Genomic DNA, 57671 nt, shown 5'->3' with positions numbered 1-57671 from the left:
GGCCTGCACCAGGTTGTTGGCCCTGCTGCGATCCACGGAGATACCGCCGAACCAGCGCATCACCGGCCCAAGCGGAAAGCGGAACAGCTTGTCCTTGCCCAGCCAGTGCGGGGTTACCCCCAGTTTCAGGGCGGCGAGAATAAAGTAGTAGCCGTCCCAGTTGCTGGTGTGCGGTGCCCCGATCAGCACATATTTTTTCAACGCCAGCGCCCGGCGGTCGCAGACCACGCGCCAGCCGTGCAGTTTGATCAGCAGCCTGGCCAGCAGGCGGAGCAGGGGGGTGACAAGGGGGGTGTTGAAAATCGTGCGTTGCATGAATCGAGCCGAAATTACCGATGGCGGGGGCAGTATACAAAGGCCGGGAAACGGAAGACAGATGGCGCCGAAAAGACCCTGTAGGAGCGGCCGTTGGCCACGATCACGATTTAGTGTCGACTGAAAGTCGGATCGCGGCCAACGGCCCCGCCTACAGCAAAATCCCGCGAGTCCCGGGATTCAACTGCGCGCCAGCATCTCCTCTGCGTGGGCCAGGGACTGCGCGGTGGTCTCGCCCCCGAGCATGCGCGCCACCTCTTCGCGGCGCTCGTCGCTTTTCAGTTCGCGCAGGGCCACAAAGGCGGCATCGCCGTCGCTGTGCTTTTCCACCAGGTAGTGGCGGTGGGCCCTGGCCGCCACCTGGGCCAGGTGGGTCACGCAGATCACCTGGCCGTCGCGGCCGTCGCGGGTTTCGCCCAACTGGCGCAGCAGGCGCCCCACCACATCGCCGGTGGCGCCGCCGATGCCCACGTCCACTTCGTCGAATACCAGGGTCGGGGTGCGCGAGGTCTGTGCGGTGACCACCTGGATCGCCAGGCTGACCCGGGACAGTTCCCCGCCGGAAGCGATTTTCCCCAGCGGGCGCGGGGGCTGGCCGGGGTTGGTGGCGATCAGTATCTCCACCTCCTCCAGGCCGCTGGCGGTGGGCTTTTCCACCGGTTGCAGGGCAAGTTCCACCCGCGCGTGGGGCATGGCCAGTTCCGCCAACTGCCGGTTCACCGCCTCCGCCAGTTCGGCGGCGGCCCGCTCGCGCAGCCGGGTCAGTTTGCCCGCAGCCTCGCGATAGCGGGCCTCCAGCTTTTCGCACTCGGCGGCGAGCTTGTCCAGCGCGTCCGGTGTGCCTATATCGTCCAGTTCCGCCTGCAGTTGCTGCTGCAGCGCCGGCAGTTCATCGGGCTGTATCCGGTGCTTGCGCGCCGCCTGGTAGATGGCGCTGAGGCGCTCCTCGATTTCCGCCAGGCGCTCCGGGTCCATCTCGAAGCGGTCGATATGCCGCGACAGGGTGCCGGCGGCCTCGTCCACCTGGATGCGCGCGGTGTCGAGCATCTGCGCCACCTCCGCCAGCGCCGGGGACTGTTCCGGCATGGCGGACAGCAGTTGCAGGGCGCGGTGCAGCTGTTCGGCAATATCCCCCTCGCCGCCGCTGAGCAGCGCCGCCAGTTGGTAGCCGCCGTTCAGTATCTGGCCGGCGTTGGCCAACTGGCGCTGTTCGCTTTCCAGCGCTTCTATCTCTGCCGGTTGCAGGTTCAGTTGATCCAGTTCTTCCAACTGGTATTCCAGCAGTTCGCGGCGGGCCTGGGTCTCCTCGGCGCTGTCCGCCAGGGCCCGGTAGCGGCGGTGCTGGTCCCGCCAGGTCTTGAAGTGGATACGGGTTTCGGCGGCCAGTTCCTGGGCGCGGGCGAACTCGTCCAGCAGGCGGCGGTGGGTGTCTTTTTTCAGCAGCGACTGGTGCTCGTGCTGGCTGTGGATGTCGATCAACTGTTCGCCCAGGGCGCGCAGCTGCAGCAGGGTCACCGGCTGGCCGTTGATATAGGCCCGCGATCGCCCGTCGGCGCCGATGGTGCGGCGCAGGATCACCTCGCGACCGGCGTCCAGCTCCTGCTCCTCCAGCCAGGCCGCGGCCGCCGGGTGGTCGCCGATATCAAAGGTGGCGGTGATGTCCGCGCGCTTGCTGCCCGCGCGCACCAGATCGGCATTGCCGCGGTCGCCCAGCGCCAGCCCGAGGGCGTCGAGGGTGATGGACTTGCCGGCGCCGGTTTCGCCGGTCAACGCACTGGTGCCGGTACCGAATTCCAGCTCCAGTTGGTCCACCAGGGTGAATTGGCTGATAGACAGATGCAGCAACATAAAAGATAGCTCTGTAGCCGTTCTTGTTCTTACTTGGCGTCTGCCAATTAGTGGCTATTTATACAGTAATCATCGTTTTCCCGCTACCGCTGCCGGCGGAGATTGTTCTGCGGTTGAAAGCCCACTTGAACTACAGGGGCTAGCCCCCATATAGGGCTGCATTGCCCGGGAGCCGAGCCCGCCTCGGCATTTTGGGGAAAATCTATTCAACTGACAGTCGACGCGACGGAGAGAGCAGTGGCCAGAGAGCGCAGCGAAGAAGATCAGAACCGCCAGGAGGCGCCGGAGGCGCTTACCGAGGAGCCTACAGCGGCAGAGGAAGAGACGGTTGCCGCCGAGGTGGAGCGCCCCTCCGAGGAGGAGCAGTACGCGGCCGAGGAGGCGTTGCACGCCGAGGTCGAGAGCGCCGACGCCCTGCACGAGGAAATCATCGGCCTGCAGGAACAGCTGGCGATCCAGAAAGAATTGGCCATGCGCGCCCAGGCGGAGGCGCAGAACGCCCGCCGCCGTGCCCAGCAGGATGTGGAGCGGGCGCACAAGTTCGGCGTTGAGAAGCTGCTGCAGGACCTGCTGCCGGTGGTGGACAACCTGGAGCGGGCCCTCGCCGCCATCGACACCGAAAACGAGACCCAGAAAGCGGTGGCCGAAGGCATAGAGCTGACCCACAAATCCTTTGTGGACACCCTGGCCAAGTACTCGGTGGAAACCGTGGACCCCGCCGGTGAGCCTTTCGACCCGGAGTTGCACCAGGCCATGACCCAGGTGCCCAACGGCGATGTGGAGCCGAACACGGTGCTGGAGGTTTTCCAGAAGGGCTACCGCCTGAACGGCCGCCTCGTGCGCCCGGCGATGGTGGTCGTGAGCAAGGCGCCATGAACAGCTGGTAAATGCGGCACATGGATGTGCCGCCGCGGCCGCAGGCCGGCGCGAGGCCGTGGAATGCCAGCAGATTCGCGTATCTGCGCCAGTCTTTCACGGGCGACGATCAAAAAAGATGCATGGAGCATCTTTGATCGGTGGATGGAAAGTCCCTTGAAATCCTAGGGCCGGCACCAATATAGCTGGCATCCCAAAATACAAACGCGGCAGGCCGCTCGGACCACTAAAGCAGCCGCCGGCGTGAACCGCAAACGAGGAATGAATCCAATGGCAAAAATTATCGGCATCGACCTGGGTACCACCAACAGCTGCGTTGCGGTATTGGATGGTGACAAAGCGCGGGTGATCGAGAACGCCGAGGGCGACCGCACCACCCCCTCCGTGGTTGCCTTTACCGAGGACAACGAAATCCTGGTGGGCCAGTCCGCCAAGCGCCAGGCGGTGACCAATCCGCAGAACACCCTGTTCGCGGTGAAGCGACTGATCGGCCGCCGCTTCAAGGACGATGTGGTGCAGAAAGACATCAAGATGGTGCCCTACAGCATCGTGGAAGCGGAAAACGGCGATGCCTGGGTGGAAGTGAAGGGCGATAAGAAAGCACCGCCGCAGATCTCCGCCGAAGTGCTGAAAAAGATGAAGAAGACCGCCGAGGATTTTCTCGGTGAGAAGGTGGAGGCCGCGGTCATCACCGTCCCCGCCTATTTCAACGATTCCCAGCGCCAGGCCACCAAGGACGCCGGCCGTATCGCCGGCCTGGACGTGAAGCGCATCATCAACGAGCCCACCGCGGCGGCGCTGGCCTACGGCCTGGACAAAAAGGGCGGAGACCGTACAGTGGCGGTCTACGACCTGGGCGGCGGCACTTTCGATATCTCCATCATCGAGATCGCCGATGTGGACGGCGAGAAGCAGTTCGAGGTGCTGTCCACCAACGGCGACACTTTCCTCGGCGGTGAGGACTTCGACCTGCGCCTGATCGACTACCTGGCCGAGCAGTTCAAGAAGGAGCAGGGCATCGACCTGAAGGGCGACCCGCTGGCCATGCAGCGCCTGAAAGAGGCCGCCGAGAAGGCTAAGATCGAACTGTCCTCCAGCCAGCAGACCGAGGTGAACTTACCTTATATCACCGCCGATGCCACCGGTCCCAAACACCTGGTGGTGAAGCTGACCCGCGCCAAGCTGGAGAGCCTGGTGGAGGAGCTGGTCAACCGCACTATCGAGCCGCTGAAAATCGCCCTGGCGGATGCCGATCTATCCGCCTCCGGCGTCGACGAGGTGATCCTGGTGGGCGGCCAGACCCGTATGCCGCTGGTGCAGAAGAAGGTCACCGAGTTCTTCGGCAAGGAGCCGCGCAAGGACGTCAACCCGGACGAAGCCGTGGCCATCGGCGCGGCCATCCAGGGCGCGGTGCTCTCCGGCGATGTGAAAGACGTACTGCTGCTGGACGTGACCCCGTTGACCCTGGGCATCGAGACCATGGGCGGTGTGGCGACCCCGCTGATCGACAAGAACACCACCATTCCCACCAAGAAATCCCAGGTGTTCTCCACCGCAGACGACAACCAGACCGCGGTGACCATTCACGTGGTGCAGGGGGAGCGCAAGCAGGCATCGCAGAACAAATCCCTCGGCCGTTTCGATCTGGCCGACATCCCGCCTGCGCCCCGCGGCGTGCCGCAGATCGAGGTAGCCTTCGATATCGATGCCAACGGTATCCTGCACGTGCACGCCAAGGACAAGGCCACCGGCAAGGAGCAGTCCATTGTGATCAAGGCCTCCTCCGGCCTGTCTGAGGAAGAGGTCGACAAGATGGTGCGCGACGCCGAGGCCAATGTGGAGGCGGACAAGCAGTTCGAGGAACTGGTGCAGGCGCGCAACACCCTCGACGGCCTGATCCACGCCACCAAGAAGACCCTCGAAGAGGCCGGCGACAAGGCCACCGCGGAGGAGAAGTCCGCGATCGAAGCCGCCATCTCCGAAGCGGAAGAGGCAGTGAAGGGCAGCGACAAGGCCGCCATGGAAGCCGCGACCACCAAGCTCACCGAGGCTTCCGGCCCGGTGGCGCAGAAGATGTACGCCGAGCAGGCTCAGGCCGCCGAGGGCGCCGCCGGTGCCAGCGAGGGGGGAGAGCAGAAGTCCGGCGGTGACGACGCAGTGGATGCCGAGTTCGAGGAAGTGAAGGAAGACAAGAAAGAGGACAAGTAATCACAACCTTGTCCTCCACCCTGTAGGAGCGGCCATTCAGAGGCCAGAAAACAGAAATCAGAGGACAGAGTCGGTCTTCTGTTCTCTGATTTCTGTCTTCTGGATGGCCGCGCCTTATGCCGTTAAAAAAGAACACCATTTTTATGTCGAAGCGCGATTATTACGAAATCCTCGGCGTCGATCGGAACGCGTCGGAAAAAGACCTTAAAAAGGCCTACCGCCGGGTGGCGATGAAATACCACCCGGACCGCAACCCCGACGACAAGGAGTCGGAGAACAAATTCAAAGAGGCCAACGAGGCCTACGAAGTACTGTCCGACCCGCAGAAAAAGGCGGCCTACGACCAGTTCGGCCACGCCGGCGTGGAGGGCCAGATGGGCGGCGGCGGAGCCGGCGGTTTTGGCGGTTTCTCCGACATCTTCGGCGATGTATTCGGCGATATCTTCGGCGGCGGCGGCGGCCGCCGCGGTGGGCCGGCGCGGGGCTCCGACCTGCGCTACGACCTGGAGCTGGACCTGGAAGACGCAGTGCGCGGCACCACGGTCAAGATTCGCGTACCCACTCTGGCCTCCTGTAAAACCTGCCATGGCTCCGGTGCCAAGCCAGGCTCCCAGCCGCAGACCTGCGGCACCTGCGGGGGTATCGGTCAAGTGCGCATGCAGCAGGGCTTCTTCTCGGTGCAGCAGACCTGCCCCAATTGCCGCGGGCGCGGCACCATCATCAGCGATCCCTGTAGCAGCTGCCATGGCCGCGGCCGTGTGGAGGAGACCAAGACTCTCTCGGTCAAGGTGCCGCCGGGCGTGGACAGCGGCGACCGCATCCGCCTCTCCGGCGAGGGCGAGGCGGGTCCGGACGGCGGTCCCGCAGGAGATCTCTACGTGCAGGTGGTGGTGCGCGAACACGAGCTGTTCCAGCGCGATGGCAAGAACCTCTATTGCGAAGTCCCGATCAGTTTTGTCGCCGCCGCGCTGGGCGGGGAGCTGGAAGTCCCCACCCTGGAGGGCAAGGTCAAACTGAAGATTCCCCCGGAGAGCCAGACTGGCAAACTCTTCCGCCTGCGCGGGAAGGGCGTCACCCCGGTGCGCGGCGGCGCCCCCGGCGACCTGCTGTGCCGCGTGGTGGTGGAGACCCCGGTGAATCTGTCCGCGAAACAGAAGGACCTGTTGCAGGAATTCGCCGACACCCTGAGCGAAAAGAAAAACTCCCCCCGCCAGACCGGCTGGTTCGAGGGAGTGAAGAACTTTTTCGGCGATATGAAACTCTGATCCCGCGCTGAAAGCTCCAGCTCCGCAAGCGGGCCGCAGGCCCGCCTGCGGACGAGTGCTTTCTTTCCCCATTCCTCCCTCCTATCTCCTGCAATACCACTACAGCTATCCTTACCTACCGGGGTAGAATCCGCGGCTTCGGCCGGACGGGAGGAAAAATCATGGCGATAAAAGTTGCAGTAACGGGATTTGGTGGGCGCATGGGGCGTGCACTCGCGCAGGCGTTGGGGCAGTCGGATGCGGCGGAGCTGTCCGCGGCAATCGTGCGGCCCGAGTCCAGCCTTGTGGGCGCCGATGCTGGCGAAGTCGCGGGTCTGGGGCGCAGTGGTCTGCCGATTGTGGGCGACCTGGCGCAGGCGGATTTCGACGTGCTGATCGACTTCACCGCTCCCGTCGCCACCCTGGCCAACACCGCCTTCTGTGCCGCCCGCGGCAAACCCATTGTCATCGGCACCACCGGTTTCGACCCGGCACAGAAAGCCGAAGTGCTGGCGCACGCGCAGTCCATACCCCTGTGCCTGGCCAGCAATTTCTCCACCGGGGTCAATCTCTGCTTCAAACTGCTGGAAACCGCCGCGCGGGTACTGGGCGAAGATGCGGATATCGAGATCGTCGAGGCCCACCATCGTCACAAAGTGGACGCCCCCTCCGGCACCGCCATCAGCATGGGCGAGGTGGTCGCCGGGACTTTGGGTCGCGATCTGTCGGAGGTCGCCGTCTATGGCCGCGAGGGCCAGACCGGCGCGCGCTCGCGGGATACCATCGGCTTTGCCACGGTGCGCGGCGGCGATGTGGTGGGGGATCACACGGTGATGTTCCTGGCGGATGGCGAACGGGTGGAGATAGGCCACAAGGCCAGCAGTCGCCTGTCGTTCGCCCGCGGGGCGGTGCGCGCCGCGCTCTGGCTGGCGGGGGAGGGACTGGCGGGCCGCGAGCCCGGCCACTACGATATGCGCGATGTGCTGGGCCTATAGCAGTGGGAAATGTAGGATGGACAAAGCGCAGCGTGCCCATCGCCGGCCGTCTGATGGCACGAGCCCGCCCTGATTTTTGCTATTTGTAACGGAAAATCGAACTTGGAAAAAAAACTAATCGTCGGCAGCGAAGAGTGGTGCAGCCTCCCCGGTCTGGGTATCCCCGCGATCAAGGCGCGGGTGGACTCGGGAGCGAAGACCTCGTCCCTGCACGCCTACAATATCCAGACTTTCAAGCGCGACGGCGATCCCTGGGTCAGCTTCGAGGCGCACCCGCTGCAGCATTTGCGCCGCCCGTCGGTGCGCTGCGAAGCGCGGGTACTGGACAAGCGCATGGTGCGCAGTTCCTCCGGCGACAGCGAAAAGCGCCCGGTAATCCGCACCGCGCTCGCGGTCGGCGGCAGTGTGTGGGATATCGAACTGACCCTCACCAACCGGGACACCATGGGTTACCGCATGCTGCTGGGACGGGAGGCGATGCTCGGGCGCATGCTGGTGGACCCGTCGGAGAGCTTCTGCCTCGGGGACCTGCCCGCCAGCGAGCTGGAGGAGTACTACCGTGACGAGCACCATATCGCCGGCACCGGCCTGCGTATCGGCGTGCTCGCCTCCAATCCCGACCTGTACAGCAACCAGCGCATCATGGAGGCCGGTGCCGAGCGCGGCCACCGCATGAGCTTCCTGGATATCCGCCAGTGCTATATGAAGCTGGACCCCACAGAGCCGGAAGTGCACTACCGGGATGGACGCATTCTCAACAACCTGGACGCGGTGATACCGCGGATTCGGCCCAGCCAGACCTTCTACGGCTGTGCGCTCACCCGCCACTTCGAAAGCATCGGCGTATTCGCTCTCAACGGCTCGGCGGCCATCAGCCAGTCGCGGGACAAGCTGTTTTCCCTGCAGCTGTTGCAGCAGAACGGCCTGAATATCCCCATCTCCGGTTTCGCCAACTCGCCGGTGGACACCAACGAACTGATCGAAATGGTGGGCGGCGCGCCGCTGATCGTGAAGCTGCTGGAGGGCACCCAGGGCAGGGGCGTAGTGCTGGCGGAAACCCGCAAGGCGGGGGAGTCGGTGATCAACGCCTTCAAATCCCTAAAGGCCAACCTGCTGGTGCAGGAGTTTATCCGCGAGGCCCAGGGGCGCGACCTGCGCCTGTTCGTGATCGACAACAAGGTGGTTGCGGCCATCCAGCGGGAGGCGGCGCCGGGCGAGTTCCGGGCCAATATCCACCAGGGAGGCACCGCCTCGGTGGTCAAGGTCACCGCCGAGGAGAAGCGCCTGGCGATCAAATCCGCCAAGGTTCTGGGGCTCAAAGTGGCCGGGGTGGATATTATCCGTTCCAAAAAGGGGCCGCTGCTGCTGGAGGTCAACTCCTCGCCCGGGCTCGAGGGTATCGAGAGCGCCACCCGCAAGGATGTGGCCGGCGGCATGATCCTGGCCATTGAAAAGGCGCTCAAATGGCGCTCATTGGCGGTGCAGGAGACCCAGCCCCCTCTCCCCTGATGGCGACGCCCTCTCGCCGGTACTAACCTTTGAGAGCGCCGCGGCAAAGTGCCCGGCGCAACGACTGTTTTCCAGGATGGTCAACGGGGCTCAAAGGTATGATTCCTAGGAAATATCGCTTCTACCTGCGCATCTCCGGCCTGGTGTTGCTCCACCTGACGGTATTGCTGGCGGCGGTAGCCGCCACCGGTAGTCGCGCCGCCACCCTGCTGTCCGATTCCGAAGCCGGTCGCCGGGTGATGGTCGACTATATCGTTCACTTCGCTCACCATCTGCAGTGGCCCATCCAGGTGTTTTCCGGTACCGATGCCCCTTTCCGTATCTGTGTTATGGGTGATGACCGTCTGCGCGGGCCCCTGGCGAAGCGCCTTAAACACCAGCGGGTGAACGGGCGTCGCGTGGAGCTGGAGCAGGTGAACATGGGCGAGCTGCTGCGGGCGCGCAGCTGCCAGATAGTGGTGCTGGGCAACATGGAAAGGGAAAGCCTGATGAAGACAGTGGGTGCCCTGGAGTTCTTCCCCGTCCTCACCATCAGCGACATCGAGCGTTTCGCCGCTGCCGGCGGTATCATCGGCTTTACCGGCAACGGCGACACCATCGCCCTGCAACTGAACAAGACCATGCTCGACCGGGCGGAGCTGAAAATGGGCAACAGCCTGTTTCGCCTGAGTCGGGAGCCTGAGTAGGTGGACAGCACGCCCGGTACGGCCCACTGGCACAAACGGTAAAAATCGCGTAGAATCTGCGCCCGGTTTGGCGGGTCCTCCGCCGGTCACATAACGAGAGCCGCGCGTGAACAAAGTTTTTAAAAAAGCGAGATGAGCTGAGAGGCCATCTCGCTTTTTTATAGGTTTATAGGGTACACCTGCGTCCTGCCGAAGGCAGCTTCACCGGCCGGGAACCCTCCCTGGCCCGTTCGCCTGGCGCCCGCAAATGCGGCATATCTCGGGTAAACAGCATTCACTGGAGATCAATTTGAATAAAACCGCCCCCACGCCGGAGCCCCTGATGCCCCACACTACGCCAGCTCTGCTGATACTTGCAGACGGCAGCGAATTTTACGGGCGCGCCATCGGCGCCCACGGCAGCGCCGTTGGCGAAGTGGTTTTCAATACCTCCATGACCGGCTACCAGGAGATCCTCACCGATCCCTCCTACGCCCGACAGATAGTGACTCTCACCTATCCCCATATCGGCAATACCGGCACCAATGCGGAAGACGAGGAATGCGACCAAATCTGGGCCGCGGGCCTGGTGATCCGAGACCTGCCGCTGCTGGCCAGCAGCTTCCGCAAGGAACAGTCGCTGGACGAATACCTGCGGGAGCGCAATATCGTCGGCATCGCCGATATCGACACCCGCCGCCTCACCCGCCTTCTGCGCGACGGCGGTGCCCAGAGCGGCTGCATTGTCGCCGGGGAAAACATCGACAGCGCAGCGGCGCTGGCCAAGGCGCGGGAGTTCGCCGGCCTCAAAGGCATGGATCTGGCCAAGGTGGTCTCCACCAAGCAGAGCTACCCGTTCAACGAGGGCACCTGGGAGCTGGGCGCGGGCCACAGGGCCGCACCGGAGCAGCCTTTCAAGGTGGTGGCCTACGACTACGGAGTCAAACGCAATATCCTGCGCATGCTGGTGGACCGCGGCTGCGATGTCACCGTGGTGCCGGCGGAAACCCCGGCCTCCGAGGCGCTGGCGCTCAACCCCGACGGCATTTTCCTGTCCAACGGCCCCGGCGACCCGGAGCCCTGCGACTACGCCATCGACGCGATCAGGGAATTTCTCGAGGTGGGTATCCCCACCTACGGCATCTGCCTCGGCCACCAGCTGCTGGGCCTGGCGGCTGGTGGCCACTCGGCAAAAATGAAGTTCGGCCACCACGGGGGCAACCATCCGGTACAGTGTTTGCAGACCGGCAAGGTGATGATCACCGCCCAGAACCACGGCTTCTCGGTGGATGCGGACAGCCTGCCTGAGAATGTGGAAGTGACCCACGTGTCCCTGTTCGACCGCACACTGCAGGGTATCCGCCTGAAAGACAAGCCGGCGTTCAGCTTCCAGGGGCACCCGGAGGCCAGCCCGGGACCGCACGATATGGCACCGTTGTTCGACCAGTTTATCGAGTTGATGGAGGCGCGCCGCTAGGCGCAATTTGCAAAGCCTCTCGCAGGCCGCCAGTACGCGAATTTATTTTTGAGACCTACCGGTTAACAGGCCGGTGTGAAACGGAAGAAAGATGCCAAAACGCACAGATATCAAAAGCATACTGATTATCGGCGCCGGCCCGATAGTAATCGGCCAGGCCTGTGAATTCGACTATTCCGGGGCCCAGGCCTGCAAGGCGCTGCGCGAGGAGGGCTACCGGGTGATCCTGGTGAACTCTAACCCCGCCACCATCATGACCGACCCGTCCATGGCGGACGCCACCTATATCGAGCCGGTGGAGTGGCGCACCGTTGCCAAGATCATCGAGGAGGAGCGCCCGGACGCCATCCTGCCCACCATGGGCGGCCAGACGGCGCTCAACTGTGCGCTGGATCTGGACAAACACGGCGTGCTGGAAAAGTTCGGTGTGGAACTGATCGGTGCCGACAAAGACGCCATTGAAAAGGCCGAGGATCGCGACCTGTTCGACAAGGCTATGCGCGCCATCGGCCTGGAGACCCCGCGGGCGAAGATCGTGCACTCCCTGGAGGAGGCAAAGAAGGTGCCGGAGCAGTTCGGCTTCCCGGTGATCATCCGCCCGTCCTTCACCATGGGCGGCTCCGGCGGCGGCGTGGCCTATAACTGGCCCGAGTTCGAGGAGATCTGCAAGCGCGGCCTCGACCTGTCCCCCACCAACGAACTGCTGATCGACGAGTCGCTGCTCGGCTGGAAAGAATATGAGATGGAGGTGGTGCGCGACAGGAACGACAACTGCATCATCGTCTGCTCCATCGAGAACTTCGACCCCATGGGCGTGCACACCGGCGACTCCATCACCGTGGCCCCGGCGCAGACCCTGACCGACAAGGAATACCAGCTGATGCGCAACGCCTCCATCGCGGTGTTGCGCGAGATCGGCGTGGAGACCGGCGGTTCCAACGTGCAGTTCGGCGTCTGTCCCGAAACCGGGCGCATGGTGGTGATCGAGATGAACCCGCGGGTATCCCGCTCCTCGGCGCTCGCCTCCAAGGCCACCGGCTTCCCGATCGCCAAGGTGGCCGCCAAGCTGGCGGTGGGCTACACGCTGGACGAACTGCAGAACGACATCACCGGTGGCGCCACCCCGGCCTCCTTCGAGCCCACCATCGATTACGTGGTCACCAAGATCCCGCGCTTCACCTTCGAGAAGTTCGGCGAGGCGGACGCGCGCCTGACCACGCAGATGAAATCCGTGGGCGAGGTAATGGCCATCGGCCGCACCTTCCAGGAGTCTCTGCAGAAGGCTCTGCGCGGCCTGGAAGTGGGGAGTTTCGGCCTGGAGAGCAAGATAGATCCGAATGAGGACGGCGCCCAGGAGCGCCTGCGCCGCGAGCTCTCGGTGCCCGGTGCCGAGCGCATCTGGTATGTGGGCGACGCCTTCCGCATGGGCATGAGCGTACAGGAAGTCTACGAAGTATCCGCCATCGACCCCTGGTTCCTGGTGCAGATCGAGGAACTGATCAAGATCGAGAAGCCCCTGGGTTCCATGCCCACCTCGGCGCTCACCACCGAGCAGATGCGCTACTTGAAGCGCAAGGGCTTCTCCGACCGCCGCCTGGCGGACCTGCTCGGCGTCAGTCAGAAAACCGTGCGCGAATTCCGCCACAAGCTGGGCGTATTCCCGTCCTACAAGCGCGTCGATACCTGCGCGGCCGAGTTCTCCACCAGCACCGCTTATATGTACTCCACTTACGACGAGGAGTGTGAGGCGAACCCGTCCGACAGGAAGAAGATCATGGTGCTCGGCGGCGGTCCCAACCGCATCGGCCAGGGTATCGAGTTCGACTACTGTTGCGTGCATGCCGCGCTGGCAATGCGTGAGGATGGCTACGAGACCATCATGGTCAACTGTAACCCCGAGACCGTCTCCACCGATTACGACACCTCCGATCGCCTCTACTTCGAGCCGGTGACCCTGGAGGACGTGCTGGAAATCGTGAGCAAGGAGAAGCCGGTGGGGGTAATCGTGCAGTTCGGCGGCCAGACGCCGCTGAACCTGGCGCGCTACCTGGCCAACGAAGGGGTGCCGATTATCGGCACCACCCCGGAGCAGATCGACCGCGCGGAAGACCGCGAACGTTTCCAGCAGATGATTATACGCCTGGGGCTCAAGCAGCCGCAGAACGCCATAGTGCGTTCGGTTTCCGAGGCGATCCAGGCCGCCAAGGAAGTGGGCTACCCGTTGGTGGTTCGCCCCTCCTACGTGCTCGGCGGCCGCGCCATGGAGATCGTGTACAAGGAAGACGAACTGCTGAATTACATGAAAGAGGCGGTGCAGGTGTCCGACGAGGCCCCGGTGCTGCTGGACAACTTCCTCAACGCCGCCATCGAGGTGGATATCGACGCGGTATCCGATGGGCAGGATGTGGTGATCGGCGCCATCATGCAGCATATCGAGCAGTGCGGCGTACACTCCGGGGACTCCGCCTGTTCGCTGCCGCCCTATAGCCTCCCGGCGGAAGTGCAGGACCGCATGCGCGAACAGGTCAAGGCCATGGCCCGCGAACTGGGCGTGGTGGGGTTGATGAACACCCAGTTGGCCTACCAGGACGGCGAGATCTATGTGATCGAGGTGAACCCCCGCGCCTCGCGCACCGTCCCCTTCGTATCCAAGTGCATCGGCACCTCCCTGGCCAAGATCGCCGCGCGTTGCCAGGCGGGTACCACTCTGGCGGAACAGGGTTTTACCAAGGAAATCGTGCCGGACTATTTCTCGGTCAAGGAATCGGTATTCCCGTTCAACAAGTTCCCCAAAGTGGACCCCATCCTCGGCCCGGAAATGAAATCCACCGGCGAAGTCATGGGCGTGGGCGAGACCTTTGCCGAGGCCTTCGACAAGGGCCTGCTCGCCGCAGGCGACACCCTGCCGGAGTCCGGCAAGGTGTTCATCTCCGTGCGCGACTTCGACAAGCCCGAGGTGGTGAGCGTTGCGCGGGACCTGGCCGGGCTCGGATTCGAGCTGGTTGCCACCCGCGGCACAGCCAGGGTCTTGCAAGAGAGCGATATTCCCGTTACAACCGTCAACAAGATGAGCGAGGGCCGGCCGCATATCGTCGATATGATCAAAAACGACGAGATCGCCCTGGTAGTCAACACCACGGAGGGGCGCCAGGCCATTCGCGATTCCGCCGATATCCGCCGCAGCGCGGAGAACCACCAGGTGTGCTACACCACCACGCTGGCCGCGGCCAAGGCCATGGCCCTGGCGATGCAGATCGGCGAACCGCTCAAGGTGCGCCGCCTGCAGGACTTGCACCAGCAGGTGGTCAAGCTGCCGGAATAAGGCTTGCGCCTTTTTGTAGGAGCGGCCGTTGGCCGCGATCGGACTCAGCGGTTAACCCCGCATCGATCGCGGCCAACGGCGGCTCCTACAGGCAATATCAAATCCTGAAATACCAGCCAGGCCTCGCCCATTGGCAAAGCCTGGTTTTCTAGTGAATAAATTTGGAGGCCCCATTTTGAACCGGGTACCAATGACCATAGAGGGCGCCGAGTCACTGCGTGCCGAACTGGAAAAGCTGAAAAAAATCGAGCGCCCGGCCGTAGTTCAGGCCATCGCCGAGGCCCGCGAACACGGTGACCTGAAAGAAAACGCCGAGTACCACGCCGCCCGCGAAAAGCAGGGCTTTATTGAGGGGCGCATCCGCGATATCGAGAGCAAGCTGTCCTTCGCACAGGTGATCGATGTCAAATCCATCGAGCCCAGCGGCAAGGTGATCTTCGGTACCACGGTGAGCATTATCCATATGGATACCGACGAGGAGGTCACCTACAAGATCGTCGGCGACGATGAGGCGGATGTAAAAAACCACAAGATTTCCGTCAACTCCCCCATCGCCCGCGCCCTGATCGGTAAGGAAGAGGGCGACGTAGTGGAAGTGCACACCCCCTCCGGCGCGGTCGAGTACGAGATCGACCAGGTCAAGCACATCTGATCCCAGTTCCACAAGCGGGCCTCAGGCCCGCTGCTAGACCTCCTGCAATTATTCGAGCAGATCGATACTGTCGACGCTGTAACCCGCCGACAAAAACCCTGAACCACCCGAGCCACTGATCACAGAAATCACCAACCGATTCCACTCCCCGGGATTCTGCTTCCAGGCAGTAGCGGGGATCTCAAAGGGATAGGTGACGTTGTTGCAGCGATAGCTGCCGGTGGTCAGGTTGCGGCTCCTGGGCTGGCTCGATGCCGACTGGAAGTCGGAAGTCCAGTCGTTGACCGTAATGTTGGGCCGCCCGCCGGCAAAGGCGCAGGTCAGACCGATACGCAGGGTGTGGGCGGATTCGATCTGGTCGCTGTTCAATTTGAAGTAGACGATATGATCGTTGTTGACTTCCTTCCACATATACGCAGGAAATTCCGCGTCACTTGATGACCCGATAATATGGTTAACCGGGTCCCAGGTATCGATCCGCACATCGGAAGGATGCATCTTCGTCAGCTTGTCGCCGTTGAGAAACTCCTGCGGCGAGCCGTCCCAGTCGCCGATGCGCCAGATCGCAGGATCGCCGCTGGGATCATCCGCGATGGAAATGCTGTGAAGAATCGTTGTTTCACCTGCGGTGACCGTCACCTCCTCCCGTGTGTAGACCTCCAATTCGTCTTTATAGATGGTCATCTTATAGGTGCCCGGGCGTATGCCGGCGCGGCTGTAGTAACCGTTGTCTGAGCCGGCATCGGTCCAGTACTGCGCGGTGCCGCTGGCGAAGCCCACGGTGTAGTCGTAATTCGGGTCCATGCCGCTGATCCCGACGCCCGCTATCCGGCCGCGTTCAGACGGCGCGACGTATCCCCGCAACTCCATATCGGCAAACCAGGAAGTATCGGGCCGCTCGCTGGGGGCTTCTCCCCCGGTCGCCACGAAGGTGTAGCTGTTCAGGATGCCGGTCCTGAAGTCCTCGGTCTGGGCCTGGCCGTAATTGACGATATAGGTCAGTTCCTGGTCGGTATCCGTGGCCTGGTTGAGCAGGCTGCGGTAAAAGGGGCCGCCAGAGCCTCCTTCATGGTCGTCCCGGACCACCCACATGCCCACGTTGTTGCCGGTGGCACCGATATGGGTCCAGTCTTTCAGGCGCTGGTTGGAATAGTGCTTGGAGCGGGTTTCGCCGTTGGCCAGGGCAAAGATATCCGATGACTCGACGGTCGAAACCGTGCCGCGGAGGTCGGAAGCCTCGGGGCCATCGGGCAGCAGCGCGGAACTCAGGCGCAGGATGTAGCGCACATGGTTGTGAACATTCGGCTCCGATGTGAAGTGGGTCCCCATGTAAATATGCGGATAGCCGCGGCGGGCCATGTAGTAGTGGGTGAGGTCCCCGGCCTCGACAGTCACCTTGATAAAGTCGGTGCCTACGGTCGATGCACTCACCGCCACCGAGGAAGTGCCGGAATACAGCCAGTCGAAGCCCGCGTTGACCTGGGAGCCCCGGCTCTGGTTCTGGTATTCGGCCCCTTCGTACACCAGGGAAGCGATATCGCCGGCGGACTGGGTGCTGGCCCCGTTGTCCGTCCTGCGCACTTTGAACACCAGGCCGGCATCGGTATCGATCGTATAAAAGTCTGTGCTCGCACTCAGGCCGAAGTCGGCACAGGCGAGGCAGGGAAGCACCAGCGTCAGCCCCGGGAGCAAGGCCTTCCAGCCGGTAATTCCCCGAGGGGAAAGGCGCATTTTGGTTGGAGAGTTTCTATTCATAGCTTCTTCCGCAGTAGTGTTGCTTTTGTCTTGTAAGTACTTACTTCAATGAGCTGCTAAGGGCTTCGGCGCTATCGGCGACGTTTCCTTCAGCTACTCGCCATCCATTAAATATGGAAAGTTTTTCGTTTTCTCCCGACGCCTTAGCATTTTTTTCCGAAATTGGTCATACACTGAAGAATAATTGCTCAGGCCGCTAGTCGTGAAACTTCCTACCACGTTCCTCGCGATCCTTGAATTTAATTAAATAATTAATTAAATTTTGATTACTTATCTGTTGAAAGGTGGGATTCATGACGCCCAGAAGCACGGCCAATAAGCGGCCTCCCGGCCGCCCAAGCCGCGACTCCGCCGAACTGCGCCCGGCGCTGATCGATGCGGCGCTGACCTGCTATGCCCGTGAAGGGGTGGCGGCTACCTCCCTCAAGGCCATCGCCAGTGAGGCCGGCGTAACCCCTGCACTATTGCACTACTATTTTGGCAACCGGGAGCAGTTGCGGCAGGCGGTGATCGAGGAACGGATAATGCCGCTGATGTATCGGGTTCAGGAGAAACTGGTTTCCAGCGGCGATGTGTCGGCGCTGATCAATACTTTTATCTCCGCCATGGGCGAGGTGGTAGTGGAGAACCCCTGGTGGCCGCCGCTCTGGGTGAGGGAGGTATTGTGCGAAGGAGGAGCCCTGCGGGGATTGATGATCGACCGCCTGAAGGAAGTGGCCCGCCTTTTCACTGCCCGGTTTGCCACCGCCCAGGAGGAAGGGAAACTGAATGTCGCCCTGGACCCCCGACTGCTACTGGTCTCCCTGATCGGCCTGACCCTGTTTCCCGCCGCCGGTGCGCCCATCTGGCGGCAGTTGCAGGATGCGGACGATATCACCGGTGAGGATATGCAGCGGCACACCCTGGCACTGCTGCAGAGGGGGTTGGAGTTGAAGCCATGAAGGGCGTCGGGTTTTCCGTCCTGTTCGCAACACTGCTGTTGTGCGCCTGCCAGCCCGAGCCGAAGCAGGCCCTGGGCACCCTGGAGTGGGACCGCATCGCGCTGCCGGCGCCGGCGGCGGAGAAGATCGTGAGCATCGAGGTGCGCGAGGGGCAGCGGGTCAGTGCCGGGCAACTGCTGTTGCAATTGGACGACAGCCGCACCCGCGCGCAGCTGAACGCCGCCCGTGCCGAGGTACAGCGGCGCAAGGCGGAACTCAAGGAACTGCGGGTGGGCCCGCGGATCGAGGAGATCGAGCGCGCCCGGGCGAACCTGGCCGCCGCCCTCGCCGAGGAAAAGGAGGCGCGGGACCATTACCGTCGCCTGTATGAACTGGGCCGCCAGGATTATGTCTCCCAGCAGGAGATCGACAGCGCCAAGGCCGCCGCCGACGCCGCCACCGCACAGGTGGAGTCCGCTCAGGCGGCGCTGCTGGAACTGGAGCGGGGCACTCGCAGCGAACAGATTGCCCAGGGAGAGGCCGCCGTGCTCCAGGCCCGGGCGGAAGCGGAGGCGCAAGCGGTGCTGCTGGAGAAACTCGATGTGCAGGCCCCCAGAAACGGCCTGGTGGATGACTTGCCCTTCAAGTTGGGGGACGAGGCGCCGGTGGGCGGTGCGCTGGCGATTATGCTGGTGGGGGACACACCCTACGCCCGGGTGTATATCCCCGAACCGCTGCGCGCGGATGTGCAGGTGGGTGACAGCGCCGAGGTCTTTTTACAGGGACGGGAAAAACCTTTTCGTGGGCGGGTGCGGATGATCCGCAATGAGCCGGTTTTCACTCCCTACTATGCCCTCACTGGCGACGATGTGGCGCGGCTCAGCTACTTGGCGGAAATCCAGCTGGGACAGGATGCCGCCGAACTGCCCGCCGGACTGCCGCTGCGTGCGGAGTTTCCCCGCGCCACCTCTTCCGGGGCGGGGAACCCGGCAAGGTCTCAGGGCAGCGCACTATGAGCGAATCCGAGCCGGCGATCCGTGCCCGCGGTCTGACCAAGAAGTTCGGCGACCTGGTGGCGGTGAACGATATGGATCTCACCGTCGCGCGCCGGCAGGTATACGGCTTTCTCGGCCCCAACGGCTCCGGCAAGTCCACCAGCATCCGCATGCTGTGCGGCCTGCTGACCCCAACCGAGGGGGATATCGAAGTGCTGGGCTTGAAGATTCCCGATGAAGCCGACGCGCTGCGCAAACGCATCGGCTATATGACCCAGCACTTCTCTTTGTTTACCGATCTCACGGTGCGTGAAAACCTGGAGTTTCTCGCCGCGATCCAAAACCTGTCGCGCCGCGACACCACTGCGCGGGTGGACGAGCTGCTGGAGGAATACCATTTCAGCGACCGCGCCGACCAACTGGCGGAAACCATGAGCGGCGGGCAGAAGCAGCGCCTGGCACTGGCGGGCGCGGTGATCCACAAGCCGGAACTGCTGTTTCTCGACGAGCCCACCAGCGCCGTAGACCCGGAATCCCGGCGGGATTTCTGGGAGAAGCTGTTCGAACTGGCGGACGCCGGCACCACCCTGCTGGTTTCCAGCCACTATATGGACGAGGCGGAGCGCTGCCATCGCCTGGCGATTTTGGACAGGGGAGTGCTGGTGGCGGACGACTCCCCGGCGGACCTGACCGGCTCCTTACGGGGGCGCACGCTGGAGGTGCGCACAGACCACCCACGCCGGGCGAAGGAGATATTGCTCGGCGTGTCGGGGGTTATCAGCGCAGCGCAGATCGGCAACAGCCTGCGGGTTCTCCTGGAGAAAGTGGACGACAATACGGCGCGCATCAATGAAGCCTTTGAACGGGAAGGGTTGAGCGCCGAGGCGGAACCCACGGAGCCCAGTCTCGAGGATGTGTTTGTTGCGGTTACCTACAGGGAGGAGGAACAATCGTGAATTCGCGGCGACTGCTGGCAGTGGTGGTCAAGGAGGTGCGCCAATTGCGCCGGGACCGCATTACCCTGGCAATGATTATCGGCATCCCGATCATGCAACTGATCCTGTTCGGCTATGCCATCAACCTCAACCTGCGCCACCTGCCCGCAGCAATCGCCGATGAAGCGGGCACCAGCGGTTCGCGCCAAGTGGTGATGGACATGCTCGCCACCGGGATAATCGAGCCGGTAGTGGATGCGACCAGCGCGCAGCAGCTGATGGCCATGCTGCGCCGGGGCGAGATCAGCGTGGGGGTGGTGATACCCCGGGATTTCGAGCGCCGCATGGAGCAGGGCAGCGAGGCGGTGCAGGTACTGGTGGACGGCAGCGATACCGTGGTGCAGAGCGCCGCCGCGCAGCTGGCGCAGATGCCGCTGGTCCATGTGCCCGGCGTGCCGCGGAATTCCTCCGTGCCGCTTCCCGAAACGCCGATCAGAGTGGTGAGTTTCTACAACCCCCAGCGCGTCTCCGCGATCAATATCGTCCCCGGACTGATCGGCATTATCCTCACCATGACCATGGTGATGTTCACCGCGGTGGCCATAGTGCGCGAGCGGGAGCGCGGCAACATGGAACTGCTGATCGCCACCCCGGTGAGCAGCGCCGAACTGATGATCGGCAAAGTGCTGCCCTACGGCCTGATCGGCCTGGTGCAGACCAGCCTGATCCTGCTGCTGGGCATGCTGCTCTTCGACGTGCCCATCCGCGGCAGTGTGCTGGATGTCTACTGGGCCGGCGTACTGCTGATCCTCGCCAACCTGAGCATGGGTCTGCTGATTTCCACCCGCGCCCAGTCCCAGTTCCAGGCCATGCAGATGACCTTCTTCGTCTTCCTGCCCTCGATACTGCTGTCCGGCTTTATGTTCCCCTTCGACGGCATGCCCCATATCGCCCAGTGGATCGCCGAGGTGTTGCCGCTCACCCACTTCCTGCGCCTGATCCGCGGCGTGATGCTGCGCGGTGCCGGGCTGCTGGAGCTGTGGCCGGACGTGCTGGCGCTGGTGGTCTTTATCTTCCTGATGATGACTTTTGCCATATTGCGGTTCAGAAAACGCCTGGATTAATCCGTCTTATATCGCCTCTTGGCTATCTGAAGCAGCTTTCGGTTATCGATTTTATTTTTACAGCAGGCCTCGTAGAGGTCGTTTATTCAGGGCCAGGCGCATCAAAACCGATCCAGGTCCCTGGCTATAGTAACCGGCCCCTTGTACAGGGCCTTGACCCGCCGGGTGTAGTATTCCACCTCTTCGGGCTCTATCAGCCCGGGCGCCATGTGAGTCACAACGACATTCTTTACCCCTGCTCTGTCGGCTATCTGCCCGACCTGCTCCGGACTCAGATGGTGGTTGGATAAATGGGTAGTTATCCCTGTAAACACTTCGCCCTCCATGCCCGGGTTGACGCGTTTTAGCAGAGCGATAGTGTGGTCAATATCCATCATTTCGCTGACCAGCAGATCGGCTCCCCGGGCAAGTTTTTCAACGGCCTCACTGGGGCCGGTGTCGCCGGTATATACAATTATCCTGCCGGGAAGTTCGAACTTGTAGGCAAAAGACAGGAACTTCTTCCACTCCTCACTGCCCTTGGGCCAACTGTAGTGCGTGTTGCGGGCTGCGGTTAAGGTGAAGTCCTCGAACTTCACGCTCTCACCATCACCGAGCTCCACCACTTTGACGTTGCGGTTCGCGGGCGGAGGAATTTTACCGGGGACCCCATAGTGTCCCTCCACGCCGTAAGCCATGAATGCAAAAATACCTTCAACCATTTGCCGGGTACCGGGAGGGCCGTAAACGGTTAGCATGTCCGAAGCGCCGGTTTGCCACCGCAGACTGATCAGCGCTGGCAAACCGCCGGTATGATCAAAGTGCAGGTGACTGATAAATACCGCCTCGATACTTTGCATATTCAAGCCTGCCGTGGTCAGGCGACCGACCGTTCCATCGCCGGCATCTACCAGATAAACGCGATCATTGACCACCAATGCATTGGCCGGTTGCGAATGCACGGGATCGGGTTGCGGACCCGCCATGGTGCCCAGGGTAATCCATTCGCTGTTTACGGATGAATCTGTGCCGGAAAAGGCAGTGTTACTAAGTGCTGCAGCGAGCACAGCTCCCGCCATCCATTTGAGAATATTCATCGTCAACTCCTTATAGTGAGTTGGTTCTACAGCTGATGGGGTTATATATCAGATATCAAAGAAAAAGCCGCGCCCAAAAGGAAAAGGCGCGGAAAGGACAAACACCAGTTAAGATTAAAAGTTGTACTGAACACTACCACCGAAGGTACGCGGTTCGCTGATCGTCGAGAACATCAGGTCAGTGAACGTTGAGAGAAAGCCACTATTGATGGTTGCCTCGTTCTCAAGATTCCGTCCCCAGATGGCCGCGTTCCATGTACCGGAGGGCGAGGTGTAATTCAGGTACACATCGGTCCGGGTATATTCATCGGCTTTCTGTGAAGGCAGGTATTCAATGCCAGTATAGGTTTCACCGGATACCTTGGTGCGCAGCGTAAATGCCAGTTCACCGTTTTCCTGGAGATCGAAGATATGCTCGTAGGCAAGTGTGAACGACCACTCGGGCGCGCGGATCGCGTCCCGGCCACTACAGTCGATAACGTAGTTCTCCGTACCAGGTACTTGAGAGAAGTCACAGCCGACATTGGGTTCGCCGCCTGGAGAGAGGGCTGTGAACTCGAACTCGTCGAAGGTGGCATCCATGAGTTGCGCGTTCAGCGTCAGACGGTCCACCGCGGTCAGCAGGTAGTCTACTTCAAGATCCAGACCTTTCATGGTTGCCTGCCCGACATTCTCGGTGACAAAGGTAGAATAGCCTCCAGGGCTGTTCGCCAGGTGGGATTCCTGGTGGTCCTTGTAATCCCAGTAGAACAGCTCGGCATTGACCCTCAGTGAACCGTCCAGCAAGGTATTCTTGCTACCTAGGGAGTAGGCGGTAATGGTTTCCGGGTCGAAGAAATTGCCGAATTGCTCCTGCTCCGCGTAGTAGCCGCCAGCCTTGAAGCCGGTGCTGGCGGTGAAATAGACGAAGTTATCCGCGTCGATATCGTATTCCAGCCCCAGCTTCCAGGTTACCTCCTCGTCATCCACGCCCGTACCCCGCAAGTCAAACTCGTGCTGGCTGACATAGGGAGGGAAGACCGGGAATGTGTCCGAGGGTAAGTTGACGATGGCAGTGCCGCCTAGCATGCCCTTTTCTTCCTGGGTATAGCGGGCGCCCAGCTTGAGTCCCAGCTTGTCGGTCAAGGAATAGGTTCCTTCGGCAAAAATCGCCGCTGTCTCGGTTTCGAGATCGAGGTCGATATTCTCAAAAGAGTTCGCCGTCTGGCCAGGGGCAAGATTAATATTTGGGAGTTCCTGGATGAAGAACGAGTCATTGCTGGTATTTTCATCGAAATAAAACATTCCAGCTACCCAATCCAGCTTGTCCGTACTGTGGGCCCAGCGAAATTCGAGTGACGTCTGATCGGACTCGGTGAAGGTATCGAGCAAAAAGCCTGGGACGTAGTTCTGGTTATCAACCTCGCTTTCCCGGTAGGAGGGAATCAGAGTAAAGGTCCCCATATCCGTATGCCAGTTGAACTCGGCAACAATACTTTGGGCTTCCAGCTCGAACCCGGGGTCGGGGGAGGTCTCTGTGCCTTGGGCCAGCGATCCGCGCGTGAGGAGACCAGGGCCAGGGCCAGGTACGGGGCCGACACCAGGGATAAAAATGAATGCACTTGGACCGCGGTCTATGGTGAGCGCCTGGTCGACGGCATCTGACAGAACGCCGGCGTTCCAGGGGTCATCACTATCGAGAAAATCACCGCTGACCTCGCTGCTGGGCCCGGAAATCGTAGCCCCTGGTCCAGTGCGATCTTCACGCTGAGCCTCAGCAATCACCAAGGCGGAAAAATCGCCACTGTCGTACAGGCCGGACAGGCGGAAACTGGTGGAGTCGGCATCACTGGTGCCGTCATCAAAATACCCGTCGCGATCAATTTTCTGACCGGCGGCGCGCATGGCAAAGACATCATTGACGGGAATATTGGCAGCCGCCTCAAACCGCCTCAGATCATAGTTACCAGCCTCGGCGCTGATATATCCTCCCATGTCGCCGCCAATCTCGGGACGACGGCTGAGCAGGTTGATGGCCCCACCGGTGGAGTTGCGACCGTACAGGGTACCCTGGGGCCCTTTCAGTACTTCAATGCGTTCTAAGTCGTAAAACAGACCGCCATAGGTATCGGTGCGGGACACGTAGACCCCGTCCATATTGAACGATACGGCATTTTCAGCAAAGGCATTGCCCGCGAAGGTGCCAACCCCACGCACATAAAACTGCATCAAGCCACCGCCCATATTGGCTTGCAGGCTTGGCGTGGTGATACTGAGATCTTCGGCGGAATCCACCCCCATTTGTTCCAGTTTTTCGCCGGAAACGGCGGTGATGGCTGCCGCAGTGTCCTGGATACTGGCCTCCTTGCGCTCGGCGGTGATCACGACTTCCTCAATCTCACGCGTGGCGGCGCTGGCCGTCAGCGGTGCGGCGGCAGTCAGGATGGCGAGTGCGATGGTGTTACGTCTTGTAAAAGGATTGTTTTTCATCATAGCTGTTCTCCGTCACGCCAGAGATCGATGACGCATCGCATGGCGGGCGCCAAGTGAGACACGTCCGCGGCCAGTGTCAGGTCGCTCGACACCAGGGCCAGGCAGCCATCCGGCGTAGGGTTGGTTTCATTATCATTATCGGTAACCTCCCCCGCCTGCAGGCTGCCGCCGGCAAGCGGTGGATGTTGTTACAGCCGGCACCCTCCGGCACTGCGAAACAGGCTACGTCGAAAAATACCTTGTTTAAAAATCACTTATTGCGATGAGATGTATCCACAATCACGATACATTAGTTAGGCATGGCCGAGGCCATTGGTTCATGCGGTTTCCCAATGAAAGTTCTAACGTTTTACCCATCCCCTTATCTATTGATTTTCCTCTGCGCACATGGCCTCGAGCTTACGCCGCACCCGCACCGCCGCCACATCCTGAGGCAGTGATACCGGCTTGAGACTGAACAGATCGGTCGTGCCCATCATTTTTTGCTGCGCTTCAAGTATCGGCTTGTCCTCGCCCAGGAACTGGTTGGCAATAATTTCCTTTAACACTTGGTCTATCGCTGGATCATCAACCCGGAACTGGCGGGCATTGGCAAAGAAATAATGGGTAGTGGTCGCCGTTTCGGGCGTCATAATATGAAAGGAGGTGGAATCGATACCCTCTTCACGAGGACGGCCCGCCGGGGTGGCGCCCACTCTGAGCGACATATTCCCTGGTGCATTCCATTTCACCTCAAGCCACTGATCCGCTGGCGCTTCCGGGTCTGGCAATTGGCGGGCCAAAGCGGGAATTGCCTTCTCGCCAACAATCCACCAATGTGCGAAAACCGCCTCACCTTCTTCCCAGACCTTTGGCAGGGTTTTGGTCATACTGCCGTTGCCCAGGGATCCCGCATGCACATAGTCTGCATGAGTCAGATCGAGGATATTGTCCGTCAGCAGTTGATAGTTGGCTTCAGCGCGCATGTAATCCTGAACAACGCCGGTACCTTGAGTGTCGTCCATTATCGAGTAATCCGGAATCAGGGAGGTGTCGGCCTGATCCTTGTCACCCAGCCAGACCCAGACACCGCGGTGACGTTCCCTAACGCTGTACTCGGGCACCCTTGCCGCTCGGGCAATTTTGCCATTACCGTGAGGGTTGTGGACACACTGCCCGTCGGCACCAAACCTGAGTCCGTGATAGGGGCACTCGATGACATCGTCTACAACCTTCCCCATGTGCAGCGGCGCAAAGCGGTGCGGGCAGCGATCACCGATGGCGCACAGCTCACCGTTCGATTGGCGGAAAATGACAATGGGCCGCTCTGCGATGACCCGCCCCAGAGGCTTGTCGCGCACCTCATAATCCCAGGCCGCCAAATACCACGCATTTTTCAGGTAAGACATATTCTCCCCCTTTTTATTATGAATTTCGGCCAGTGTAGACACCACAGCTTTGCGCCGTTATGCTCTTTTTTACTTTATTTCGGCTAAATACTCTCAACTATTTATCTTCTTGGTTATGGACCTCCTCGGTGATGTGCTGCGCTCCCTGGGTGTTTTTTCCCATTCGATGGGGACTTTCTCACTGGCGGGGTCCTGGAGTTTGCTGATGCCGGTATTTCCACCGGGATTCACCTATGTTTTCTCGGTGACCCGGGGCAACTTCTGGCTCAACATTTAGCGCGACGGCGCTGCACCTGACAGAACTCATTTTCTCCAGCTTTGTGCGCGCTCACCTGAATACGGAAAAATCCCTGACACCAAGCTGGCTGAAGGGGTTGTCGGACCGGCGCATTGGCCAGGCACTGGCCATCATGCATCTGCGTTGCGACGAACACTGGACAGCGTCATTGCTGGCAGACGAAGTCGGCATGGCGCGCTCCAGCTTTTCTCGTGCCTTTCACCACCTGGTGGGCCAGTTGCCCATGGAATATCTGGTGGATTGCCGCATCCAGCTTGCGGCCCGCTACCTGCTGGATCGGCAACTGTCGGTCAGCGAAATTTCAGAAGCGGTGGGCTATCGCTCTGAACGCGCCTTTCGGCAGGCGTTTCGCCAGCGATTTGGCATGGCGCCGCGGGATTATGTGAAAGTGCACCGCGACACCCTTGAGATGTAATTCACGCAGGGACAGACTCATCGCCTCCTGATTGCTGAGATAGTTCCGCCTGATCAATCTGATGTAATTCATACAGAGACAGGCTCATCGCCTCCTGATCTCTGAGATAGTCCCGCGTGATCATCTTTTCCAGAAAACCCGTGTGGTCAAACACCAAGTCCCTGAGTTTGGCCAGGGGATAGGGCAAATAGTGGAAGAGATTGCCCAGCTTGCGGGCAAATTCCATGTGGTGATTTACGTAATCGACCCGCTGCGCTTCGAATGCGGCAAAGCCTTGGGTGACGGAATCGCTATCACTGAAATTCCGTTGGCCCAGCGCTTTGCCCAGAAAATACCCGTCTTCAATGGCCATGCCCATGCCGTAGGCCGCGTAGGGGGATACCGGATGCACCGCGTCTCCCAGGCATACGACCCGGCCGCGACTCCATTTCTTGAGTGACGGGCGGTTGTAGATATTCCAGCAGAAAATCTGCTTGTTGAAATCGGTGAAATCGGTGAAATCCGGGAAACGGGGCAAGGGGTCCGCCCAGTCTTTCAGTATCCCCTGGACATACGCTTTGACGTTCTCTGGCTCCGGGGCATTCTCCTTCACTGGCTCGACAATCCACCATTCATAGCCCGGTTTGCCGTCGTGCAGCATGGGGAAGAAACTGGCCTGGTACTTGTTCGAGTGAGTAACCGCTGCGGTATGGGGGGGAATGTCCTCAAGGCCGGCCGCATCACACCAGGCCAGCCAGACCCGCAGGCCGACATGAAACAGATCCGGTTCGCCAAAGGCCTGCCGGGAAACCCCCGAGCGAATGCCATCGGCCCCGACCAGAATATCCGCTTCCACACGGTTGCCATTGGTGAATGAAACCTGGATGTCATCGCTGCCCTCCTGGTATGACTGAAACGTGTGATCGGCCACAAGGATGCCTTCCGGCAGGCACTCCATCATCCGGGCGAAGGCATTGGAGCGCAACATGCCGTAGTGCCAGCCTTTGAGCCCGAAGGCCTTTTCAACCCGTGGATTGGAGGGCACACAGGTTCGCACCCGGCCGCGATGGTTGCGGAATTCCGTGTAGGTATAGGAGCCGAAATTGTTCAGATCAACGCCATACTCGCGCAGTATCGCCAGCACCGGCGAACTCAATAACACGCCGCCACCGAGTGGTTTGGGCTCCGGGCTCTTCTCATAGAGGCGAACATCGTAACCCTGGCGATGCAACGCCAGCGCCGCGGATACCCCACCCGGGCCCGCGCCGATAATCGCCACCCGTTTCCCCTTGCGCCAGGGTAATGCTGTTGCTGATGTCATTGCGCACCTCGCTGTTTTTGAGTTTTATTGTTTTGAAGTTGTGACCCGCGGGCGAGGGCTGCTCAAATGGGTTGCGCCAGGGCGATGGTGGAGTCGCGCATGATGTTGGCGTGTTCGACTTTGTCGCCACCTTCTATTTCGATTTCACCCAAACGGGTGGAGTTATTTACTACCATGCGGCAACGCTCCCAACGGCGATTCTGGAAAGCTTCGAAGGCCGTCTCTACCCTCTGGTGGCGGCCCAGCTCCTCAGCCAGGACGATGGCATCCTCGATGCCGATGCAGGCCCCCGAGGCCAGGTGGGGGGTGGTGGCGTGAACGGTATCGCCAATCAGCACGACCCGGCCACGATACCAGGGCCGCGGCAGCAACAGCCCATCCAGCGGGCGATACACGACAGAGTCCCCGGTTATTTGCACCGCCAGTTCGTGCACCATGGGCGCCGTAAAGTTATTCGCTAACAGGTGTTTTAACCTGGCGGCCTGCTCGCTTTCGGCGATGCGCTGACGCTGCTCGCTGTGCTCGGTCAGGAACAGGTACGCTTCTTCCCCGGATACCGGGTTCAGACCCAGTTTCAGGTGCGGCCCCACCCACATCTTAAGGGTATTCACCTCGGCGGGGCGCGGTACGACTGCCCGCCACACGCCCTGGCCGGTGTACTGCGGCTTTGGCGCCTCTGGAAACAGCCATTCCCGTAGTTTGGAGTAGAGCCCATCGGCGCCGATCACCAGGTCGAAACGGCCACTGCTGCCATCGGTAAACGTCACTGTGACGCCATCCGCGTCGGGTTCGATGGATTTGTAGGTCTGCCCAAGGCGCACCCGGGTGCCGGATGTCACCACCTTGTCGGCCAGGATACGGGCCAGTACCGGGCGCATAATCGCTCCGGCGCCGGGAACGTCAGGCCCAGCGACTCGGGCTGTGGGAATGGTGCCGATCAGATGCCCGTTGGGTGCTGTAATCTCCACCCCATCCTGCGCGCTGCCCTGCTCCAGAAATGCCTCCAGTATTCCCAGCGTTCCGAACGCGCGCAAAGTCGCGCCACCCAGGCTGATGCCCGCACCGTCGGCCCCCCAGTCGGGATCAATCTCCAGCAGATGGGTTTCAATGTTTTGTTTGCATAACTGGATGGCGGCGGACATGCCGGAAAAACCACCGCCAATAATAAGTACTTTATTCACTGATTTGCTCACGGGCTCTCTGCTCCATTGTTATTAGTATCAAGCGTTGCCAGCACGTCACCCCCGTTGCTGACCCGCAGTGGTATCTGGACAAGCGATTTACCCAGGCAGGGGCCCGATGTACACAGGCCTGTCGCTATTTCAAATCGGGCGCCATGGGCGGCGCACACGATGGCCTCTCCTTTCGTGTCGAGGTAGGCGTCCTTGCGCCAGGGCAGTGCCGTATTGCCATAGTGCGGACAGAGATCGCGATAGGCGTACACAAACCGCCCCCGGCGCACCACGAACACCGTGTCATGCCCCCACTGTTCGGGATCGAAGCCCCGGGCGCCCCGTTCGGGAAGATCTTCCAGCGTACATAGTTTTACCATTTTCGACATGACCCGGTTCCTGGTAAGGCCCAGTGGTTTTATTCAGCAGCCTTCGGCGGCGGCCCCATGGGCGCCCACTTCTCGCGGGGCTGCAGCAGGAAGGCCTGCGTAGTGTCGGCGCTGAGGAACGCTTCGCGGGCAGTCCATTGTTCGTCGTGCAGATCCATGTCCGCGTCGTATTCCATGTTGCAACCGAAGGGGCTTTTGAAATACCAGAACCAGTTGGAGCCAAACAGGTGTCGGCCCGGGCCCCAGAAGCTCTGGTAACCCTTGCTGACCATATGATTACCGGCCTGCATCACCTCCGTCGGCCCGCCCATATGGAAAGTAAAGTGCTCGCAACCCTGCATATGCGGCGGGGTCTGGATGAAGAACAATGTGTGGTGATCCTGGGTGCCGACCGGGCGCATGAAGGAGCCCACACCGGTAAAACGATCGCTGGTAGCGAAGCCCAGGCGCTCGGCATAAAACGCTTCAGTCCTGGCGGCATCCGGAACGAAGTACACCACGTGAGACAGGGTTCGCGGCCGGGGTTGCGCGCCGCCCTCAACACCGATCTCATTCACCGGGCGCTGCGGGGGAGCGCCCGGGGCGTTAATGGCTTCCGCCGGGAGGGACAGGGGTCTGCGCACAGTCACCTGGAAGCCCAGTACAAAGCCGACATCGTCCGTGGCTTCGAGAGAACCGTCTTGCAGTCGTTTGACTTCGCGGTCCCTGCCCAATTCATCGGCGATGGCATCCAGAGTCGCCTGGTCGGCAACCCCGTAGAGGGTTTTGCGCAACATACTGCCGGTTTCCAGCGGCGCCGGCAGCGAAGGATCGTCCTTGGGTGCGATAATCACGGCCGTACCGTCCAGCGCTTCAAAGCGGCCGTTGCCGATCGGTTCCAGGCCATAGTCGGTCAGGTATTGTGTAGCGGCATCGATATCGTCGATGCCAAAGAGCAGAGCATCAGGTCCAATAATATTCATGTTGTTTCCTCTTATTTTACTGATTCAGTTGGCCGTGCGTCCGCCCAGGGTTTCGGCGACCCAGTCGGCAATGTAGTGCCCGGGGTTAATGGCGTTATCAAAGGCGGCGTGCTGCACCCCACCTTCGCGCTCGGTGAAGATTTTCAGCTCACGGGTCGGGCTGTTGATCAATTGGTCGTAGGTGCGCTGCGCCCATTTCAGGGGAATTTGGCTGTCTTTCTCACCGTGGGTGACCAGGAAGGGCACCTTGATCTTCTCGACCACCCCGTCGAGATGGACGTTCTCGGCAATCTCCATGAACTCATCGATATCCCGGGCGCCCCACACCCAGCAGACGTGGCTCCAGTAGTGCGGAACCGGAAAGTCGCCCTCTTTCTCCAGGCGGCGCTTTTGCACATCGCGCCAGTCGTGATTGGCACCAAGGACCACCCCGCAGGCAAAGCGCGGCTCGAAGGCCACGGCGCGGGGGCAGTAGTAGCCACCCAGCGACACGCCTTCCATGCCGATGCGCTTGCTGTCCACATCGTCGCGGCTTTCCAGCCAGTCCACCACGCGGCTGGCCCAGTGCTCGCTGTCGTAGCGGGCGGTGAAGCCCTGCAGGCGCAGGGCCTCGCCGGTGCCGGGCTGGTCCAGGACCAGGGAGGCCACCCCGCGTTTGGCCAGCCATTTCGGCATGCCGACGTGATATCCCAGCTCCTTGGTGGAATCCAGGCCGTTCACCTGCACCAGCAGCGGTGCCGGCCCCTCTACCCCTTGCGCCGGGACATAAAGCGCCGACAGGTGTTTGCCCTCATAGGGAATTTCCACCCGCTCACAGGATTCGTCGGACAGGGTCACGCCTTTCTGGAACAGCGCCAGGGATTCCTTGTACAGTTCCAGCCGATTGGGTGCGTCGTGGGCCTGCAGGCGCTCACAGGTCAGCAGGTAGCTGCTGGCGCGGGTGTATTTCTCACCCGCGGATAGCTGGCGGCCGCGGGCTTCGTCTTCCTCGGCCAGGCCGCACAGTTTGTTTGCCATCCTGGACCAGGTGTCGCGAAATGCCTGGGTACCTTCGGCATCGGGCTGTTTTGCCGCGTCCTGCAACGGAGCGCACATCGCTTCGATTTCGCCCATGCGGGCGCCCATTTCGATGGCCAGGCCGACCGACAGGTTCCAGACATAGTTTGTCGGGAAGTACTTGAACATAAGGATTCCTCAATCAGTCATTAGCCTTCAATAATCGCAACCGCGCGCACAAAACCGGCGGAGGCGTGTTTGATCTTGTAGGGGAAACACGACACCAGGAAACCGTGATCCGGCAGGCTTTCCAGGTTGGCCAGCTTTTCCATCTGGCCGTATCCGATATCGCGACCGGCCTTGTGACCCTCCCAGATAATCGAGGCGTCGCCGCTTTCCGCGAAGCGCTCCCGGGTGAAGGCGAAAGGCGCATCCCAACTCCAGGCATCGGTGCCTACTACGCGCACGCCGCGCTCCAGCAGGTACAGAGTCGCTTCCCGCCCCATGCCAACACCGGCGCTCAAATAACCGGGCTCCCCGAAGATGGCGCCGGCGCGGGTATTGACCAGAACGATGTCGAGCGCTCGCAGCTCATGATCGATACGCGCCAGTTCAGCTTCCACTTCCACGGCGGTTACCACATGGCCGTCGGGCAGGTGACGAAAGTCGAGCTTCACCCCCGGCTGCAGGCACCACTCCAAGGGCAGCTCATCGATGCCGTAGGCCGGCTTGCCGCCATCGGTGGTGGATGCATCGGTGATGGATGCATAGTGCCAGGGGGCATCCATATGGGTGCCGCTGTGCGTGGTGATCTGCAGGCGCTCGGCGGCCCAGGCCTCCTCGCCGGGCAGATCCTCCAGCTTCAGGCCCGGAAACATGGCGGCCAATTCCGGCCAGCCCTGCTGGTGATCGACATAGTCAATTTGCGGCAACAGGGGGGGTGGATCGGTGTGCGGGTTGTTGTCCAGGGTTACCGAGAGATCAACCAGCTTGCGTTTGTTCAGACTCATAAGATGTTCTCTTTTGTCCTGTCAGCCACGTCGTTAGCGGCCAGCGTTATTCCGCCGACGGGGCCACCACCCGTTGATCGATGGCGCCAAATAACTCGCTCCCGTCGGGTAGCGTGGCCGTGATGCGTACACGATCACCAAAGCGCATAAAGCCGGTGCGAATCTCCCCAAACTCGATCATCTCGATGGCGCGCCGTTCGGAGATACAGGCTGAGCCGACACTGCGGTCGTGATTGGAAACCGTGCCGGAACCGATCACCGTGCCGGCGCTCAGGCGGCGGGTCAGGGCGGCGTGGGCGATCAGTTCATGAAAACCAAAGTGCATGGCGCCGCCATGGGGATGGCCAAACCACTCCCCGTTCCAGCTCACATTCAGCGGCAGGTGAATGCGGCCGTCTCGCCAGGCATCGCCCAGCTCATCGGGCGTGACGGCGACCGCGGCAAAGCTGGTCGACGGCTTGGCCTGTACGAAGCCAAAACCGGTTTTCATCTCGCGGGGCCCCAGAGCGCGAAGGCTGACATCGTTCAGCAGGGTGATCAGGCGCACGTGGTCGAGGGCTTGATCGGCCGGTGTGCCCATGGGCACTTCATCGACAATCACGCCGAACTCACCTTCGAAGTCGATGCCGTGTTCCTCGCTGGGCAGCACGATGTCTTCACAGGGACCCAGAAAATCGTCCCCCGCGCCCTGGTAGATCAAGGGAATCCGGTCCATACCTTCAATCGGCTGCAGCTGAAACGCCTGCTGCATCAGCGCACCGTGGCTCAGGAAACAGGAGCCATCCAGCCACTGCCAGGTGCGCGGCAGGGGCGCTGCCGCCGCCGAGGGAGCAAAGGGCAACGCAGTATCCAGCGAACCCGTATCCATCAAACCTTGGTTGAGCGCCCGATCGACTTCCCGCAGGGCCGGCTCGAGGCTCGGCCAGTGCTCGATGGCGTACTGCAGGGTGGGCGCCAGGTGAGACACCTCCGCGGCCAGTGTCAGGTCGTTCGACACCAGGACCAGGCGGCCATCCAGCGTCGGGTTTTTCAGGGTGGCTAGTTTCATTATCGGGAACCTTTCCTGCCTTGCAGGCCGCCGCCGGCAAGCGGCGGATGTTGTTACAGCCGGCACTCTCCGACAGTGCGAAACAGGCTACGTCGAAAACACCCTGTTCAAAAATCACTTATAACGATGATATGTATCTACAATCGCGATACATTAGCCATGGGCGAGGCCATTAGTTGACAGATTTATAGGTAAAGGGAAGGTATCGCCAAAAATGATAATTCGGCGGCCGGCTTGTCACCGTTCCGCCCACTGGGAGAGATGCCCCGCTATGCGCTTTGAACACCTCGATCTGAACCTGCTGGTGGCCCTGGATGTACTGTTGGAAGAGTGCAATATCACCCGGGCCGCCGACCGCTTGAATATGACGCAATCCGCCACCAGCGGTGTCTTGCGGCGCTTGCGGACTTTTTTCGACGACGAACTGCTGGTGCAGGTAGGCCGAAAAATGCAGCCCACGCCGTACGCAGAGGAGTTGAGGGAACCGGTCCGCGAGGTCATGCTGAAAATCCGCTCCAGCATCATTACCAAGCGAGCTTTCGACCCGTTGACCAGCAAACGCCATTTTCGCATCGTCAGTGCCGATTTCGCCATCACGGTGCTGCTCAGCGGCGTGTTGCGGACCATACAGCGGGAAGCCCCCCACCTGACCTTCGAGATACTCAGCGCCTTCCACCAGCCCGAGAACCTGCTGGAGCGCGGCGAAGCGGATTTCCTGATCGTTCCAGAACGCTTTACCGTGGAAGGCCACCCTTCGGAACTGCTGTTCATCGAAAACCATGTTTGCGTGGTCTGGCGGGACAATACGTTGGTCGACGAGCAGATTACCTTCGAGCAATATATGGAGATGGGCCACGTGACCGTGGGCTTTGGCAGCAGCCGGAAGTTGAGTATTGAAGACTGGTTTATCAAACAATATAACATCACGCGGCGCATCGAAGTCATCACCAGCGACTTCAATACCCTGCCGCAACTGGTGGTGGGTACCCAGCGCATCGCCACCATGCACGAGCGGTTGGCCCGGTATTACGCCCAATACCTTCCCATCCGCCTACTGCCCACACCGGTCAAGTTGCCGGCAATGCGCGAACATCTGCAGTGGCACCGGGCACTGGAGAGCGATCCCCTGCACCGCTGGGTGCGGGAAAAGATTCAAACCGCCGCCAACGATCTGGATTAGCCAAAGACCTCAGTTGGCATCCGACAACGTTGTTGAAGTTCAAACAACGGATTCGGCAGCTAACGAACAGAAACTGGGGTGTCTCGATGAAGTACCAGCTTTTCAAAACCAGCCAGTTTATACGCGGCTGGATTAACTACTATGGTATCGCCAACTGCTATCAGCTTTGAGCTGTGAGGCGGTTATGTCTTTTATTGCTCCAAAATTAAAGGAGCTTAAAAAGGCGCAACTGATATTCGAGTTTGCGGTTACCGACAACAAGGGGGAAACCTCCACACGCCCGATTTCGGTTACTGTAGTGAAGTAGCGGCAATTTTGGCCTTTCCGCTATTGGAGCCGGCGGTCTCTGGCGGTCGGATCTCCTGGAGAGGCCTAGGCGAGTGTACCCGGAGCGTGATCGGCCAATATGGCAGTCTTTCTTTGCTGTTACTGGCGGTTTTCCATCTGCGTCGGGGATTGGTGTTTTTCTGTTTGATTGGCCGGGGATCAAGGTAGCGTGTTTCGGCTGCATTGGTCTGCGTTGCGGTGGGATTCTTTGCTATAGAAGAACGAAACCTTGAAGTAAAATTTTGAATATTTCTGGATTTTGTGAATTTTGTCTTTGATTTTTGTATTTTTATGGTGTATTCGGGGCGGTTTGTCTCAAGCTCTTCTCTTCGGCTTGGCAAATCCCCGACAGAAGGGTGAATGTACCGCTCGCCAACTGCTGTTAGGATGGGCATCGATAACAAAACCAATCAGATCTCTAGGGGGCAATATCGTGACCGGATTACTGGATAGCCTGCCGCTCTGGCTGTGGTTTGTGCTGGCGCTGGTGGCGTTGTTTGTGGCGCGCAAGCCGGTGCACCAGGGCATCCTGGCCCTGGCGCGCTTCTTTCACCAGTCTCTGCGCCTGGGGGCCAATGCGGTGGCTGGCGCGGAAAACCGCCTGCAGCAACGCAACCGGGAGGTATTGCTGGCGGCGGGGCGCGAGGCGGCGGAGCGGCATATCGAGCGCGAGTTCGACCGCATCGAGAGCGTCATGAAAAAGGAGCTGGCGCAGTATCCGGCCCTGCACCGCAAACTCTGCGAACAGCTTACCGCCATCGATGAGGACTACGTGCGCAGCGCCGAAGTACCGCCGGAGCCCACCAACTGGTCCAAGGCGATCAAGGCGGTCGCGGATATTCCCGCCAAGCAGGACCCGGTGGTGGGGGATGTGCTGGAAACCATCCACCACTCCATGCGCAAGGCGGAGTCCAAGGCGTTGGAAGCCTACCGGGAGTCCGCCAGGGTGCGACACCAGTTGCTCAGGCGCATGATGCCCCACTGGCGATCCATCCTCTCCACCCTGGGGCGGGTCAACAAGAGTGTCGATTCGGTGAACCGCCGCGCAAAGGTGCTCGACGGCCATATGGAACACTATGAGGAAATCCTGCGAGACAGTGACCGCGCCCAGCGCATGCTCTCCTCCTCCTCCCTCAGCCAGTTCTTTATTTCCGCCTTTGTGCTGGCCATTGCCGTGGGCGGCGCCTTGATCAATTTCCACCTGATCGCCCGGCCGATGACCGAAATGGTCGGCGGAACCAGCTATATCGGCAATTTCAAGGTGGCCGATATCTCCGCGCTGGTGATCATTCTGGTGGAGATCACCATGGGCCTGTTCGCCATGGAGTGCCTGCGTATCACCCGGCTGTTCCCGGTGATCGGCGCGCTCAGCGACAAGTTGCGCATGCGCATGATGTGGGCGGCCTTCGTGCTGTTGTTCTTCCTCGCCACCGTGGAGGCGGGGCTGGCGTTTATGCGCGAGATACTGATGCAGGAGGACCTGGCGGTGAGCGCCCAGCTCCGGGGCGAGGAAGTGGCTGCCGCCACCAGCGGCGTTTACTGGATCACCACCGCGGCGCAGATGGGTATGGGCTTTATCCTGCCTTTTGCGCTCACCTTCGTGGCGATTCCCCTGGAAAACTTTATCGCCTCCGCGCGCACGGTGATCGGTGTACTGGTCGGCTTTGCGCTGCGCCTGCTGTCGGTTGTACTGCGTCTCGCCGGCACCGCCTCTCTGCGAGCTGGCGGCATGTTGGTGCGCCTCTACGATATCCTGATTTTCTTCCCCCTGTGGCTGGAGAGCAAATACCTCAGCTGGCGGGAGTCCGCCCAATCGGCAACTGCGGAGAAAGTACAATGAAAAGACTGACAGGCGTCCTCTGCTGCCTGCTGCTCGCCGCCTGCGGCGAGCCGGTGGCGCGCAACCAGGGCGTGTACATGCTGATCGACACTTCCGGTACCTATACCCGGGAATTGGACAAGGCCCGGCAGGTGATCAATTTCACCCTGGCGAGAATGAATCCCGGCGACACCTTCGCCGTGGCCAGTATCAACACCGGCAGCTTCAGCGAGAAAAACATCAAGGCCAAGGTCACCTTTGACGACCGCCCCAGTGTCACCAACAAACAGAAGCGGGCCTTCCAGCAGGCTGTCGACCGGTTTGTGGCGGAAACCGAGCCCGCCGCCTACACCGATATCACCGGCGGCCTGTTGCAGGCGGTGGAATACCTGAATGAGAAGGAGCCCGGGCGCAAGACCATTCTGATCTTTTCCGACCTCAAGGAGGAGATCAAGGAGGGTTACAACCGGGATATTCCCCTGCAATTGAACGGCTTCGACCTGGTGGCCCTGAATGTCACCAAGCTGAGCAGCGACAACGTCGACCCCACCGAATACCTGGGCCGCCTGGAGCAGTGGCAGAGCAAGGTGGAGCAGAGCGGCGGCAGCTGGCGGGTGGTCAACGACCTGGAGCGGCTGGAAAAAATCCTGCCCTGAAATTTTCTTGGGAGCGGCCAACGGCCGCCCCCAAGAAAACTGTAAATACTGGTGATCGATGTTCTGGTTGTCGCTTTTCTGTGTAATTCTGCTGGTACTCTGGCTCTACGCTAGGTCGCGGCCTGCGCCCTCCTCATTGCTCGACTTGCCCCACAAAGACGGCCCCCTGGTGATTGCCCACGGCGATGAAGCCGGCGGCGGCCTCTATCCAGGCAACACCTTGCTGCATCTGCAGAAAATGACCGAGCTGGGAGTGGATGCGGTGGAGCTGGATCTGAGTCTCACCGCCGACGGCCATCTGGTATTGATGCACGACAACCGCGTAGATCGCACCACCGACGGCAGGGGCTCAGTCGCGGACATGACGCTGGCGGAACTGCGCGAATTGAACGTGGCCCACAACTGGAGCCGCGACGGCGAAAACTATCCGTACCGCCGGCAGCCCCTGCGCATCGCCACCATCGACGAGGTGTTCGCCGCGCTGCCGGAAATACCGGTGATTATCGAACTGAAAAACAACGATGTGAAGGCGGCGCGGGCACTGTGCGACAGCATCCGGCGTTTCGGGCGGCAGGACCGGGTAATCGTTTCCTCCTTTCACCAGAAGGTGATCGGCGATTTCCGCCGCCTGTGTCCCGAGGTCGCCACAGGAGCCGCCGTTGCCGACGCACTGCTGTTCTATGCCGCGCAACTATTGCACCTGGAACGGCTGCTGAGTCTCCGCTACCAGACCATGCAGCTGCCCATGCGTTATTACGGAATCCGGGTATTTTCGCCGCGCTTTCTACACGCTGCGCGCAAATGCAACCTGCATCTGTCGGTGTGGACAGTGAATGACATCGCGGACATGCAACACTACATCGACCTGGGAGTGGATGGCATCGTCACCGACAGGCCGGACATACTGCGCTCCCTATTGCGGGAGCGGGAAACTTCAGGAGGACGATAATGAACAGAATTCTTTCTACTCTGGGTTTATTTCTATTTTTTGTGGCCGACCATGTGGTGGCCCAGAATGACTTTTCCGGTGTGGAGATCAGCAGTAAAAAAGTGGCTGACAATCTGTATATGCTGCAGGGCGCCGGAGGGAATATCGCTCTGTTCGCAGGGAAGGACGGCGCCTTTATGGTGGATGACCAGTTTGCGCCACTCTCCGAAAAGATCCAGAAAGCGGTGGTGGGGCTCACCGACAAGCCGCTGCGTTTTGTAATTAACACCCACTGGCACGGCGACCACACCGGCGGCAATGAGACACTGGGCGAGACGGGTGCGCTGATTGTCGCCCACGAAAATGTGCGCAAGCGCATGAGCACCAAACAATTTATAAAGGCGTTCGGCCGCGAGGTATCCGCCTCGCCGGATGCGGCGCTGCCGGTGATCACATTCACCGACGCCGCCGCCTTCCACTGGAACGGCGACGATGTGATTGTTCAGCACGTAGACCCGGCGCATACCGATGGTGATTCCATCGTGCACTTCAAAAAGGCCAACGTCATCCACATGGGCGATACCTTTTTCAACGGCACTTATCCGTTTATTGATCTCTCCTCCGGCGGCTCCTTCGATGGTGTGGTCGCCAGTGCGGAGCGGGTGCTGAAACTGGCCGACGACCAGACGAAAATTATCCCCGGCCACGGCCCGCTGGCAGACAAGGCCAGTCTGCAAAAGTACCGCGATGCCATGGTGACCCTGCGCGGGAAGATCCTGGCGCTGATTCAGCAGGGCAAGAGCCGCGAAGAAGTCATAGCCGCGCGGCCAACCGAGGATTTCGACCAGCAGTACGGCCAGGGCTTTATGAAGCCGGACCTCTGGACCGGAATAGTCTACGACTCATTGGCAGGGAGCCGGGAATAGCCTTGTAGGAGCGGGCAGTTCAGTCCCGTAGGATGGGCAAAGCGTAACGTGCGCATCCTACGTCTTAAGCAGACGCTTGCGCAGTTGTGCGAAACCGACGGCGAAATTCCCCCGTGGCGCCGGCTCCGGCATTTCCCCCTCGCGCACGCGGAACCAAGCCGCGTAGAGCGCCGGCAAAAACAGCAGCGTCAGCGCGGTGGCCACGATCAGCCCACCCATGATCGCCACCGCCATGGGGCCGAAGAAATCGCTGCGCGACAATGGGATCATCGCCAGCACTGCGGTCAGTGCCGTCAGTGCGATGGGCCGGAAACGGCGCACCGTGGATTCGACAATGGCGTCCCAGGGAGTCCGCCCCTGCGTTATATCCTGCTGTATCTGGTCTATTAAAATGACCGAGTTGCGCATGATCATACCCGCCAGGGCGATGGTGCCGAGCATGGCCACGAAGCCGAAAGGCTGGCGGAACATCAGCAGGAACAGGGTCACGCCGATAATGCCCAGGGGCGCGGTGAGAAACACCAGGGTCGACAGGGAAAAGCTGCGCAACTGCAGCATCAACAGCGTGAACACCACCAGCAGGAACAGTGGCATGCCGGCGTTCACCGAGTCCTGGCCGCGCGCGGATTCCTCCACACTGCCGCCGATTTCCAGCAGGTAGCCCGGCGGCAACTGCGCGCGGATATCCCGCAGCCGCGGCCAGACTTCATTCACCACGGTGGCTGGCTGTTGCTCGCCGTAGATGTCGGCGCGCACTGTCACCGTCGGCAGCCGGTCGCGGTGCCAGATAACGCCCTCCTCAAAACCGTAGTCCAGCGTGGCCACCTGGTTGAGCGGCACACTGCGGCCGCCATCGGTCTGCACCGCCAGGTTTCCGAGCAATCCCAGGGCCCGGCGTTCGCGCTCGTCGCCGCGCACCTCCACGTCGATCAGCTCGTTGTACTCGCGGTACTGGCCCACGGTGATACCGCTGAGGGAACTCTGCAGCGCGCGGGACAGGGTGGCGGAGTTGACGCCCAGGGTGCGGGCGCGGTCCTGGTCGATATTCAGGTGCACTGATTTGCTGGGCTCCTCCCAGTCCAGGTGCACGTTGGACACCGCCGGGTTTGCGCGGACCTTCTCCGCCACCGCGCGGGCCAGTTCGCGCACCTCGGGGATGTGTTCACCGGATACGCGGAACTGCACCGGATAACCCACTGGAGGGCCGTTCTCCAGCCGCGACACACGGGAGCGCAGGGTGGGGAACTCCTCGCGCAGGGTTTCGATCAGCCAGCTGCGCACCTCTTCGCGTTCGTCCACGCTGCGCGTCTGCACAACGAACTGGGCAAAGCTGGCCGCCGGCAGCTGCTGGTCCAGGGGCAGGTAAAAGCGCGGCGAGCCGGTGCCCACATAGGCTACATAGTTGACCACCAGCGGGTTCCGGGCCAGCAGCGTCTCCAGGCGCACGGCCTGGTGTTCGGTGGCTTTCAGTGAAGCGCCCTCGGCGAGTTTCAGGTCCACCATCAGCTCCAGTCGGCTGGACGAGGGGAAAAACTGTTGCGGCACGAAGCGGAACAGGACCAGGGCGCCGACGAAAACCGCTAGCGTCAGCGCTATCACGGTCTTGCGGTGGCGCAGGCACCAGAGCACCAGCCTGCGGAAACGCCGGTAGAAGGGTTTTTCATAGGGGTCGTGGATCTCGCCGCTGCTGCCGTGTCGTGTCAGGTTGGGGAGCAGGCGGTCGCCCAGGTAGGGTACAAAAACCACCGCGGCGACCCAGGAAGCCAGCAGTGACAGGGTCACCACCTGGAAAATCGAGCGGGTGTACTCACCGGTGCCAGACTGCGCCGTGGCAATGGGCAGGAAGCCAGCGGCGGTGATCAGGGTGCCGGTGAGCATCGGGAAGGCGGTGCTGGTCCAGGCGAAGCCGGCGGCCTTGAGACGACTCAGGCCCTGTTCCATTTTGATTGCCATCATTTCCACCGCGATGATGGCGTCGTCCACCATCAGGCCGAGGGCCAGCACCAGGGCGCCGAGGGAAATCTTGTGCAGGCCGATACCGAAGTAGTGCATCAGCGCAAAGGTCATCGCCAGCACCAAGGGTATCGACAGTGCCACCACCAGCCCGGTACGCGCACCGAGGGAGAAAAAACTCACCAGCAGCACGATCGCCAGCGCCTCTGCCAGCACCTGCAGGAATTCGCCCACGCCGCGCTTTACCGCCGCCGGCTGGTCCGAAACCTTGCGCAGCTCGAGCCCCACAGGCAGGTCCAGCTGCAACTCGGCAAAGGCCGCGTCGAGATTTTCCCCCAGTTCCAGAATGTCGCCACCGGCCTTCATGGATACCGCGATGCCGATGGCGTCTTCGCCCATAAAGCGCATGCGCGGCTGCGGTGGATCGCTGAAGCCGCGGTGCACCTTGGCAATATCACCCAGGCGCTGGGTGCGCCCCCCGGCACTGATGGGAAAATTGCGAATTTCTTCCACCGACTGGAACTGGCCGCTCACCCGTATGCGCACGCGGTCGCTGACGGTATCCACAAAACCGGCATCGGCCACGCTGTTCTGCGATTGCAGTACGCTCTGCACCGAGGACAGGGGAATCCCCAGGGAGGCCAACTTGGTGTTGGAAATTTCCACCCAGATTTTTTCGTCCTGCAGGCCGAGCAGTTCCACCTTGCCCACATCCTTCACCCGCTGCAGCGCCAGTTGCAGGCGTTCCGCATAGTCTTTTTTCAGTGCGTAGTCGAAGCCGGGCCCGGTGAGTGCGTAGATGTTGCCGAAGGTGGTGCCGAACTCGTCATTGAAGAAGGGGCCCTGGATATCCGGCGGCAGGGTGTGGCGGATATCTCCGACTTTTTTGCGCACCTGGTACCAGAGGTCCGGGATCTCGCTGGAGCGCATATCGTCGCGGGCGACAAACAGCACCTGGGACTGGCCGGGGCGGGAAAAGGAGGTGATGCGCTGATAGTCGCCGGTTTCCATCAGCTTTTTTTCCACCCGCTCGGTAATCTGGCGGGATACCTCCTCGGCGCCGGCGCCGGGCCAGAGGGTGTTGACCACCATCACCTTGAAAGTGAACGGCGGGTCCTCGCTCTGGCCCAGTTGGGTGTAGGAGATGGTGCCCAGCAGGCCGAGCAGGATCATGGCGTAGAGCACCAGCGGGCGGTTTTTCAGTGCCCACTCGGAAAGGTTAAAACGCATGGCGATTATTCCCGATTTTATTGCCCGGCGGCCTGACTCGGCGGGGGCATTGGGTGAGATGTCTCACTGTAGGAGCCTGCTTGCAGGCGAATGGGGGTTGCGATGTGGCCCTGAGTGTTCGTCCGCAAGGGCTGGGGACCTTTATTCCTGTTGGGCCAGGGATCTGTCGAGATCGATCGGGCGATTCATTCTGTCCACCGGGCGCACCCGCTGACCTTCCCGCAGCAGATGGGTACCGGCGGCCACGACCCAGTCGCCGGGCTGCAGGCCCGCCAGTACGGGCACCTGCTCCTCGCCGTAGGGGCCCACGGTTACCGGTGTCTTGTGCAGGGTCGATTGCTGCGGGTCCAGCACCCATACGTAGGGCTGATCGCCGTCGGCGGTGAGTGCGGACATGGGCAGTGCCAGGGCACCCCGTGAGGATTTGCCATCCACGAACACCCGCGCGCTCTGGCCGAGTTCGGCGCCGGCCTTGTCGTTGTCGAAGGCCACCCGCGCCTCAAAGGTGCGCGAGGCGGCGTCCGCCGCCGGGGACAGTTCGCGAATATGCGCTGGGAAGAGCTGGCCCGGCCGCGACCAGAGTTCCACCGCCAGCGCCTGGCCGACTTTGAAACGGCCGATAGCCTGCTCCGGCAGGTCGATACGCACTTCGCGATCGCCGTCCACTGCCAGTTCGAACACCGCCTGGCCGGCGGCGACCACCTGTCCCGCCTCCGCCAGACGCTGGGCGATAACACCGCTCTGGGGCGCTTCAAGCACTGCATAACCGGCCTGGTTGCGGGTGACATCCAGTTGCGCGCGGGCCTGCTTGAGCTGGGCGGCACTGGCATCGAAACGGCTCTCGACGGTGTCGAACTGCGAGGCGCTGACCAACTGGCGCTGCAGCAGGGCGCGGTAGCGCTCCAGTTCGCCGCTGGCCAGGCGGTGTTCCGCCTCCGCGGAGGTGAGCCTTGCGCGGGCACTGTCCAGTTCCAGGCGCAGGTCCTCGGCGTTGAGTTCCGCAAGGGGCTGGCCCCGCTCGACCCGGTCGCCCACATCCACCAGGCGCCGACTGATCTTGCCGCCGATGCGGAAGGCCAGGGCCGGTTGGGAGCGGGCGCGAACCTCGCCGGGGAACACCTCATGCAGTGCCCCGGCGACCCTCGGGTGAACCATCACCGCCGGGCGCGGTTTTTCCTCGTCTTTTTCTGGTTCCGCCGGTGAGCAGGCGGCGAGTGTCAGCCAGAGTGGCAGTGCTGCGAGCAGTAGTGGTCGGTACATAAAGGAGTCCCATTCCTTGTGCTGATAATGCACGGCACCGAGGGTGCCGGTGGTAAAACGGGCGTTAGCACTGGTCGGTAATGCTATACTGGGCAGTATAGTAATTTTATTGAACTCGCGAGTCCAGTATATGGAGAGTTATGACTGATCAGACTTCACCGGTCGCATCCCGCGGCCGCCCCAAAGACCCGGCCAAGCGCCAGGCCATCCTCGATGCAGCCAAGGAGCTGTTTCTGTCCCTGGGATTTGCCGGCACCAGTATGGATGCGGTGGCCGCAGAGGCGGGGGTGTCCAAACTCACCGTCTACAGCCACTTTTCCGACAAGGAGAGCCTGTTTTCCGCGGCGGTTGAATCCAAGTGCGTCAATCAGTTGCCGTTTCCGATGTTTACCCTGGAGAAGGACAGCCCGGTAGAGGAGATACTGAACCGCATCGGCGCGGCCTTCCTGGCCATGATTGACAGCGAGGATGCCGTCCGCCTGCTTCGCCTGATGTGCGGCATGGCATCGCAGGATGGGGAGGTGGCGCGGTTGTTCTTTGAGGCCGGCCCGAAGCGCACCCAGATGGAAATGGAGCGCCTTTTGCGCCGGGCCACGGAACTGGAGCTGCTGCAGGTGGAAGATCCGGCGGCGGCGGCGGAGTATTTCTTCGGCATGCTGCAGGGATGCCAGCACATGCGGGTGCTGATTGGCTGTTGCGACGCACCCACGGAAGCGGAAATCCGCGAGCGCGTGGAAAAGGTGGTGAAAGTTTTTTTGCGCGCTTACAGCGCCTGAATGTAGGAGGGGCGGGGCGGCCTCCGCCATGCCCGCGATCGGTGTTTGCGGCCCCCTCGATCGCGGGCATGGCCCGCTCCTACAGCACAATTCTGAAAGTGATTCGCGCGATAGCTCGGCACATCCTCGTACCTCGGCCTTCGGTCCGACAATTTTGTCCCGAGTCCCGATAAATCAGGTTTTGATCCGGTAGCCGGTACGGAAAATCCACCAGATCCCGGTCATACATAACAGCAGAAACAATAGCGTCATCCCCAGGCTGATCCCCACGTTCACATCGGAGACCCCGTAGAAGGCCCAGCGGAAGCCGCTGATCAGGTAGACCACCGGGTTGAAGAGGGTGATCTTCTGCCAGAGCTCCGGCAGCATATTGATGGAGTAGAAGGCGCCGCCGAGGAAGGTGAGCGGAGTGACCACCATCAGCGGTATCACCTGCAGTTTCTGGAAGTCGTCCGCCCAGATTCCGATGATGAAACCGAACATGCTGAAGGTGAGTGCCGTCAGCACCAGAAAGCCCAGCATCCAGAAGGGGTGCACGATTTCGTAGTCGACGAAGAAGCGCGCGGTGACCAGGATCAGCAGACCGAGGATAATCGACTTGGTAGCCGCCGCTCCCACATAGCCAGCGACGACTTCGAACGCCGATACCGGCGCCGAGAGTACCTCGTAGATGGTGCCGGAGAACTTGGGAAAGAAAATCCCGAAGGAGGCGTTGGAAATACTCTCACTGAGTAGCGACAGCATGATCAACCCGGGGATGATAAACGCCCCGTAGCTGACCCCGTCTATATCCCCCATGCGCGAGCCGATAGCGGCGCCGAACACGATAAAGTAGAGCGAGGTGGACAGCACCGGTGAGGCGATACTCTGCATCAGGGTGCGCCAGGTGCGCGCCATTTCAAACTTGTAGATAGCGCGAATGCCATACCAGTTCATTCCTGAGCCTCCTTGGTTAACTGCTGTTCACTCTCTGCATGTTTGCCCCGAACCAGGCCGACGAAAATCTCCTCCAGTGAACTCTCCCGGGTGTGCAGGTCGCGGAAATCGATATTGGCCTCATTCAGCCGGCGCAGGAACTCGGTGATGCCGGTATCGCTGCTCTTGATATCGAAGCGGTAGACCAGTTGGCTGCCGTCGGCACTGAGGGTCAGCGGCAGGTCCGCCAGGATTTCCGGCACCTTGTCCAGCGGTTCCGGCAGATGCAAGCTGAGTTCCTTCTCCCCCATCTTCTGCATCAGGGTGCGCTTGTCCTCCACCAGTATCACTTCACCGTGGTTGATGACGCCCACCCGGTCGGCCATCTCCTCGGCTTCCTCGATATAGTGGGTGGTGAGAATAATGGTCACTCCCGACTCCCGCAGTTCGCGTACCATTTCCCACATATCCTGGCGCAACTCCACGTCCACCCCGGCGGTTGGCTCGTCGAGGAACAGGATTTTGGGCTCGTGGGATAGCGCCTTGGCGATCATCACCCGGCGCTTCATGCCGCCGGACAGCGCCATGATCTTGCTGTCCCTTTTCTCCCACAGGGAAAGCTGGCGCAGCAGCTTCTCGATATAGGCGGGGTTGGGGGCCTTGCCAAACAGGCCGCGGCTGAAATTTACTGTGGCCCAAACGCTTTCGAATGCATCGGTGGCCAGTTCCTGGGGCACCAGGCCGATCTCGCTGCGCACCAGGCGGTAATCGCGCTGGATATCGTAACCGTTTGCGATAACGCTGCCGCTGGTGGGATTGACGATACCGCAGACAATACTGATCAGGGTGGTCTTGCCGGCACCATTCGGCCCCAGCAGGGCGAAGATCTCCCCGCGCTGGATATCCAGGTCTACATTTTTAAGAGCGGTAAAACCTCCGGCGTAGGTCTTGCCGAGCCCCTTGACTGAAATAATCGGTTCCACTGTGCTTCCTTCCTCAAATAAAGTTGCCCCAACCGTCTGGTCGTCTATTCCCCGGGCAATTCGACATGCTACCTCAAATTCGGTGTAGTTTACTAAGCCCCGCGCCGCGAAAACTCCCGGCTACCAGACTGTTGGAGAGTCTCTTGCGGCAAGCCGTTGACGGATCAGTCACCGGCAATTCTGTAGTTGCCGATATCGGCCTCGATTCCGAGGCGCGCCAGGATTTCGCGCGTATCGAATTCCGTTTTCCGGTGCATATCCATCACCGCCGCGCGGGCGTTCCGGATGGATTCTTCATCCTGCCACTCCACCAATGTCACCAGTATGAAACTGTCATCGGTGTGGGAGCGCTCCATAAGGAAATCGCGGATAAATCCCGGCAGCTCCTTTAACAGCTGGTGGGTCTCCCGGACCCGGGCGAGGAATTCCCCGCGGGCCGGGTTGGGTACGACGAATTTGTCCAGGCGATAGATCCGGGAATTGTCGGATGGCTCAGTCATTTTTCGATCCTCGGTGCGTGAATAAACTAGGTTCTTTCCAACAGCCGCCACAGCGTCGCGGCGGCCACGGCGCTAGCGGGAAGCAGCAGCAACATCCCGGCGAACGAAAAGCCGGCGGCAAGGCCGAAACGGTCGATCCAGGGCTGGCTGGCCAGGGGTGACAGGAACTGGCCGATAAAAATACTGGTGGTGAGCCCGCCGGAGATGCGCCCGCGCATTCGCTCCGATGCCAGATGTATGGCACTGGCGAACAGATGCGGCATCAGAGCGCCCATGCCGACGCCGTATACCGCTGTCGCGGCCATTACCGCGGCGAAGGAATCCGCTGCGGAAATCAGCAGCATGCCGGCGGCCATAAAGGCGAAGCAGAAGGCGAATAGTCCAGGGGCTCCCAGCCGCTCGCGAATGCGGCGATAGAAAAACAGCGAGGAGACAGCTCCCATCAGGTTGCCGCCGGCGATGGCCTGTCCCGCGTGGCTGGGCAACACAGTGCCGATTTCCCGCAGCAGAAACGGCAGTTGGGTCGGAATCAGGTAGAACACCAGACTGTTGAGCAGCGCCGCGGCAAACAGCGCCGCCAGCGGAAAGTAGGGCACCTGCGCCGCATTGCCCGCACTTTCGGCGGTGTCGCGATCGCGCACCGGTTCGCCGAGAAAAAACAGCGCGGCGGGCAGCAGGAGCAGGGCTATGGCGTAGACCGCGAAAGGCGCGCGCCAGTGCAGGTCTGCCAGCAGGCCGCCGAGAACGAGAAACACCACACCGCCGAAGCTGATAAAGGCACCCTGTTGCGCCATATATTTCCCCTGCTCAGCGCCGGAAAAATAATCGCCAACCAGTGCGGTGACGGAAGTCATGGTGCCGGCCACCGCGATACCCAGCAGTGCGCGGCCCACCAGTATCCCAGGCAGGCTGTCGGCCAGCAGTCCGGACACGCCCGCCAGTCCATACAGCAACACCGATGACAACAGCAACCGCCGCCGTCCGAAACGATCGGAGACAACGCCGGCAAGCGGCGCGAAGAGGGCGATAAACAGGGCCGGCAAGGTGAGTACCAGCCGAGTCAACAATTCGCTGTTGGCGCTATCAGCGAAGTGGTTTTCCAGCGCCGGCAGCGAAGGCGCGACAGTAGCCCCGGCCATCACTGTCAGCGCGGCCAGGCAGAGGAGGGTAGCCTTTCGCAGGGATAGATCTTTCCGCTCTGTCGCAGTGGCTGTTTCAAATCCGGCTTGTACGGGGTAAGGCTTCACGCGGCGATCTCCGCGTAGGGGCGATGATCGCGCGCTTCGCGCAGGGAAGTTGCCCACCAGCGCAGGTGCGCCAGCATGCACGCCAGGGAACGCTCGGCGCGGGCGGCGTCCCACAGCTGGCCGCGATCATCGAACTGCTCCCAGACGTTGATAAAGCTGACGCAGTCGCGCAGGGTGACTGCGTGCAGTTCGGCGAATACCTGGCGCAGCTGCTCCACCGCGCGCGATCCGCCGGAGATGCCACCGTAGCTGACAAAGGCCACCGGTTTGGCCTGCCACTCCGCATTGGCGGAATCGATGAGGGCTTTGAGCGGCGCCGGATAGCCGTGGTTGTACTCGGGAGTTGCGACTATGAACGCGTCGGCCCTGTCGAGGCGTCCGCGCAGATCGGCGGTGCCGGCGGCGGGATCGATCAGGTCGAGAGTGTAGTCGCCACCCTGTTCCAGTTGGGCGGCCAGCCAATTGACGATGGCGTCACAGAGGCGGCCCTCGCGGGTGCTGCCGTAAATCACGGCGAGGTGAATCCTGGTGTGCATGGTTTTCTCCCAGAGGTTGCAATCGAACGCCGCGCAGTGTAAAAGCTCAAGTTAACTTTAGGTCAATCGCTGTGACGATAAATTTTCGCTATGGCATGGGTAGAAAGATGACTATGAAGAAAGGTGGTGGCAGCACCTGCCAGGACCCGAAACTGCGCCGTGAGCTCACGGTGGGCGAGGTGGCCGAGCGCAGCGGCGTGGCGGTTTCCACCCTGCATTTCTACGAGAGCAAGGGACTGATCAAAAGCTGGCGCACCGCCGGCAACCAGCGCCGCTACGCCCGCGATGTATTGCGCCGGGTGGGTATTATCAAAGTGGCCCAGCGAACAGGCATTCCCCTGGCGGAAATCCGCGAGGCGCTGGATACGCTGCCGAACGGGCGCACACCCAACGCCCGGGATTGGGCAAAGCTCTCCGCGCGCTGGCGTGAGGATCTGGATGGGCGTATCGAACAGCTGACTTTATTGCGGGATCGGTTGGAAGGTTGTATCGGCTGCGGTTGCCTGTCCATGGACAGCTGCCCGTTGCGCAACCCGGAAGACGTGGCGGGGGGGAGAGGCAGTGGGCCGCAGTATCTTGTCAGTGATTAGTGGCTTCCCGTAGGATTTGCTTGCAGGCGAACACCCGGGACCGCGGAGCTCCAGCTCGGCAAGCGGGCCACAGGCCCGCCAAGGGGCGAACACAAGATTCGTCCCCTACAGGAAACATTCAGCCAAACAACTTGCGATAAAAATTCACCGCGCCATCCCAGGCATCCCTCGCCGCGGTTTCACTGTAGGCCAGGGGAATACCGAACTTTTCACCGCGGCCGGTGGCGGCGGGGTTGGTAAAGCCGTGTTTGACGCCGGGATAGCTGGTCAGCTGGAATTTCACTCGGCGGTTTGCATCTCTTTGACAAAGGCCGCCACCTGGTCCGCTGGAATCATGTCGTCGGCGCCGCCGACATAGACCTGGATCTCCGCCTTGACGGTGCCGGGCTCTACCTTGATATCGCTGTCCAGCGTGCCGTGGAAGCTCACCACGCCTTTCAGCTCCAATCCCAGCCGCGCCATGTTCAGTGCCACGGCGCCGCCGAAGCAGTAACCCTGGGCGGCGATGCGCGCTCCGTCGACGATTTCGTGTTTCTGCAGCAGGTCCATAGCGGTGTGGAAACGCTGTTTGACGGCCCCGGGAGTCTCGAGAACGCCATTCATCAGCGCCGCGGCATCGGTGGGGTTGTCCGCCTGCTTGCCGGAACCGAACATATCCAGCGCAAAGGCGGTATAGCCCAGGGCGGCCAGCCGGTCGGCCTGCTCGCGGACGAAATCGTTGTGGCCCCACCACTCGTGAATTACCAGAATGCCCGGACGCTCGCCGTCGATGCTGTCATCGTAGGCCAGGTACCCGGTAAACGATTCGCCGTCCACCGTGTATTCGAGTGTTTCACTGTGCATTTTTTTCCTCCTTGTCTGAGTTTACGGTGCCGTAGGGTGCGTCGTGGCAGACAACTGCTCCATGCGCTGTCTGCATGACCGCCACCCATGGCGGCCTCGCACCGGTGCAGGTTTCAGTTTTCCCAGGGTGGCCCCTTGAGTTCCACTACATTGTTTTCCGGATCGCTGACATAGATCGACGGCCCTTCGCCCTCGGCCCCGTAGCGGGATTCCACCTGCCCGGGTTCGATGTCGTTGTCGCGCAGGTACCGAAGTATCTGCTCCCCGTCGAAGGGGTCTATGCGCAGGCACACGTGATCCATATTGCGCCCCTCTTTGCCCGGTGCCGCACCGCCGGCGCGACCCAGTTTCTGGTTCACCGGCACCAGGTCGATCAGGCTGCTGCCGGCGCGCAGTTGGTAGAGGCCGATTTCCTTTTGCGTACGCTCCACGGTACAGCCGAGCAGTTGGTAAAAATCCATCATCGCCTGCAAATCGACGACGCGCAGTACGATATGGTCGATATGTTGAATCTTTAACATAGTGTCCTACACCAGTGGTGCCCTGAAAGGCTCGATGGTGACCCAGTCCCCGGTATCGCAGTTGCCACCTTCCCGCGGCAGCACGATAAAACAGTTGGCGCGGGAGAAGCCGGAGAGGATATGGCTGCCTTGTACACCGGTGCTCTGCACCACTTGCTGGCCGTCGCAGTCGCGCCAGGTGCAGCCGCGCTGGTAGTCCAGACGCCCGGGTTTCTTGGCGATGGGGTTGAGCAGCCGCGCGCGGCACTGGATCGGCGGCTGGCGATTTTCATCGCTCACGCCTTTTAGTTTCTCCAGCGCCGGCAGCACCAGCTGGTATAGGGTGACCAGGGCGGAAACGGGATTGCCGGGCAGGCCGAAAAACAGTGCCCGGCCGTTCTCCCGGGGCAGGTGACCGAAAGCGAAGGGCTTGCCTGGCTTGATCGCCAGGCGCCACAGCTCCAGTTGCCCCAGTTCCTCCAGCACTGTGCGGGTAAAATCCGCTTCGCCCACAGAGACGCCGCCGCTGGTGACGATAATGTCAGCGCTCTCCCGTGCGGCGAGAAATCCGTCGCGGATCGCCCGCGGCTCGTCCGGCAGGCAGCCGAGATCGACGATGTCCAGGTTCAATTGCGCGAGCGCCGCTTTTATCGCGATGCGGTTGCTGTCGTAGATATTTCCCTCGCCCAGTTCCGCGGCGGGGGTATTCAGGGAGCGCAGCTCGTCGCCGATGGAGAGCAGCGCGGCGCGCACCCGGCGCACAACCGTGACCTGCGCCACGCCGGCGGCGGCGAGCAGGGCGATATCCGGTACCTTGAGAGCGGTGCCGGTGTCCAGCAGGGTTTCCCCGCTGCGCACGTCCTCGCCGCGGCGGCGGATATGCTCCCCGGTTTTCGGGGCCCTGTGCAGGGTGAGGCTGTCTCCCTGCAGTTCCGCCTGTTCCTGCATCACCACCCGGTCGGCGCCCGCGGGCAGCGGCGCACCGGTGGTGATGCGCACGCACTCGCCGGCCCCGATCGCGCCGGAAAAGGGATGGCCGGCGAGGCTTTTTCCAACCAGTTGCAGGGAAGTGTCGCTCTCGCCGCAAAGCGCGTAGCCGTCCATCGCCGAGTTGTCGCAGGGGGGCAGGTCCAGTTGTGCCTGTGCCGGTTTCGCCAGCACGCGGCCGCAGGCCTGTTCCAGGGGAAGGGTTTCGGTTTCGCTCAGGGGGGCAATGGCCTCCAGCAACTGCTCGCGGGCCAGCTCAACGGAAATCAGGCCGCTCTGATGGCAGATATCGGTGGTCATGGTGTTTTATCTTTTTGTTGCGGATGGGGGGGACCTTAGCGCGGTTGGGGGGAAATGCAATAGCGCAGGGGGTGGGGGCTGACGCAGAGGCGAATATACTTTCGTCGTTCCGGCGCAGGCCGGAACCCAGGTGTCAGCACACTGGATACCGGTTTGCGTCGGTATGACGATTCAACGAGTAGTTGATTTGAAACAGCTTCTGCGAATCAGGCGGCCTGCTCCGCCAGCTTGCGCAACAGTCCGGCGATTTCCGGTTTGCAGGAACCGCAGTTGGTGCCGCAGCCGAGTTCCTCGCCCAGGGATTCCACCGAGTCGACGCCGCGTTCGATGGCTTCCTGTATCTGCTGCCGGGAAACCTGCATACAGCTGCACACCATCTGCGCGCCGGGGGGAATATTCTGCAGCAGTTGTGCCGGTGCCTCGGGCAGCGGCTGTTCCAGGCTGCTTTCCAGCACCTGGCGGTCCGGCAGGGTGCGCCAGTCTCCACCGGTAAAGACCAGTAGGTCCACCTGTCGGCCGTAGGCCAGCCAGCGCTCCCCCTGGAGCAGTCGCAGTTGCTGCCAGTGCAGGTCGTTGCGCCCGAGCAGTTGTTCGCCCAGTGCGCGCCAGTCCGGGGTTTCGCGCAGCGCCAGCTCGTAGCGGTAGCCGTCATTGCAGGGGACCCGGTACCAGTGCACCAGGTCCGCTTCCGACAGCCACTGCTGAATGCGTTCGGCGCTTTCCCGGCGGCACAGCAGGCTGGCGTAGCTGTGCACGGGCAACGGCTTCAGCTGCACCGACAGCTGCTTGAACTCCGGCTGGCCCGAGTAGGGGTCGGTGACCGGTTCCGCCAGCGCGCTGACCCGCGCCCGGTATGCCAGGGTTTCGCTCCAGTGAATGGGGGCGAACAGCTCCCCGGCCTTTTGCGCCCCGGTGAGCGCCGCGCGGCCGCAGAGGGTGCCCCGGGGGCTGCGCACTTCTACCAGCTGTCCGTCGTCGACATGCCAGTGTTTGGCATCCCGCGGGTTGATCTGTATTTCCGGCAGTTCGCTGTGGTCCAGCAATTTTCGCGCGCGGCCGGTACGGGTCATGGTGTGCCACTGGTCGCGCAGGCGGCCGCTGTTGAGCCACAGCGGGTATTCGGCGCTGCGTTTCTGCTCGGGGCTGCGCGGCTGTACCGGCACAAATTGCGCGCGGCCGCTTGCGGTATAGAAGCGCCCGTCCGCGAACAGCCGCTGGGTTCCTTCCGGATTGGCGCTGTTGACCGGCCACTGTACCGGCTGCAGCTGGTCGTATTCGCGCCGGCTGAGGTTCTCCAACGCGGAAATATCGAATGCCCGGCTGCCCGGTTTTCCGGTTTGGTTCTCAAAACCGGAGAGGGCGGCGTGCTCGCGGAAAATATCCACCGGATGGGTGTAGGCGAAGGCTTCGCCGAAGCCCATCTGCGTGGCCAGGTCGCAGATTATCTGCCAGTCGTGCCGGGCCTCGCCGGGCGGCGTCAGGAAGGACCTCTGGCGGGAAATGCGCCGCTCGGAATTGGTTACGGTGCCGTTTTTCTCCCCCCAGGTGGTGGCGGGCAGCAGCAGGTCGGCACAGCGGGCGGTGTCGGTGTCCGCCACGCAGTCGGAGACCACCACCAGCGGGCATTTTTCCAGCGCGCGGGCCACGCGTCCGGCATCCGGCATGCTCACCGCCGGGTTGGTGGCCATGATCCAGACGGCCTTGATCTCCCCGTTTTCGATAGCCCGGAAGAGATCCACCGCTTTCAGCCCCGGCTTGTTCGCCATGGAGCCCGAGCGCCAGAAGCGCCCCACGCGGTCGATATTTTCCGGGGTGAAATCCATATGCGCAGCGAGCATATTGGCCAGTCCGCCCACCTCGCGCCCGCCCATGGCATTGGGCTGGCCGGTGATGGAAAAGGGGCCGGCGCCGGGCTTTCCGATGCGCCCGGTGGCCAGGTGGCAGTTGATGATCGCGTTGTTCTTGTCGGTGCCGCTGCTGGACTGGTTGATGCCCTGGGAATAGAAGCTGATCGTTTTTTCGCTGTGCGAAAAAAGCGTAAAAAATTCCATCAGCTGGTCGAGGGGCAAGCCGCAGTATTCGGCGGTTTTCTCCGGCGTCCATTCCCCTGCGGTGTCCAGAGTCTGTGAGAAGTTTTCCGTGTGGTTCTTTATAAATTCTCTGTCAAGAGAATTTACTTCCGACAGGAAGCGGAGCAGGCCGTTGAACAGCGCCCCGTCGCTGCCGGGGGTGATCGCCAGGTGCAGGTCCGCCATCTCGCTGGTGGCGCTGGCGCGGGGGTCGATTACCACCAGCTTGGCATTTGCCGCCTGCATGCGCTGGAAGAGTATCGGGTGGGTCCAGGCGGCGTTGGAGCCCACCAGCACCACCAGTTCCGCCTCTTCCAGATCCTCGTAACAGCAGGGCACCGCGTCCGCGCCGAGCGCGCGCTTGTAGGCGGCCACCGCCGAGGACATGCACAGGCGCGAGTTGGTATCCACATTGCCGCTGCCGATAAAACCTTTCATCAGCTTGTTGGCGACGTAGTAGTCCTCGGTAAGCAACTGGCCGGACAGGTAAAAGGCCACTGAGTCGGGGCCGTGTTCGGCGATGGTGCGTTTGAACTGCCTCGCCATGAAATCCATGGCGCTGTCCCAGTCGCATTCCCTGCCGCGCAGGCGCGGGCGCAGCAGGCGGCCGTGTTCACCCAGGGTTTCCGCCAGGGCGGAACCCTTGACGCACAGGCGGCCGGCATTGGCCGGATGCTGCTCGTCGCCGGCGACCGATGCCGCCTGCTCATCGCCGCGGTTTTTCACGGTGGCTGTTACACCGCAGCCCACACCACAGTAGGGGCAGGTGGTGCAGGTCTTTTGTGCGCGAAAGTGCTCGAGTAACGCCATGTTCAGAGATCGACGGCGATGCACACGGTGTCGCCGTCAAAGGCGACTTGGTAGCTGTTCAGCTTTACGCTCTCGTCTTCGAGGCAGACGCCATCGCTCAGGCGAAAATGCTGCTTGTACAGCGGCGAGGCAACCGTGAGCTGGCCGTCCACTTCCGCAACGAGACCGCGGGCGATAACGCCGGCTTTGGAGAAGGGGTCCCAGTTGTCCAGGGCGTACAGCTCGGGCTCGCAGTCGGGAAGAAAAAAAAGGGCGATGCTTCTGTTGTTACCCAGAGAGGGATCGCCCACAAGGGCACACACACCGGAATCGGCAACCAGATCTGATCGCTTGCAGATCGGCTGCCACTGGGGGTGGGTTATGGCAACTTGGGTCATGGTTTGCTCCTGAAAAATAAGCAGCAGAAATATTTATTTGTTCTACCGGCGGAAGTCGTATCCGGCATGGCACTCCGCAGTCCTGGATTCCGGCCTTCGCCGGAATGACGGTGTTGGATGCGAAGGCCTCGATGCCGGGAACCGGTTGCGGGACTGTCGGCCGGAGGGACCCGACCGACAAGCCTCCAGGGATGGATTCACGGTGTGTCCCGCAACCGGTTCCCGGCAGCGGGGCCGCCCTTCCACCCCTTCAGTGCACCATTAGGCCGGCTCGGCAACTTTTACGATTTCCTCTTCCCGCGCCGGGCGAGGCTGGCCGCGTTCCTCCACGAAGACGATTTTCTCGTCCGCCTGGTCAGTGTTCACGAACTGGCGGAAGCGCTTGAGCATTTCCGGATCCTCGATGGCGGTCTTCCACTCGCACTGGTAGGTGCCGACGATATTGGCCATCTGCGCCTCCAGCTCCTCGCAGATTCCCAGCTTGTCATCGATGATCACCTCGCGCAGGTAATCGAGGCCGCCCTCCAGGTTTTCCAGCCACACCGAGGTGCGCTGCAGCTTGTCGGCGGTGCGCACATAGAACATCAGGATGCGGTCGATGTATTTGATCAGGGTCTCGTCGTCCAGGTCGGTGGCGAAGAGATCCGCGTGGCGCGGGCGCATGCCGCCGTTGCCGCACACGAACAGGTTCCAGCCGTTCTCGGTGGCGATAACCCCCACGTCCTTGCTCTGCGCCTCGGCGCACTCGCGGGTGCAGCCGGACACCGCCATCTTGATCTTGTGCGGCGAGCGCAGGCCCTTGTAGCGGTTCTCCACTTCCAGTGCCATGCCCACACTGTCCTGCACGCCGAAGCGGCACCAGGTGCTGCCCACACAGGACTTCACCGTGCGCAGGGATTTGCCGTAGGCGTGGCCGGTCTCGAAACCGGCGTCGATCAGTTCGCGCCAGATTTCCGGAAGCTGTTCCAGCCGCGCGCCGAACAGGTCGATGCGCTGGCCGCCGGTGATTTTGGTGTAGAGGTTGTATTTCTTCGCCACCTGGCCCAGCACGATCAGCTTGTCCGGGGTGATCTCGCCGCCGGCCACCCGCGGTACCACGGAGTAGGTGCCGTTTTTCTGCATGTTGGCCATAAAGGTGTCGTTGGTGTCCTGCAGGCCAACGTGCGGCTTCTTGTGGATATGCTCGTTCCACAGGGAGGCGAAGATCGATGCCGCCGCCGGCTTGCAGAGTTCGCAGCCGCGGCCGCTGCCATGCTTTTCCAGCAGTTCGGGAAAAGTTTTGATTTGCTCCACCTGTACGATGTGGAACAGCTCCTGCCGGGTAAAGGCGAAGTGAGGGCAGATATTGTTGTTCACTTCCACGCCCAGGGCCGCCAACTCCTCGTCCACCACGTTTTTCAGCAGCGCGGCGCAGCCGCCACAGCCGGTGGAGGCTTTGGTGGAATCCTTGACTTCGGCCAGGGAGCAGCAACCCCCCTGTACCGCGTCGACGATCTGGCCTTTGCTCACATTGTGACAGGAGCAGATTGTGGCGGTGGCGGGGAGGGCGCCGGCGCCGAGAGCGGGGGCGGCACCGTCGGCGGCCGGCAGTATCAGCTGCTCCGGGTGCTCCGGCAGCTCTATATCGTTGAGGTGGTACTGCAGCAGCTGGTCGTAGTCGCCGGTGTCGCCCACCAGTACCGCGCCGAGCAGTTTTTTGCCCTCACCATCGGTGATCATGCGCTTGTAGATGCCGCTCTGCTCGTCCACAAAAGTGATTGCCGCGGCACCCTCGGCGCGGCCGTGGGCGTCGCCGATGGAGCCCACCTGCACGCCGAGCAGTTTCAGCTTGGTGCTCATGTCGGCACCGGTGAAGACTTCACTGGTCTCGCCGCACAGTTGCGCCAGCGCGGTGCGGGCCATGGTGTAGCCGGGGGCCACCAGGCCGTAGATGAAATTGTTGTACAGGGCGCACTCGCCGATGGCGAAGATATTTTCGTCGGAAGTGCGGCAGGACTCGTCGATAGCGATGCCGCCGCGCTCGCCCAGTTGCAGGCCGGCGGACTTGGCCAGCTTGTCCTCGGGGCGGATACCGGCGGAGAAGACGATCAGGTCGGTGATGAGTTCGCGCTCGCCCTTGAACTGCATTCGCAGGCGGCCATCCACCTCCTCGATCAGTTCGGTGGCGGTGCTGGTGTGCACGGTTACGCCCAGGTCCTCGATCTTGTTTTTCAGCAGTTCCGAACCGCCCTCGTCCAGCTGTACCGACATGAGCCCCGGGGCGAATTCCACCACGTGGGCTTCCAGCCCCAGTTCCTTCAGCGCGTTGGCCGCTTCCAGGCCGAGCAGGCCGCCGCCGACCACCACGCCGATGCTGGCGCCCTGGGAGGCATTGCGGATTGCGTCCAGGTCTTCCAGGGTGCGGTAGACGAAGCATTTTTCGTGTTCGTGTCCGGGAATCGGCGGCACGAAGGGGTAGGAACCGGTAGCCAGGAGCAAGCGGTCGTAAGACTTGCTGACGCCGCTGGCGGAAGTCACGGTCTTGTTTTCCCGGTCGATGGACACGGCGGTGTCGTTCAGCAGCAGCTCGAAGCCCCACTCCCGGTACTGTTCA

Annotated in this window: 48 protein-coding genes and 2 pseudogenes (2 of these 50 running past the window's edge); 23 read left to right on the top strand and 27 right to left on the bottom strand. The window is 61.3% G+C overall.

Features of this window, described 5'->3' with window-relative positions:
* Both FHS09_RS02530 and recN read right to left on the bottom strand, forming a co-directional pair.
* Positions 1-315, bottom strand: partial view of a 1-acyl-sn-glycerol-3-phosphate acyltransferase gene (locus tag FHS09_RS02530; RefSeq protein ID WP_183456385.1) — the 5' portion only. The gene continues 279 nt to the left of window position 1, outside the view; the window shows 315 of its 594 coding nt (coding positions 1-315); the start codon lies at positions 313-315; its stop codon lies beyond the left edge, outside the window.
* A 180-nt stretch (positions 316-495) separates the two neighbouring features.
* The gene (gene recN, locus FHS09_RS02525; protein WP_183456383.1) at positions 496-2163 is read right to left on the bottom strand and encodes a DNA repair protein RecN; all 1668 of its coding nucleotides are present in this window, start codon (positions 2161-2163) and stop codon (positions 496-498) included.
* A gap of 237 nt (positions 2164-2400) precedes the next feature.
* Here recN and grpE point away from each other — a divergent pair, with 237 nt between their 5' ends.
* From grpE to greA, 10 genes and pseudogenes are all read left to right on the top strand, one after another.
* Positions 2401-3039 (top strand): nucleotide exchange factor GrpE, encoded by a 639-nt coding sequence (gene grpE, locus FHS09_RS02520; protein WP_183456381.1) that lies wholly within the window; start codon positions 2401-2403, stop codon positions 3037-3039.
* 270 nt (positions 3040-3309) lie between these two features.
* Positions 3310-5247, top strand: coding sequence for a molecular chaperone DnaK (gene dnaK, locus FHS09_RS02515; protein WP_183456378.1), 1938 nt, complete (start codon positions 3310-3312; stop codon positions 5245-5247).
* A gap of 143 nt (positions 5248-5390) precedes the next feature.
* Positions 5391-6512 carry a molecular chaperone DnaJ gene (gene dnaJ, locus FHS09_RS02510; protein ID WP_183456376.1) on the top strand — a complete coding sequence of 374 codons (1122 nt, stop codon included), beginning with the start codon at positions 5391-5393 and terminating at the stop codon, positions 6510-6512.
* Between the two features lie 161 nt (positions 6513-6673).
* Positions 6674-7486 (top strand): 4-hydroxy-tetrahydrodipicolinate reductase, encoded by an 813-nt coding sequence (gene dapB, locus FHS09_RS02505; protein WP_183456374.1) that lies wholly within the window; start codon positions 6674-6676, stop codon positions 7484-7486.
* A 102-nt stretch (positions 7487-7588) separates the two neighbouring features.
* A pseudogene (locus FHS09_RS22670) lies at positions 7589-7990 on the top strand (ATP-dependent zinc protease family protein); the annotation flags it as partial.
* Positions 7991-8074: 84 nt separating this feature from the next.
* Positions 8075-8995 carry a 30S ribosomal protein S6--L-glutamate ligase gene (gene rimK, locus FHS09_RS02500; RefSeq protein ID WP_246394391.1) on the top strand — a complete coding sequence of 307 codons (921 nt, stop codon included), beginning with the start codon at positions 8075-8077 and terminating at the stop codon, positions 8993-8995.
* A 98-nt stretch (positions 8996-9093) separates the two neighbouring features.
* Positions 9094-9681, top strand: a complete 588-nt coding sequence (locus FHS09_RS02495; protein WP_246394332.1) for a YfiR family protein — start codon at positions 9094-9096, stop codon at positions 9679-9681.
* A 322-nt stretch (positions 9682-10003) separates the two neighbouring features.
* Positions 10004-11137 carry a glutamine-hydrolyzing carbamoyl-phosphate synthase small subunit gene (gene carA / locus FHS09_RS02490; protein ID WP_183456749.1) on the top strand — a complete coding sequence of 378 codons (1134 nt, stop codon included), beginning with the start codon at positions 10004-10006 and terminating at the stop codon, positions 11135-11137.
* Positions 11138-11228: 91 nt separating this feature from the next.
* Complete coding sequence (gene carB / locus FHS09_RS02485) at positions 11229-14459, top strand: carbamoyl-phosphate synthase large subunit (protein ID WP_183456370.1); 3231 nt, start codon at positions 11229-11231, stop codon at positions 14457-14459.
* Positions 14460-14634: 175 nt separating this feature from the next.
* Positions 14635-15111, top strand: a complete 477-nt coding sequence (gene greA / locus FHS09_RS02480) for a transcription elongation factor GreA (RefSeq protein ID WP_183456368.1) — start codon at positions 14635-14637, stop codon at positions 15109-15111.
* 48 nt (positions 15112-15159) lie between these two features.
* Here greA and FHS09_RS02475 read toward each other — a convergent pair whose 3' ends face one another.
* Positions 15160-16866, bottom strand: a complete 1707-nt coding sequence (locus FHS09_RS02475) for a rhamnogalacturonan lyase B N-terminal domain-containing protein (protein WP_221191758.1) — start codon at positions 16864-16866, stop codon at positions 15160-15162.
* Between the two features lie 293 nt (positions 16867-17159).
* Between FHS09_RS02475 and FHS09_RS02470 the strand changes: the two genes are divergently transcribed.
* From FHS09_RS02470 to FHS09_RS02455, 4 genes are read left to right on the top strand one after another with little or no spacing between them, the layout of a single operon-like run.
* Positions 17160-17807 carry a TetR/AcrR family transcriptional regulator gene (locus FHS09_RS02470; RefSeq protein ID WP_183456366.1) on the top strand — a complete coding sequence of 216 codons (648 nt, stop codon included), beginning with the start codon at positions 17160-17162 and terminating at the stop codon, positions 17805-17807.
* Positions 17804-18802, top strand: a complete 999-nt coding sequence (locus FHS09_RS02465) for an HlyD family secretion protein (protein ID WP_183456364.1) — start codon at positions 17804-17806, stop codon at positions 18800-18802. The genes FHS09_RS02470 and FHS09_RS02465 overlap by 4 nt, the downstream gene beginning before the upstream one ends.
* Positions 18799-19737, top strand: coding sequence for an ABC transporter ATP-binding protein (locus tag FHS09_RS02460; RefSeq protein WP_183456362.1), 939 nt, complete (start codon positions 18799-18801; stop codon positions 19735-19737). Before FHS09_RS02465 ends, FHS09_RS02460 begins: the two co-directional genes overlap by 4 nt.
* Positions 19734-20840: an ABC transporter permease gene (locus tag FHS09_RS02455; RefSeq protein ID WP_183456360.1), complete on the top strand. Its 1107-nt coding sequence runs from the start codon at positions 19734-19736 to the stop codon at positions 20838-20840. Before FHS09_RS02460 ends, FHS09_RS02455 begins: the two co-directional genes overlap by 4 nt.
* 101 nt (positions 20841-20941) lie before the next feature.
* Here FHS09_RS02455 and FHS09_RS02450 read toward each other — a convergent pair whose 3' ends face one another.
* The 4 genes from FHS09_RS02450 to FHS09_RS02435 form a co-directional block, all read right to left on the bottom strand.
* Entirely contained in the window at positions 20942-21916 is a 975-nt protein-coding gene (locus FHS09_RS02450; protein ID WP_221191757.1) for an MBL fold metallo-hydrolase, read from the bottom strand.
* A gap of 114 nt (positions 21917-22030) precedes the next feature.
* Positions 22031-24388 carry a TonB-dependent receptor gene (locus tag FHS09_RS02445; RefSeq protein WP_183456358.1) on the bottom strand — a complete coding sequence of 786 codons (2358 nt, stop codon included), beginning with the start codon at positions 24386-24388 and terminating at the stop codon, positions 22031-22033.
* Entirely contained in the window at positions 24385-24549 is a 165-nt protein-coding gene (locus FHS09_RS23335; protein ID WP_425487760.1) for a hypothetical protein, read from the bottom strand. The genes FHS09_RS02445 and FHS09_RS23335 overlap by 4 nt, the downstream gene beginning before the upstream one ends.
* Positions 24550-24753: 204 nt before the next feature.
* Complete coding sequence (locus FHS09_RS02435; protein WP_183456355.1) at positions 24754-25776, bottom strand: aromatic ring-hydroxylating oxygenase subunit alpha; 1023 nt, start codon at positions 25774-25776, stop codon at positions 24754-24756.
* 320 nt (positions 25777-26096) lie between these two features.
* Here FHS09_RS02435 and FHS09_RS22665 point away from each other — a divergent pair, with 320 nt between their 5' ends.
* Positions 26097-26489, top strand: coding sequence for a helix-turn-helix domain-containing protein (locus FHS09_RS22665; RefSeq protein ID WP_183456353.1), 393 nt, complete (start codon positions 26097-26099; stop codon positions 26487-26489).
* 1 nt (position 26490) lies between these two features.
* Here FHS09_RS22665 and FHS09_RS02425 read toward each other — a convergent pair whose 3' ends face one another.
* From FHS09_RS02425 to FHS09_RS02395, 7 genes are all read right to left on the bottom strand, one after another.
* On the bottom strand, positions 26491-27789 hold the full coding sequence (locus tag FHS09_RS02425; protein ID WP_183456351.1) for an FAD-dependent oxidoreductase: 1299 nt from the start codon (positions 27787-27789) through the stop codon (positions 26491-26493).
* A gap of 62 nt (positions 27790-27851) precedes the next feature.
* Positions 27852-28970 (bottom strand): FAD-dependent oxidoreductase, encoded by a 1119-nt coding sequence (locus FHS09_RS02420; protein WP_221191756.1) that lies wholly within the window; start codon positions 28968-28970, stop codon positions 27852-27854.
* A gap of 8 nt (positions 28971-28978) precedes the next feature.
* A complete protein-coding gene (locus tag FHS09_RS02415; RefSeq protein ID WP_183456347.1) occupies positions 28979-29350 on the bottom strand; it encodes a Rieske (2Fe-2S) protein in 372 nt (123 codons plus the stop codon).
* Positions 29351-29379: 29 nt separating this feature from the next.
* Positions 29380-30312: a VOC family protein gene (locus tag FHS09_RS02410; protein WP_183456345.1), complete on the bottom strand. Its 933-nt coding sequence runs from the start codon at positions 30310-30312 to the stop codon at positions 29380-29382.
* A gap of 24 nt (positions 30313-30336) precedes the next feature.
* A complete protein-coding gene (locus FHS09_RS02405) occupies positions 30337-31497 on the bottom strand; it encodes an alpha/beta hydrolase family protein (protein ID WP_183456343.1) in 1161 nt (386 codons plus the stop codon).
* Between the two features lie 20 nt (positions 31498-31517).
* Entirely contained in the window at positions 31518-32318 is an 801-nt protein-coding gene (locus FHS09_RS02400; protein ID WP_183456341.1) for a cyclase family protein, read from the bottom strand.
* A 46-nt stretch (positions 32319-32364) separates the two neighbouring features.
* On the bottom strand, positions 32365-33366 hold the full coding sequence (locus tag FHS09_RS02395; protein ID WP_183456339.1) for a fumarylacetoacetate hydrolase family protein: 1002 nt from the start codon (positions 33364-33366) through the stop codon (positions 32365-32367).
* Positions 33367-33637: 271 nt separating this feature from the next.
* Here FHS09_RS02395 and FHS09_RS02390 point away from each other — a divergent pair, with 271 nt between their 5' ends.
* From FHS09_RS02390 to FHS09_RS02365, 6 genes are all read left to right on the top strand, one after another.
* Complete coding sequence (locus tag FHS09_RS02390; protein WP_183456337.1) at positions 33638-34546, top strand: LysR family transcriptional regulator; 909 nt, start codon at positions 33638-33640, stop codon at positions 34544-34546.
* Positions 34465-34716, top strand: coding sequence for a group II intron maturase-specific domain-containing protein (locus FHS09_RS23190; RefSeq protein ID WP_343057382.1), 252 nt, complete (start codon positions 34465-34467; stop codon positions 34714-34716). The genes FHS09_RS02390 and FHS09_RS23190 overlap by 82 nt, the downstream gene beginning before the upstream one ends.
* 590 nt (positions 34717-35306) lie before the next feature.
* A complete protein-coding gene (locus tag FHS09_RS02380) occupies positions 35307-36713 on the top strand; it encodes a hypothetical protein (RefSeq protein ID WP_183456335.1) in 1407 nt (468 codons plus the stop codon).
* Positions 36710-37348 (top strand): vWA domain-containing protein, encoded by a 639-nt coding sequence (locus FHS09_RS02375; RefSeq protein ID WP_183456333.1) that lies wholly within the window; start codon positions 36710-36712, stop codon positions 37346-37348. The genes FHS09_RS02380 and FHS09_RS02375 overlap by 4 nt, the downstream gene beginning before the upstream one ends.
* A gap of 58 nt (positions 37349-37406) precedes the next feature.
* Positions 37407-38297 carry a glycerophosphodiester phosphodiesterase family protein gene (locus tag FHS09_RS02370; protein ID WP_183456331.1) on the top strand — a complete coding sequence of 297 codons (891 nt, stop codon included), beginning with the start codon at positions 37407-37409 and terminating at the stop codon, positions 38295-38297.
* Positions 38297-39202, top strand: a complete 906-nt coding sequence (locus tag FHS09_RS02365; RefSeq protein WP_183456329.1) for an MBL fold metallo-hydrolase — start codon at positions 38297-38299, stop codon at positions 39200-39202. The genes FHS09_RS02370 and FHS09_RS02365 overlap by 1 nt, the downstream gene beginning before the upstream one ends.
* A gap of 57 nt (positions 39203-39259) precedes the next feature.
* Here FHS09_RS02365 and FHS09_RS02360 read toward each other — a convergent pair whose 3' ends face one another.
* Together FHS09_RS02360 and FHS09_RS02355 are read right to left on the bottom strand one after the other, a co-directional pair.
* On the bottom strand, positions 39260-42385 hold the full coding sequence (locus tag FHS09_RS02360) for an efflux RND transporter permease subunit (protein ID WP_183456327.1): 3126 nt from the start codon (positions 42383-42385) through the stop codon (positions 39260-39262).
* A gap of 141 nt (positions 42386-42526) precedes the next feature.
* Positions 42527-43645 (bottom strand): efflux RND transporter periplasmic adaptor subunit, encoded by a 1119-nt coding sequence (locus FHS09_RS02355; protein WP_183456325.1) that lies wholly within the window; start codon positions 43643-43645, stop codon positions 42527-42529.
* A gap of 140 nt (positions 43646-43785) precedes the next feature.
* On the opposite strand from FHS09_RS02355, the gene FHS09_RS02350 reads away from it, so the two are divergent.
* Positions 43786-44421 (top strand): TetR/AcrR family transcriptional regulator, encoded by a 636-nt coding sequence (locus FHS09_RS02350; RefSeq protein ID WP_183456323.1) that lies wholly within the window; start codon positions 43786-43788, stop codon positions 44419-44421.
* 174 nt (positions 44422-44595) lie between these two features.
* On the opposite strand, the gene FHS09_RS02345 is transcribed toward FHS09_RS02350, so the two are convergent.
* The 5 genes from FHS09_RS02345 to FHS09_RS02325 all read right to left on the bottom strand — a co-directional run bounded on the left by FHS09_RS02345 (position 44596) and on the right by FHS09_RS02325 (position 48602).
* On the bottom strand, positions 44596-45357 hold the full coding sequence (locus FHS09_RS02345; RefSeq protein WP_183456321.1) for an ABC transporter permease: 762 nt from the start codon (positions 45355-45357) through the stop codon (positions 44596-44598).
* Positions 45354-46319, bottom strand: coding sequence for an ATP-binding cassette domain-containing protein (locus FHS09_RS02340; protein ID WP_183456319.1), 966 nt, complete (start codon positions 46317-46319; stop codon positions 45354-45356). Before FHS09_RS02340 ends, FHS09_RS02345 begins: the two co-directional genes overlap by 4 nt.
* Before the next feature lie 164 nt (positions 46320-46483).
* Positions 46484-46819 carry an antibiotic biosynthesis monooxygenase family protein gene (locus FHS09_RS02335; protein ID WP_183456317.1) on the bottom strand — a complete coding sequence of 112 codons (336 nt, stop codon included), beginning with the start codon at positions 46817-46819 and terminating at the stop codon, positions 46484-46486.
* A gap of 26 nt (positions 46820-46845) precedes the next feature.
* Positions 46846-48066 carry an MFS transporter gene (locus FHS09_RS02330; RefSeq protein ID WP_183456315.1) on the bottom strand — a complete coding sequence of 407 codons (1221 nt, stop codon included), beginning with the start codon at positions 48064-48066 and terminating at the stop codon, positions 46846-46848.
* Complete coding sequence (locus FHS09_RS02325; protein ID WP_183456313.1) at positions 48063-48602, bottom strand: NADPH-dependent FMN reductase; 540 nt, start codon at positions 48600-48602, stop codon at positions 48063-48065. The genes FHS09_RS02330 and FHS09_RS02325 overlap by 4 nt, the downstream gene beginning before the upstream one ends.
* A 107-nt stretch (positions 48603-48709) precedes the next feature.
* Between FHS09_RS02325 and soxR the strand changes: the two genes are divergently transcribed.
* Positions 48710-49192: a redox-sensitive transcriptional activator SoxR gene (gene soxR / locus FHS09_RS02320; protein WP_281383049.1), complete on the top strand. Its 483-nt coding sequence runs from the start codon at positions 48710-48712 to the stop codon at positions 49190-49192.
* Positions 49193-49310: 118 nt separating this feature from the next.
* Here soxR and FHS09_RS02315 read toward each other — a convergent pair.
* The 6 genes and pseudogenes from FHS09_RS02315 to nirB form a co-directional block, all read right to left on the bottom strand.
* Positions 49311-50035: pseudogene (locus tag FHS09_RS02315) on the bottom strand (dienelactone hydrolase family protein).
* Positions 50036-50148: 113 nt separating this feature from the next.
* A complete protein-coding gene (locus FHS09_RS02310; protein WP_183456311.1) occupies positions 50149-50556 on the bottom strand; it encodes a VOC family protein in 408 nt (135 codons plus the stop codon).
* A 6-nt stretch (positions 50557-50562) separates the two neighbouring features.
* Positions 50563-51822, bottom strand: a complete 1260-nt coding sequence (gene moeA, locus FHS09_RS02305) for a molybdopterin molybdotransferase MoeA (RefSeq protein ID WP_183456309.1) — start codon at positions 51820-51822, stop codon at positions 50563-50565.
* A gap of 206 nt (positions 51823-52028) precedes the next feature.
* On the bottom strand, positions 52029-54701 hold the full coding sequence (locus tag FHS09_RS02300) for a nitrate reductase (RefSeq protein WP_183456307.1): 2673 nt from the start codon (positions 54699-54701) through the stop codon (positions 52029-52031).
* Between the two features lie 2 nt (positions 54702-54703).
* Positions 54704-55078 (bottom strand): nitrite reductase small subunit NirD, encoded by a 375-nt coding sequence (gene nirD, locus FHS09_RS02295; protein ID WP_183456305.1) that lies wholly within the window; start codon positions 55076-55078, stop codon positions 54704-54706.
* Positions 55079-55339: 261 nt separating this feature from the next.
* A protein-coding gene (nirB, locus tag FHS09_RS02290) for a nitrite reductase large subunit NirB (RefSeq protein WP_183456303.1) crosses the window boundary here: on the bottom strand, positions 55340-57671 show its 3' portion. Its footprint extends 197 nt past the window's final position; 2332 of the gene's 2529 nt are visible here — the last part of the coding sequence; its start codon lies off the right edge, out of view; its stop codon occupies positions 55340-55342.

It is taken from the genome of Microbulbifer rhizosphaerae (assembly GCF_014191725.1).
GTDB classification, from domain to species: Bacteria; Pseudomonadota; Gammaproteobacteria; order Pseudomonadales; family Cellvibrionaceae; genus Microbulbifer; species Microbulbifer rhizosphaerae.
The sequence above is the reverse complement of the archived record's forward strand: the minus strand, read 5'-3'. Positions and strand labels throughout refer to the sequence as shown.

What these genes read in the sequence shown, in the direction of transcription:
- FHS09_RS02375 (WP_183456333.1), top strand. Translation starts at nt 36,710, where the DNA reads ATGAAAAGACTGACAGGCGTCCTCTGCTGCCTGCTGCTCGCCGCCTGC.
- FHS09_RS02345 (WP_183456321.1), bottom strand. Translation starts at nt 45,357, where the DNA reads ATGAACTGGTATGGCATTCGCGCTATCTACAAGTTTGAAATGGCGCGC.
- FHS09_RS02300 (WP_183456307.1), bottom strand. Translation starts at nt 54,701, where the DNA reads ATGGCGTTACTCGAGCACTTTCGCGCACAAAAGACCTGCACCACCTGC.
- dnaJ (WP_183456376.1), top strand. Translation starts at nt 5,391, where the DNA reads ATGTCGAAGCGCGATTATTACGAAATCCTCGGCGTCGATCGGAACGCG.
- FHS09_RS02415 (WP_183456347.1), bottom strand. Translation starts at nt 29,350, where the DNA reads ATGTCGAAAATGGTAAAACTATGTACGCTGGAAGATCTTCCCGAACGG.
- FHS09_RS02310 (WP_183456311.1), bottom strand. Translation starts at nt 50,556, where the DNA reads ATGTTAAAGATTCAACATATCGACCATATCGTACTGCGCGTCGTCGAT.
- FHS09_RS02460 (WP_183456362.1), top strand. Translation starts at nt 18,799, where the DNA reads ATGAGCGAATCCGAGCCGGCGATCCGTGCCCGCGGTCTGACCAAGAAG.
- soxR (WP_281383049.1), top strand. Translation starts at nt 48,710, where the DNA reads ATGACTATGAAGAAAGGTGGTGGCAGCACCTGCCAGGACCCGAAACTG.
- FHS09_RS02365 (WP_183456329.1), top strand. Translation starts at nt 38,297, where the DNA reads ATGAACAGAATTCTTTCTACTCTGGGTTTATTTCTATTTTTTGTGGCC.
- dnaK (WP_183456378.1), top strand. Translation starts at nt 3,310, where the DNA reads ATGGCAAAAATTATCGGCATCGACCTGGGTACCACCAACAGCTGCGTT.
- FHS09_RS02360 (WP_183456327.1), bottom strand. Translation starts at nt 42,385, where the DNA reads ATGCGTTTTAACCTTTCCGAGTGGGCACTGAAAAACCGCCCGCTGGTG.
- FHS09_RS02435 (WP_183456355.1), bottom strand. Translation starts at nt 25,776, where the DNA reads ATGTCTTACCTGAAAAATGCGTGGTATTTGGCGGCCTGGGATTATGAG.
- FHS09_RS02495 (WP_246394332.1), top strand. Translation starts at nt 9,094, where the DNA reads ATGATTCCTAGGAAATATCGCTTCTACCTGCGCATCTCCGGCCTGGTG.
- FHS09_RS02445 (WP_183456358.1), bottom strand. Translation starts at nt 24,388, where the DNA reads ATGATGAAAAACAATCCTTTTACAAGACGTAACACCATCGCACTCGCC.
- FHS09_RS02335 (WP_183456317.1), bottom strand. Translation starts at nt 46,819, where the DNA reads ATGACTGAGCCATCCGACAATTCCCGGATCTATCGCCTGGACAAATTC.
- moeA (WP_183456309.1), bottom strand. Translation starts at nt 51,822, where the DNA reads ATGACCACCGATATCTGCCATCAGAGCGGCCTGATTTCCGTTGAGCTG.
- FHS09_RS02395 (WP_183456339.1), bottom strand. Translation starts at nt 33,366, where the DNA reads ATGAAACTAGCCACCCTGAAAAACCCGACGCTGGATGGCCGCCTGGTC.
- carA (WP_183456749.1), top strand. Translation starts at nt 10,004, where the DNA reads ATGCCCCACACTACGCCAGCTCTGCTGATACTTGCAGACGGCAGCGAA.
- FHS09_RS02400 (WP_183456341.1), bottom strand. Translation starts at nt 32,318, where the DNA reads ATGAGTCTGAACAAACGCAAGCTGGTTGATCTCTCGGTAACCCTGGAC.
- FHS09_RS02410 (WP_183456345.1), bottom strand. Translation starts at nt 30,312, where the DNA reads ATGAATATTATTGGACCTGATGCTCTGCTCTTTGGCATCGACGATATC.
- FHS09_RS02390 (WP_183456337.1), top strand. Translation starts at nt 33,638, where the DNA reads ATGCGCTTTGAACACCTCGATCTGAACCTGCTGGTGGCCCTGGATGTA.
- FHS09_RS02425 (WP_183456351.1), bottom strand. Translation starts at nt 27,789, where the DNA reads ATGACATCAGCAACAGCATTACCCTGGCGCAAGGGGAAACGGGTGGCG.
- nirD (WP_183456305.1), bottom strand. Translation starts at nt 55,078, where the DNA reads ATGACCCAAGTTGCCATAACCCACCCCCAGTGGCAGCCGATCTGCAAG.
- FHS09_RS02405 (WP_183456343.1), bottom strand. Translation starts at nt 31,497, where the DNA reads ATGTTCAAGTACTTCCCGACAAACTATGTCTGGAACCTGTCGGTCGGC.
- dapB (WP_183456374.1), top strand. Translation starts at nt 6,674, where the DNA reads ATGGCGATAAAAGTTGCAGTAACGGGATTTGGTGGGCGCATGGGGCGT.
- FHS09_RS02325 (WP_183456313.1), bottom strand. Translation starts at nt 48,602, where the DNA reads ATGCACACCAGGATTCACCTCGCCGTGATTTACGGCAGCACCCGCGAG.
- FHS09_RS02465 (WP_183456364.1), top strand. Translation starts at nt 17,804, where the DNA reads ATGAAGGGCGTCGGGTTTTCCGTCCTGTTCGCAACACTGCTGTTGTGC.
- recN (WP_183456383.1), bottom strand. Translation starts at nt 2,163, where the DNA reads ATGTTGCTGCATCTGTCTATCAGCCAATTCACCCTGGTGGACCAACTG.
- FHS09_RS02470 (WP_183456366.1), top strand. Translation starts at nt 17,160, where the DNA reads ATGACGCCCAGAAGCACGGCCAATAAGCGGCCTCCCGGCCGCCCAAGC.
- FHS09_RS02475 (WP_221191758.1), bottom strand. Translation starts at nt 16,866, where the DNA reads ATGAATAGAAACTCTCCAACCAAAATGCGCCTTTCCCCTCGGGGAATT.
- carB (WP_183456370.1), top strand. Translation starts at nt 11,229, where the DNA reads ATGCCAAAACGCACAGATATCAAAAGCATACTGATTATCGGCGCCGGC.
- FHS09_RS02450 (WP_221191757.1), bottom strand. Translation starts at nt 21,916, where the DNA reads ATGAATATTCTCAAATGGATGGCGGGAGCTGTGCTCGCTGCAGCACTT.
- FHS09_RS02350 (WP_183456323.1), top strand. Translation starts at nt 43,786, where the DNA reads ATGACTGATCAGACTTCACCGGTCGCATCCCGCGGCCGCCCCAAAGAC.
- FHS09_RS02370 (WP_183456331.1), top strand. Translation starts at nt 37,407, where the DNA reads ATGTTCTGGTTGTCGCTTTTCTGTGTAATTCTGCTGGTACTCTGGCTC.
- FHS09_RS02355 (WP_183456325.1), bottom strand. Translation starts at nt 43,645, where the DNA reads ATGTACCGACCACTACTGCTCGCAGCACTGCCACTCTGGCTGACACTC.